Below are 57,671 nucleotides of genomic sequence, written 5' to 3'. Positions count from 1 at the left end.
GGGGGAGCAACTCTGGTCGTGGTTGTCGCGGGTCACCCGTTCTCATTATCGCTCCCAGGACTGGCGAACATTCAGCGTTCAGTACTTCAGTGAACGGGCAGAGCTTCGGCGTGAAGTTCAATCACACGCCCTGGCCAATGCGACGCCCGAAGATGGCCGCATAATCGATCTCTATTTGAGCGATATGGGAGAGGGACTTATCCTTCTGGAGAGTGATCTCGTCTACCACTTGGAGCAGTTGGTCGAACAGGACGATCAGCTTGACGACTTTGTTGAACGCTGGCGGGCGTTTGCCGAACGGATTTTTGGTCGTGGCGGATTTGTCGGTGACGCAGAAACGGTTGCCCAGCGACAGGCTCATAACCGACACGAACTACAGGCGATTATCGACGAAATTACGAGTCGGCCACCACCAAGCTGGGAACGCGAACATGAAGAGCAAAAGCAAGAGTGGGCACGTGAGAAACAGCGACAGGACCGCAACAGGTTCCAGAGCTTTTCGAACATTCGCGATCAAGTGCGAGAAGGGCAACATGCGCCAGCACTTTTTGATATTGCCACTGCGTATTTGGCACTTTTTTCAGGTTACAGTGAAGATAAAGAGCCCATAGCTCGAATCGAGCAGCTTGTTGGTCAGGAGAACCTTGAAGCGTCATTAGCAGGCCTGGTTGCTGCATGCCATCGCGATGATTTTCCGACCCCTCGTGCGATTGCAGAACTTTCTGCCAACGAAAGCAAACAATTTTTTCTCCCGAGAGTCGCAATGGTTGGCTGTGCCTTGTCACGTTTAAGTGGAGAAAACCTAAGTGAGTTGCCACGCGAAACACTACTCACTGCCTTGGCTGCCACGGAATGGGGCCTCTATTCAGATGAAAAACGAATGCTCGGCGGCCTCGAAGATGCGCTGAAAGAAATTCTTTTTGAAGCCGAGTATGACTACGAGCTATTTGTTCGTGACACAATTGAGCCACTGCTCTTTTCGGGCAAAAACCATGTGTCCGGGCTGCATCAACTTTTTGAAAGCAGTGAACATGCCGACCTCGCTGGCAGACTTGCAATCGAGTGGCTGGCTAGCAGTGACGAACTGTCGGCACAGGCATTGCGCAAGGTTCTTAATGCGGCACTTGTGCGCGCTGATCGGGGTACGCTTGCGGATTTGATTGCGGAAAAACTTCAAGCCGAAAACTGGCCTTCCGAAGAACACAGAAGCGCTTGGCTTCTCTGCGCTTTTTTTGCTGATTTCGAGCGTTTTGCACCCGATGTGTCGGGTTTCATGCTCGAAAATGAGGAGCGGCTGAATGACCTACGTTCCATGATGACAGAGGGCATCGGCGGGCAAAATGAACCACTGACAATCGCCCAACTGGCTTTTGCCATTGAACATTTTGCAGCTCGTTATCCGATGATCGAGCCTCCACGTGGCGGCTGGAACAGTGGCGATACGTATGAGCTCGCCCGATTTATTGATGCCTGTATCAGCAACCTGGGCGACATCCCAACAGAGGAAGCTCAGGATCAGCTCGAGCGTCTGATCAGTGAAGTCGATCTAGCTAACCATACTGATCATGCCCGTCACGTTCTCGCCGAACAGCGACGTTCTAGGGCCGAAGCTGATTGGTCGCAGCTTACGCTTGAGGATGTGCGTCATGTTCTCGTTAGCGGGCCGCCCCAAACGCTCGAAGACTTGCAAGCGCTTGTAATGGACGAACTCCAAGAATTGCAGCAACGCCTGCAAAACGGCAGTTTTAACGCTGTGCGACCATTCTGGAACAGTGACACGCCTTATCGCGAAAACTACTGTCGCGATCTTATCGCGAGAGAATTGGAGCCGTATCTACTTCGCTACGGCGTCCGAGTACATGCGGAAGGTACAATGCAATCAGACACTCGTTGTGACCTGCTGTGCACGATAGGGAACATGGATCTGCCGATTGAAATAAAAGGGCAGTGGCATAACCGTGTTTGGACGGCAGCGTGTGAACAGCTTGAAAACTATTCGGAGCACTACCGGGCAAGCGGATTCGGAATCTACATGGTGCTTTGGTTTGGCAACGTCCCCAGAAACAATCCGCCCGGTATTAGAGAGTTTGGGCGACCGGAAAACGCCAACGCTATGTTGGATGCAATTCCGGAACACTCCCCCCGTCCCATTTCGCCAAGGACAGGACTTTTTGTGCTGGATGTATCCAAATCAGAAGTTGACCTCGAACCGGAAGGACGGCAGCCGTAAAAGGCTGAAACAGTAAAGGAGCTGGAAAAGCCAAAGCGAAGTAGACGCCGACGCAAATCTGTTCGAGCGGCGCGTTTCGTGCGTTCGCGGCTGTGCAATATCCCACGGAAATTATTACCGATCATCAGAACAGTGCCTTGAGGCCTACAGTTTGAGTGGAATACGTGCGCACAGTCCGATCACGGTGTGCGTTCATGTAACGAGTGTCCATTGAAATGAATCGAAAACCTGGAGAACGGCGTTCCACAAAGTATCGCACTTTCCAGCCTCTGAATCGCAAATCTCGTTGTTTGAATCGAAAGAGCGTAACTTGAGATGCGTCTTTTCGATTTACCGGCGACCCGGCAGAGGTTGCATCACATTGTTGGCAATGTTTTTTGGCCTACGCTGACCTTCCTGCAATTCCATTCCCGACGCACCCTCCATAAGGATGGTGACCCCGGCGTCTTCAAAAGCTCGTTCAGATCACGCCGTGTCTGGTGGCGGTATAGTTCTCTGTTTCCATCTGCGGGTCACCGGCCCGAAGTGGCTGCTGCGCTGCCTTGCCTGAGAAGGCCGAACCCTCGCCAGAGTGCTCCGGCGTCCGCCTGGGAAATCAGACCCGTTGCACCCAACAGTTTGGAGAGGATCATGCCGGTCCCGACATTCACGCCCAAATTTATGACGCCGTTGATGAGCGCTTCGTCACCGGTGCGCATGAGTTGTCTGCCCGCGTGACCATAAAGACGCGAGTAAAGCTCGTTCCCGGATCCGACGCGCACGATGCCGCCGCCAGGCAAGCCACCTCCGGTGGCGATCAGGAACCCGCGGGTGCGCATATGCGGATGCGGATGCGGCCTGAACCGCGTGACGGCAAAGTTGCTGCCGTTGAGATACACGAGGACTTCGGAATAGGCATCGATTGCCTGAAGGATCTCGCCGACCTTCTCCGTGTGGGCTTCCCAGTGGCAGTCCGCGAGCACCTTCGCGACTGATGCGACGACGGATGCAAAATGTTGCTGGGGATTGTTGAATTCGAATAGCCGAATGATGCCCTGGATCCGGACGTCAATGTGTGGCGGCCGAACAAGCGTAACCAGATGCTGATGGTTGTCACGCAGATCCTGGTAAGTGACGCAGTTCGAGAACAGTCTGCTCAGGATCTGCTTCAAGTTACGTTCGCTGGATGCAGTTGGGGCATAGATTATAACCGGCATGAACGACCCCCAATGTCTTGTGTATTCAGATAGTCAAAGACCTTTTCAAATCTGGACGGTAGCAGTTGCAGCTCATTTTGCCGTAACGGAAATCACATTGTCGGCTGGTTTCGAAGGCGGCGGGCTAGCTCATTGAGAATTTTCGACGCTTGAGTTGATCTTCTTTTATTGCGTTGATCCTAAAGCACCGGTACGCCGTCATCCGTTGTCAGGGCACTGTCCGGCTTCGCTTCAGGTGTGTCATCTGTTGGTTCATCCGGAACAATCGAAGCGACCCGATAGCTTCCAAGATCGCTCATGGTCAGCATCAGGGTGACCGGCATTCCAGGTTCGAGGTCAGGTGTCACCGCGGCATAGGGCGCGAGGGGCAGGTCCATGGTCATCGCCGGCCAACCTATCCTTTGATTGGCTTCGTGGCTCACGTTGACGCTTCCCTCTGACAAGGAGTTAACGACGCCGCGAAGATGGATCGCACCAACCAACTGAGCGCCGCGTTGTTCAAGCGCCGAATGATTCATATTCGCCGGCGCCTGTTGGGGCAGGACGACGCTTTGAGGCAGGTGGAAACCTGCCAGGGCGGTCTGGGCAAAGCCTGTTGTCAGCAGACTTGCAAGACCCAATGCAAGGGAAACGCTGCCTGGTTTCATGTTCTCACCGAGAAGTTTTCAGTTTTTTCGTAAGATGTGCTTTGCGCCAGGCGCTGTTTCCCGGTTCGATTGATCCGGGAAGCAGAAAGCCGGAGGCTGATCAGTTCGGCATCATCGCACCGATGGCATAGAGACCATCATCACCCTTCACCAGCATCAACGTGACGCTGTCACCAGCATTGATATCGCCCATAGTCTGGGAACCTTCGAGCAACGGCAGGTCCATGGTCATTGCCGGCCAGCCGATTTCCGGGATCGGATCGTGGCTTACATTTGCCGTGCCTTCGCCAATCGAGTTGACGACCGCCTTCGTGTGGACAGCCCCCTCCATCTGCTCGGCGTCCATTGTCATATTGGAATGATTCATTCCCGAGTGGTCGGAGCCGTGTTTGGCGTCGGCAAACGCCACAGGTGCAGTGCTGGCTGCCATAAAGGCAGCGAGTGGCAGGGATTTGATCAGGTTCATTGAGTTTCCTTTCTCTGGTTCTCGGTATGATCAAGTGGTTATTCAGCGGGCACGGCTGTGCCTGCTTCCGGGGCGTTCGCTCTGAGCTCACGATTGACGCGCTTGAGCGCAAGACGCTTCCAGATCACGAAAATTGCTGGAATGACGAACAGGGTCAGAAGAGTTGCCGTTGCCATTCCGCCGACCATCGGCGCAGCGATTCTCTGCATGATCTCCGAGCCTGTTCCGTCCCCGTACATGATCGGAATCAGGCCAGCGAAGATCGTCGCGACGGTCATCACCTTTGGCCGCACGCGCAAAAGGGCGCCTTCGAAGACGACATCCTCGACATCCTGCGTTGTCATGGCGCGGGCTTCACTGGCTGCCGCTTTCTTCCGCTTGTTCCAGGCAAGGTTCAGATAGAGCAGCATGACGATTGCCGTTTCCACTGCGACACCGGCGAGCGCGATGAAGCCAACGATGACGGCCACGGACATGTCGAAGTTCAGGTACCAGAGAAACCAGACGCCACCTGCCAGTGCGACCGGCAGGGCCGCCATGATAATCCCGACCTCAATGACGCGGTTGAACGCCATGAAGAGCATCAAGGTGATGATCAGGAGGGTTGCAGGAGCCACCAGCTTGAGCCGTTCCTGCATGCGCTGGATGTACTCGTACTGGCCTGACCAGGCGATCGAATAGCCGGGCGGCAACTGTACATTTTGCGCGACCACCTGCCGGGCCTCGGTGACATAGCCTCCGAGGTCCCGCCCGGCGATATCGATGAAGACAAAGCCGGTTCTCCTGGCGTTCTCCGATCGGATCATGCCCGGGCCGTCCACGACGCGGATCTCTGCAAGGGCACCGAGAGGTATATGCGCACCGGATGGGGTCACCACCGGAAGGTCTCTCAACCTTTCGGGACTGTTTCGCCAATCCTGCGGATAACGCAGATTGATGGGAAAACGTTCAAGCCCTTCCACGGACTCCGAAACCTGCATCCCGCCGATCGCGGTTTGCACCACGTCCTGGATATCGCGAACGCTCATCATGAAACGTGCCGCGGCGTCCCGATTGACATCGATTTCGATAAACCGGCCACCAACTGGACGTTCAGCATAAGCGGATGCTGTTCCCTCGATGCCCGCGACAGCCGCCTCGACCTCAATGCCGATCTGCTCGATCACCCCCAGGTCCGTCCCGGTGATCTTGACCCCGACAGGGGTTTTGATACCGGTCGCCAACATGTCGATGCGGTTCTTGATTGGCTGGATCCAGACATTTGTGACGCCCGGGATCTGAACGGCCTTGTCCAGCTCGTCTCGAATGCCGTCCATTGTCATGCCGGGTCGCCAATCTGATTGCGGCTTCAACTGGATGGTTGTCTCGATCATCGTCAGCGGTGCCGGATCGGTGGCGGTTTCCGCCCGGCCCAGCTTGCCGTGTACGGTCAGAACCTCCGGAACAGTCGCAATCAGACGATCCGACTGCTGAAGCACCTCCCTTGCCTTGCCGATGGAAACGCCTGGATAAAGCGTCGGCATGTAGAGGAAGTCACCTTCGTTGAGTTCTGGCATGAATTCGGTGCCGATCCGTTGCAAGGGCCACCACATGGACGCAACAAGTGCTGCTGCCAGAAGTGTTGTCGCCCACGGCCAGGCGACAGCCGCGTCCAGAAACGGCCGGTAAAGCCATATGACGATCCGGTTCAGCGGGTTCTTGCTTTCCGGCAGGATCCGGCCCCGAACGAAGTAACCCATCAAAACGGGTACGAGCGTGATCGACAGTATCGCCGCTGCCGCCATCGCATAGGTTTTTGTGAAGGCAAGCGGTTTGAACAGCCGTCCTTCCTGGCTTTCCAGCACAAAGACGGGAAGAAAACTGACCGTGATGATTGCAAGAGAGAAGAACAAGGCGGGTCCGACCTCGGAGGCACATTCACTGACAATCCGCCATCGGTTCTCCTTAGTCAGTTTTTCGTTTTCGATGCGTCTGTGCATCGCCTCAATCATAACAATCGCGGCGTCCACCATTGCGCCGATGGCAATGGCAATGCCGCCAAGTGACATGATGTTGGCGTTCACGCCTTGCAACTTCATGATGATGAAGGCGGCCGCGATGCCGAGCGGAAGGGAAACGAGAATCACCAGCGAAGACCGTATGTGCAGAAGGAAGGTTGCACAGACAAGAACCACGACGATGAACTCTTCCGTCAGTTTTTTCTGAAGATTGTCGATCGCGCGCTCGATAACGCCCGAGCGGTCGTATGTCGTGACGACCTCGACGCCCTCGGGCAAACTGCTGCGCAACTCTTCTAGCCGGGTCTCCACGGCCTTGATCGTCGCCAGGGCGTTCCCGCCCCAGCGCAGGATGACAACGCCGCCGACTGCATCGCCTTCGCCACCGAATTCGCCGACGCCACGGCGCATTTCCGGTCCGAGGCGAATATCCGCAACATCGCCAAGTGTCACGGCTGCCCCACGATCGTTCACCATCAAGGGGGCTTTCGCGAGGTCTTCCAGTTCATCGACATAGCCAGTCGAGCGGACCATGAATTCCGCTTCACCCATTTCGATGACGCTGCCGCCGGTTTCCCGGTTTGCAGCCTGGATTGCGCCTCGTATTTGCGCCAGCGTGATGTCGTAGGCTCTCAGCTTGTTCGGGTCGACAACCACCTGATACTGCTTGACCATGCCTCCGATGGTGGCCACTTCCGATACGCCATCGACTGTTTGGAGCTCATATTTCAGGAACCAGTCCTGAAGGGCGCGGAGCTGCGACAGATCGTGATTGCCGGTGCGGTCGATCAGGGCATATTGGTAGATCCACCCCACACCGGTTGCGTCCGGTCCGAGCTGTGGCGACACACCGTCCGGTAAGTTCGACGCTATCTGACCGAGATATTCCAGGACACGGGTTCTGGCCCAGTAAAGGTCGGTACCGTCCTCGAAAACGATGTAAACATAGCTGTCTCCGAAGAAGGAAAACCCGCGGACGTCACTGGCCCCTGGGACGGCGAGCATCGCCGTTGCCAATGGAAAGGTTATCTGGTCTTCAACAACTTGCGGCGCCTGTCCGGGATATGGTGTACGGACGATGACCTGAACATCGGAAAGATCCGGAATTGCATCAACAGGCGTTTCGCGGATCGCCCAGACACCGGCAACCGCCATCATGGCGGCCAGCGCCAGCATGATGATCCGGTTCGCGATCGACGCGCGAATGATCGCTGCGATCATTACGTGCCCTCCTCTTGACGCAAGCCGATCAAGGTCATCGAGAGGTCCGGATTGCGCCGGAGCAGCAGCGTCGTCTCACGGCTCAAAGGCAGATCATTCGGATCGAGTGCCTCATCGACAACAAAGTCCATTGTCATGCCGGGCATACCGATTTCCGTCATCGGACCGTGCGTGATGTTCGCGGTTCTGGCATCTGCATCAACCGTGTTGATTGTGCCGCGCACTTCCATGGGAGGTGTTGCAGGCTCAGCTTTTGCGAGAACCATCGTCAGACCATCTGGGCGCTCGAAGGTCAGCGATGTTTCAGCGCCAAGCGGGAGCGTTGCAAGGTCCAGAGCTTCATCGATTTGGAAGACCATGGTCATGCCAGGCATACCGATTTCTGTTATCGGGCCATGCGTGATGTTCGCGGTTCTGGCGTCTTTGTCGACGGTGTTGACCGTGCCGCGAACCTCAATCGGAGGAGCCACCGGATCTGCTTTTGCAAGAACCATTGTCATGCCATCCGGACGCTCGAACGTCAGAGACGTCTCCGTGCCAAGCGGCAGTGCTTCAAGGTCCAGACCCTCGTTTACGGCGAAGTCCATGGTCATGCCTGGCATGCCGATCTCAGCGATGGGCCCATGCGTGATGGTGGCCTTGCCGGCGTTGGGGTCGACGGAGTCGATCGTCCCCGATACCACGATTGGAGGGGACGCAGCCGGCTCATCCTGTTTGGGGGACGGAGATGTATCGTTTTCGCCACCTGCTTCACGCACAGCAACAATTGAGAACAGTCCACCGTCATCCTTGGACAGGTCAAACTCCACAGGGACGTCCAGCGGAACTGAGCTCGGATCAAGACCGGCAACATCGAGATCCATCTGCATCGCAGGCCATCCAAGTTCTGGAATAGGTCCGTGATCCAGCGTCAGCTTGCCGTCCTGCGTGACTGCGAGCACCATGCCGGTGCCGGTCGCGTCGATGCCGTCATCTCCGCCGAGCTCAATCAGGCCCAGAAGGCCATCTGCACCACGGGCCGCACGAAAGGCGACCTGTTGTCCCTCGTTCAATCGCTGAAGTGCAACCCCGGCCTGAACTGGAAAGCGGGACGTCATCGCAGGCCAGTCGAGGCTTTCCAGCGTTTCATGGCGAATGGTCGCGACGCGGGCAGCACGATCCAGGGCGATAAGCTCACCAGTTCCGCGCGCCGGAGCTTCGTTGGTCGGTGCCATCCGCATCAAACCGGCGCTGAGCGCGCTCTCGCTGTCGATCAGGAACTGGGCAGAGGCGACGACCTCTTCGCCGGGGGCAAGCCCCTGGACGACCTCGGTCCGCCCGCCATCGCCGAAATTGTCGCGCAGGCCAGTCGTGATCAACCGGGGTTTGAAGGTGCCTTCACCTACTTTGATGATTGCCCGTTCTGCGGCTCCAGTTCGAATGATGGCTTCGGTCGGCACGGTTACCGCTGTGCGCGTCGCGTTCGGAACGAGCGTGACATTGCCGAACATGTTGGGTCGCAAATGTCCGTCGGAGTTGTCGAAGCGAAGCCGGACTGGAAGGGTCCGTGTTTGCGGGTCCAGTTCAGGATAGATGTAGTCGATCTCACCTTCAAAGGTTTGTCCCGGAAGATGCTCGAAACGGGCAATCGCCCGCATGTCTTCCGATAGCCGGGCGATGTCGCGCTCGAAGACGTCGACGATTAGCCAGACCTCGTTGAGGTCGGTGATCGACATGGCCTGGGTTCCAGGCTGCAAGAACATGCCGTCAGCGGCACCCAGGGCAATCACCACGCCGTCGCGCGGGGCTTCGACCTTGATGCTTCGGGCGACTTCCCCACTTTCTTCAATCTCGGCAATCTGCGCCTCGGAAGCGCCGTGGCTCCGCAACTTGTTGCGCGCCGCTTCGAGGGACAGGCCATTGCCGTTTTTCAGGGATCGGAGAAAGTCGAAACTGGCGACACCGAATTCAGGCGAGAAAAGTTCGAAGAGAACCTCGCCTTTGTTCACCTGATCGCCAACGGCCCTCACATTGAGAGTTTCGATCCATCCGTCGACGCGCGTATGCACGTGACTGGTGAGATGTTCATCGTAACCGACGAACCCGACCGTTTCGATCCGTTGCGAAATTTCGCCGACGCGCGCAAGAGCGGTTCGCACACCGATCGCGTTGATTTCGGCGGCTGACAACTGCACCTCGGCCGGGTCGCCGGACGGTTCCTGACCGGCATAAACCGGAACCAGATCCATCCCCATCGGCGATTTGCCGGGACCCGGTTGCCGAAAGTTGGGGTCCATTGGGGCCACCCAATAGAGAATGTCGGCTTCGCCGGATGCAGCGTCGTTGGCTGGATTTAGATAAAATCGCTCAAGAAACACCCCGCCTGCCACGCCTGCGGCAAGGGCCAGGATGCTGAGCGCGGAATAGCGTCCACGCATGGTAACCTCTGATTTGCCATCGCCAACAAGCCGACGGCCGGTTCAACAACGAAAGCTCGCGGACTTCCGCGAGATGGCGCTTCAGAGGAATCGTGGAGGGCGTTTGGGGAGAGTGATATCTGCCACATGCAGAACATCAGGTGGCGACTGAGCAAAGCTCAAGACGCGCAGAGCAGGGGCAAGACCAGCGGTGACTCCGTCGAATGTGTAGCCGGCGCAAAGCGCTCCTCCGCAACACCTGTCGTTTCCGGAGGATCCATGGTCATGGGTCCCGCCCTGCATGTCGGCGGCAGCATGCTTGGCCATGTTCTCGCATGGCATGCTGGCTTGCACTGCCGTCGGCTCGGCAGCCTCGGCCATCTGGTGCTGCATCGGTACACGCGCAACGGCAATCATAGCGAACGCCAAAAACAGCGTCGCTGCGATCTTGCTGAAATGTCGCGCGGTTTTGCTCATCGGTGGCGATATAATCGAGAGAGCCGAAAAAACAAGAGCGGTAGGCGCTCTAAAGTCGATCGAAGAGCTCAAAGTCGGGGTGATGACCACAGTTTTCTTGCGGCAACCACCGGTCTTACGCACTCAAAGCGATGAGGAGCATTTTGGGGAATGCTGCGACTTCTGCAAAGGCGGTCTCACCAATACCAATGGCTTCGTTCTTGTTCCAACTCCTAGAACGTTGATACACTAGGGCACGGTGTCGGTCCTTCTTCGCTGCCATTCGATAATTCTACGCGCCACAGACTTTATTCTGATTGCCGACAATTTCACTTAGCAGCCATGAACGTCCGCTTCTAATGCGTTTGACGGTCTTTCGCGGAACTCACGAAATGAATATCAAACCCGTCCGAGATTGAGACTTTTGCTTATGGTCTTGGGTTCTAGCTTCCCGAGCCCACTAATCCAAACGATTAAATACTATCGTGGGAACAATGTAATTTTGCCACAATATAAAATATCTTGTGCGTCGCACTATACTTAATCGAGTACTTTTAATTCGCTTCGAAGAGTAGTTCGATCACTAAATGGAAAATTTTACCATTGATAATTTTCACTTTATTAATCACGCTATTTTGCGCTGTGGTCTTGATCCTTGAATCTGGTCCGATTTGAGTGCGAATTCTTGGGTTCATTCTAATGAAAGAGGAGTGTCCCGATGCCGAGGAAACGATTTTCAGACGAACAGATTGCTTTCGCACTCCGGCAGGTAGAAGCTGGCACGACAATTGGCGAGATTTGTCGAAAGGTGGGTGTTGCTGGGGCAACGTTCTATTGATGGAAGAAGGTTTATGCCGGAATGGGCGTTGCGGAGATCCGGCGACTTAAGCATCTCGAAGACGAGAACTTGAAACTGAAACGCCTCGTGGCCGATTTGAAGCTGGACAAGACCATGCTTCAGGATGCTTTGAGAAAAAAGTGGTGAAGCCAGTCCGCCGTCGCAAAGTTGTCCGGCATTTTTAGGGTGTGTTTGAGGCGTCAGAGCACCGTACATGTAATGCTATGGGCTTCGGGCGGCTTCTCACAGATATCAATCCAGGCGCGACTGTGAGGTGGAACTTCGCATGCGGCTGTCGGAAAAACCGTTTTCTCCGCAGCGAAGAGTTGGGACTCTTGTTCACAAATAGTTAGAAGTGAAATTAGTCATACTAAGTAAAAAATGATACGCACTTATCCAAACGTACTAAATTAATTTGATGTTTTTCTTGGTTGAATGTTCGTTTCAAATTTGTTCAAAAAAGTCACCTGATGGACTTGGCCTGCCCGGTACCTCAACGATGAATTGACAAGCAACTATCTAAGTATTTGCTTAATGACCAACCTGAAACCCATGAACTCGCGCGATCCGTCCTGAAAGGCATTTGATGGGTTTGGATTGTGATGGCTGAATTTGGCATCGGAGGACCGCTACCACCGTTACCCCCGTCAAAGCGAAATGTGCTTTGTGTTGGTTTTGTTTTCTCGTAAGCAATTGATTTGAATTGGATAAGCGTGAAGCTTTACCCGTGAACACTAATTTTACAGAATACCACCGTGTCAACCCGATATCGCGATATCAACCGTGTATCTCTCAATCGAGTCTGCCAATGTCCGAAAAGGGGCCGAGAGGGGACAGTCTGGTTTTGGCTGTCGACTGACGAAACTTGCCATTCGCCCTGCGTCGATCAGACGGGAGCAAGAGCTGTGCCCGTCGGCACGCTGACCTCGAACCAAACATATACATCTGCCACTGATAATCCGTGCCACGAGTTTCGGAGCCGTTAATCGTCAACTTAGTAGCAAATACACACTTTTGTCCTCGCGCAGTTCTTTTCGCCGAAGAGCACGCAAACCCTATCCCTTAGCTCAGAGATTATGACAAAGAGATCCCAGCTTTTCCAGCGCTGACCAACATGCATCAGTTTCGATCGACGCGATTCATGCAACACTTTCAAGCTTTCCTCGAATGCTTGGCCCGATGTCTCTCGTCGCTCATGGTTCTGTGGCCCGACGGCCCAGGATCATGAACAACAGTCGAATGACAGCCTTGCCAAGGTATACAGGATGGAAAATGCGAAGGAAAAGGATCATGATTAACGAAAATAACCAACAAAATTGGCTCAACCGAAAGGCGCCAACTCTTTCAGAACACCGTTTTGCCATCGGACAATGTGTCAGAATGAAGAACGCCCCCCCGATGACGTCCTCAAGTCGTGGCGTATCCTTCCGCATTACCGCGTTGATGCCCTGCATCGGTGACACACCGCAATACCGGATCCGCAATGATCTGGAGTTGCACGAACATATGGTCACCCAGGACAACCTCGAACCCGTGGCGATTGCCGAAGCAACCCAGGGCAACGCGCTTGTAATCAAAAAAACGATTTACCAAAGGTAAGGCTTTGCGCGTTGCAAGGCAGAAAGCCCAAGCTCTCGCGAATTCCAGTGGTGCGTGAATGTCTATATAGGAGACTGACAATGTCAGAGATCAAGCTGACGAAAGTTGAAGTGCGGCCCTGTGGCCAGCTTCTGTATTATGTTCGCGTGAACACTGCGGCTGGCAAGCTTGAATTACCTGTCGCCATCATGGAACAGGGATCTGACGCCTCGAACGAAACGAAAGTTCTTCAATCTTCGCTCAATATTGCGGAAGAATTGGAGGGCTCAATTAGGTCTCATCTCGAACCATAGCCGCAATCGATCTCCTCAAAAAACGGCCGACGCCATGAGGGGTCGGCGAACGAGAAGCTTGATCACACTGGCAGCAAGAAGTAGAAAAATCGGAAGTATTTGGTTAGTCGAACCCACCAGGTAGCCAAAAATCGCACCTTCAAGATCTTTGCACGTGCCGCCCGCCGTGTGGAATTGCCGGCATTTGTTATTGTCATTTGATCCAGTGCGTCTTTTGCGTTCATGTCCTGCATCAGATTGCCGCCAATTGTTGCCGGGCTGCCGGTAAAGACGTGGTAAATCGTCCAGGAGCCGTCAGCTTCGACACGCTTGCCATATTCACAGTGCATGGAATCCTGCGCAAGTGCTCCTCCCTCGCCGTCCCAATTTTCAAGCGCGCGGTTCATGAAATTGAACGGATCGGGAGAAGGCACCGAAATGGGTGCAGGTTCGGACTGTTTCCAATTGGGTAGTCCCGACTTTTCGGTCGAAACCGACTTGGTCATTGCTTGCTCTCTGTCAGGTCACTGACCAATTCGCCGCCGCTATCCGGCTGGCGGCGGTCCGGTTTCCCGACTTTAGCCTGCATACCCCTCAAGAACTTGAAGAGATCACTGTCCGTCGACAAGACAAGGGTCGTTCCAGAGGATATCATGTCCTTGTAGGCCTGCATTGTCCGGGTAAACTCGTAGAATTCCGCGGCTTGCACGGTTGTGTTGTAGGCCCGGGCGTAAATGTCGGCAGCGGCTGCATCGGCCACTCCACGGATTTCCTCCACCTCCCGATAGGCTTCGGACTGGATCTTGTTCAGATCGCGCACACGGTTACCGCGAATACGTGCGGCCTCGCCGTTGCCCTCCGACAAGAAGCGCTCGGCGATCTGCCGGCGTTCCGAGACCATCCGGTCGTAAATTTTTGGCCGGACGCTCTCGTTGTAATTGATGCGCTTGAACCGGATGTCGAGCAGCGCAATTCCGAAGACGCGGACCTTCTCGGCCGCTGCCTCGAATATTTCCCTCTCGACAAGTTCCCGACCTTTCTGGATGGGAACAAGCGACCCGATATCCTGCGCAAGTTCCTCGTCCGTAAGGAGTGTGTCTCGCAAGGGGGTACGCCCTCTTGTCGTCCGGATGATCTCGATCAGCTCGTGCTTTGCAACCGCATTGCGTGTCTCGCTGCCCAAAATGTCGTCGAGCCGGGACTGGGCGCTTCGTTCGTCGCGAAGTCGGAGAAAGTATTGCAAAGGGTCGGTGATCTTCCAGCGGGCGAACAGGTCGACGGAAATATACAGCTTGTCTTTTGTTGGCATGTCGGAAGGGTTGCCATCCCATTCCAGAACCCGGCGATCAATCCGGTTGACGTCCTGAACGAAGGGAAGTTTCAGTTTGAGACCCGACGTGGTAACCGGTTCTCCCACAGGCTTACCGAACTGGGTGATGATTGCCTGTTCAATTTCGCCAACGGTGTAAATGGCAGTGGAGGCTGACACAACGGCAACGGCTCCAATCCCGGCAAGAAGTCCCCATACGATCTTCATGGCCGGTTTTCCTTTTGACGGTCGAGATTGAGAAGCGGCAGGATGCTGCCGGTTGATCCGTCAACGATGATCTTCGATTCGATACCGGGCATCACATCCTGAAGGGTTTCGATGTAGATCCGCCGGCGGGTTACATCCGGTGCTTTCAGATATTCGGTCAAGAGCGCAGTAAAGCGCGACGCGTCGCCTTCGGCCTCGTTGATCCTTTTCAACCGATAGCCATCCGCCTCACGAATACGCTGGTCCTTTTCGCCTTCCGCCAGCGGGATGACCTTGTTGTATTCCCGGCGGGCCTCGTTGATCAGACGCTCCTTTTCCTGCTGCGCCTGGTTGACTTCATTGAACGAGGACTGGACGGGCTCAGGTGGGTTGATGTTCTTGAGCTGAACCTGGTCGATGCTGATGCCCATGGCGTATTTCGTGGCCAGAGCCTGCATCTTCAGGAGTGCTTCGCTTTCGATTTCCTGCCGGCCGATCGTGATGACTTCGTCGACAGTGCGGTCACCAACCACTTCGCGCATGACGGATTCCGAAACATAGCGAAGCGTGGCGGCGGGCTCTCGCACCTCGAACAGAAACTTGACCGGATCCGAAATACGATATTGAACCACCCATTCGACCAACGCCGCATTCAGGTCGCCGGTAACCATCTCGGTCTCGCGCCGGCCGTCGGTGGGACTTTGATAGGGATCGTTGCCACCTGGCGTGGTGAAGCCGAATTCCTGCTTCAATTGACGCTTGACCGGGACAATCGTCGCTGTGTCGATCCCGAGGGGGAACTTGAAATGTAGCCCGGGCGGGACTTCCGCGACGAACTTTCCGAAACGCTGAATGACTGCTACGGAGTCACTGGGTACGGTGTAGTAGGATGACCAGAGCCCGTAAGCGGCAAAGCTAAGTGCGCCGGCGACCAAAAGTCCGCGGCCCGAGGGAAAGCCACCCGGTAAAATGCCACCGAAGCGCTGGCGACCATGCCGCAGAAAAGTGTCGATATCCGATGAACGGTCTCCCGGCCCCGTGCCCCAAGGACCCGAACCGGGAGGACTTTTGTTTTCCAATGTCATGACAGCTCTTTCCCGAGAATCACTTGCGCGCCGGCTGATCGGGACGGATTGCTCTCGTTCTTCAAAGTGAATTGTCAGGCGTTCGGCATCGCCCGGCTGATCGCCGAGACAGGCTTTGCTGCCGAAAAGTGCCGTCATACCCGGTCGAGATACGTGGCCTGGCTTTGCTCTTATTCCGGCTCGTTCACGAAAACCCGCATGCCTTCATTTTCCGCCGCCTGGATGGCAAAAGTCTCCCTTCGGCCATTTCGCTGCTTACGGCGAAAAAAGTCCTTAAGTGTGAGATCTTCCTTCACGTAGAAAGCAACGGTATCCGCTGCGGCATGGTCTTGATGTTGGAGATTCTCTGCGAACATCGAACCAAGTGTACTTTCTGGCATGATGAGCGCTCCCGCTCACGATTTGTCGAGTTCGAGTGCGGCCAGGCAGGCTTGCGCCAAATCTCGGTCGGAGCTATCCGAACCAGGAACCGTCGCCCATCCAGTTTCCATGAGCGCATTCCTTCGCTGGTATGCAGAGGTTTTACGAATCTTCGCCAGCTTCGTGGCGCGTTCTGCGTCGGTGCGGGATAGGTTGACGCAAACCGGCACGAGCGCTGCAATTACTTTGTCTTGTGACAGCCTGTTCGCCATCTGTGTCGCGTTTCCACCGGTTACCCAGCCGCCCCAGGAAAATCCCACCGCGCTCACGGCAATTGCGCCGATCACGACGCCGAGCGCAACAGGTTTCAGCCATTCGGGAATGTTCATTTCAAGTCCTCCGCAGGAGCTGCCTTGCTGTTTTGTCTGTCATCGTTGGCGGCCCGGTCTCGGTTGAGCACGGCTTCCAGATCGTTTCCGGAGATTTCCCGCATCACGGTCTTCCCCTTGCCAGCAACGATCAGATACGTCGCCGTCTTTCGGTATCCGAGGAAATTCATATCCTGAAGAAGTTCTTCTTCGACAAGGACTTCGTAGTCTCCGGCAGGCAGGACTTCCGATTGCCTATTTAAAGAGAAGGGGTGGAAGAACTTCACCGTCGATCTGGTCGATCGGGTGTTCATGGCAATATCCGCCGTTTTTAATTGGTTGTGCTTCAATCAAGCTCCCAGAATCGTCTTGGTCGATGATTTCATAGGAAGGCGAGACTGTTTCAAAGAATTTAGATGGACCCGGCCGGTCGTGTGCTGATCGAAGTTAGTCTCAATTGGAAATCTCGGTCCAAACCTCGAAATTTCCTAAAGTATTTTCGCCAAAGGTTTGTGTAAGCGGGACATCGGCAGCATCCCTTCCGCGGCCAATCAGAAACCGTGCGATGCGGCGTTGGTTGTTGCGCGGATCGAAGATCCACCATCGGTTTGCCAGGAAGACTTCCATCCAGGCTGCGAAATCACACGGGGTATGCGGTTCCGGCTCGCCGATATCACTCAGGTATCCCGTGCAATAGCGGGCCGGGATGTTCATGCATCGACAGAAGCTGATCGCAAGGTGGGTGAAGTCACGGCAAACACCCCGCCCTTCGGTCAGGGTTTCGGACGCCGTTCGGGTTGCGCGTGCATGCTCATAGCCGAAGGTCACCTGCTGATGCACATAGTCACAGATAGCCTGAACCCTGGCCCAGCCTGTCTTTGTTTCTCCGAACAGCCGCCAAGATTCTTGCGACAGCAAATCAGTATCGCAATAGCGGCTGCCCAATAGAAACACGAGTGCGTCGGATGGAAGATCTTGTACAGAGTGCTGATACGCAGCAGGAAAAAACCGATCTTTCTTTCCATGATCAAAAAAGATGCCTTGCGTCGCCATTCTGAAGGCGCCGGCCGGCGCTGTCAGCCTGGAACACCAGTTCCCAAAAACATCCTTGTAGCTCTCGATCGGCACGCAAGGAGTAGTTGTCAAAAAATCCAGTTGCTCGAGGTCGCAATAGTGTGTTGCATCAACGTTGAGCATCGCAATTATCGGTGTGGATTTCGGAAACTTGAAATCAAGACGGCAACCCAGGCTGATCCGGATATCACCCTTTCTTTCCCGTCTTGAGCATTCCAAACGGCCAGAAGACGACAGACCCTTCCTCATTTGAGTGAAAGCCTGGCCAGAGCGGCAGCGGTCCTAGCGTGTTCCGATTTCTGATAGTCCCCGAGAAAGGCGCCATCAACCCTTACTTCCCATATCCCATTTCTTTCCCGGACCTGCACCCGATCCTGCTCAGTCTCCGGAGGAAGCATATGGACTGAAGCAAGCACCAGTTTTCTCGGATGCTTGGAGGCCCTTTCAGTTTTTGTAACGCTCGATATTGGAAGGGCACTGGTTTCCCCGAGGTTTATGACCGCGCGCATGAATTCTTCGGCATAATCGTCAACGTCTCTATAGTCTTGTTCGCGGCGCGCCATCGAATTGGTGTCGACAAAGCGTGTCTTGAGGTGTTTGACAAACCGGGGCTCAGAGCAGGACATATACGCTATCAGAGATTGTAAAATTCTCTCGTGTGCTAGGACCCGCCTCTCGAGATCTGTGGAATCCGACTTGGGTCCGTCCCTCTTCAATTTCTTCTCCATAGCCGCAGTACTCCTTCGCATGTAAGCGCACGTCACGTTCAAAGCCTGCGAGCAAATGCTTCGGCAGGCACGTAGACACTTGAAAACAGGCTCGGCACTAATGAACCCCTTTCCAACGCGTGACTATTTGAGGTAACTTCGTTTTTCGGGGCAAGCGTTGCGAGTCCGCTTATGAGATTGGCCCGCCTGTTGTCGCAGTCTTTGTCAATGCCTTTAAAGGCGTGTCAAGAAATTGACCGAGTACCCGACCGCTCCGCTCATCCTACTTGGAGCCTTGGGGAAACATCCTGATCGAAGTTAGTGCTTGGAGTTTTTTCGTTCCGATGCGGTTAAGATTGTGACCTGCGGATTTACTATCTTGCTTACAAGTTTTTTTCGGGCCAACAAAATCAAGGAAAAGATTGACAAGAACGGCGGCATCTTTTGCACCTAGTTCTTTCCGGTCGCATTCCAAAGAAATTGGTCGGCCAGAAATAGGCATCGCGCAAGTATGAGTTTACTTCAGCAATGGCCCGTTTTGGTCTAGATATTCAGGATCGAACCCCGCAAATTCGACCAGGCGGTCACGATCGTGGAACGTCACCTTGCCGTTTCGAAACGTGACCAATCCGCTTTCACGCAATTGCCGTAAAACACGATTGACGTGCACGGCGCTCAGTCCCAAAGCATCGGCGAGGTGATACTGTGTCAAAGGACAGTCGTAGCCACTCTGGCTACCCATGCCAATCAGAGCCAATCTCGAGCCAAGCTCCAGCAAAAAATGGGCCATACGCCCGTCCGCGTCACGCCGTCCGAGGCCAACGAGGTGTTCGACCACCATGGCTTCGTCCCGTGACGCGGCCCACAATACTGCGGCCGCCAAGCGAGGGAACCTTGCAAACGCGTCAAGGAGATCGTTAGCATGAACTTCGACCGCCTGAATATCGGTGATCGGTTCAAAGCTGTGGTCCGAGGTGCGAAGCAGAACGCTGCGCAACCCAAGAAAGTCGCCAGGTATCTGGACGTCGACAATCTGGCGTGTCCCGTCAGATTGCGTCTTGTAAGAACATACCCATCCTGAAACCAGTATATAGGCAGCCTGCCTGGACTGTCCCTGATGCACAAGATCTCGACCCGCGACGAATGTTCTGCGGCGCTGGTGTAGTCGCTCCAAGACTACAAGCTCATCAACGGACAAAGCGACAAATGCGGAAAGTTTGCGTTTGAGCGGACTTGTTTCGATGGTGTTCAATGGTGCCTCCAGCATCGGTGGATATTATCCCGCAATCCCGGCACTTGGACTGCTTTCGATCAGTACAAGATAACACAAACTCTGCGAGGCTGATGATATTCCACAGGTTCGCAATCGCTGCGGACTTCTTCCCAAGGAAAGGAATGCCGACAATGCCCGATCCAAAGGACCTTTCAGGAATGGCGGCTCTCTCCATTTGTGAGGCTCTTCTGCTCGCCATAAATGATCATGCAATTCTTCCTGAACACGAGATCGTGGGAATATTGCGCGATGCCGCCGCTTCACACGAAAATTCGGTTACTCCCGAATCTGACAGGGAAATGCACCTTGCGGTAGCCAAACTGATCAATCGGATTATTGCTGGCGGAAACTCGGTTCGAAGGCCCTAACCTGACCCTAGCCCTGGCCTGCGGGTGGCCTAGCCATCCTCGACACGAAAAGTGCGCCTTGAGGCATCATTTCTCCGGCGAAGACAGCAACTGACATGACCAGTTCAAATGGCACTAGCCTTCCTCAAGAAATTGCCGATCGCTTCACGAAAACATTCGCAAGGTTTCTGAAAATCGAGGCGGCGGCAGGTGGACTGTTGCTTCTTGCTTTGCTGCTCGCACTTTCCCTGGCCAACTCGCCCTGGGCTCTGTCTTTCGAGGCCTTTTGGGAAACACCGATTGGTCTCCATTACGGATCGCTGGATTTCACCCGTTCGCTGCGGCACTGGGTCAACGATGGACTGATGACGTTCTTTTTCTTTGTGATTTCCCTGGAACTCAAACGAGAAATCGTTCTCGGAGAATTGAGGAACCCAAGACAGGCTGCGTTACCATTTGCAGCTGCGCTCGGAGGAATGATCGTACCGGTCTCGATCTATTTGGCGTTGATCGCCGGGAACCCGGGGATACACGGTTGGGGAACCGTCATGGCCACCGATACGGCATTCGCTATCGGGTGCCTCGCACTCTTCGGTCGGCGCATACCACCAACTCTCCGGCTCTTTCTGTTGTCGCTAGCCATTTTTGACGATGTCGGAGCCATCGTTGTGGTGGCTGTGTTTTACGGAGAAGCATTTAACTGGATTGCTATAGGGGCGGCGCTACTGGGATTTGGTCTGGTGGTCGGCATTGCCCGCCTCGGTATAAGAAGCATGCCCATATATTTTCTGGCGGGCGGCGCAATCTGGTTGTGCGTCGATACTTCTGGCATTCATGCAACGATTACAGGTGTTGTTCTTGGCTTAATGACACCAACCCAAAATTGGGTGAGCGATACGCGCCTTCGGGCAATTCTCGAGCAGGTGCTCGCCTATCCAGGAGGCGAACACTGGAGCGGAGACACTCCAGAACGGCATGATCTTCGTGAGGCTGGCCGGGCGGTTTCAGAAACCCTTTCTCCGGTTGAGAGGCTCGAATTGGCGCTGCATCCATGGGTAGGGTTTGCTGTCATGCCGATCTTCGCTCTGGCAAATGCCGGGATTTCGATCGACAAGGCCGATATTGGTCAGCAAATTTCGTTGGCGATTGTCGCAGGATTGGTGCTCGGCAAGCCCCTCGGCGTTTTCAGTTTCAGCTGGGCGGCCGTTCGTTTGGGTATTGCGGTGAGACACCCTGATCTGTCATGGCCGTTCTTGACAGCTGGAGCATTTCTCGCCGGCATCGGCTTCACCATGTCGCTCTTCATCGCCAACCTGGCTTTTGATAGGGATCTTATAGGGGCTGCAAAGCTCGGAATTTTTACGGGATCCGCAGTCTCTGCAATTATAGGTTTACTCGCGCTCTTGTGGCTGGTTACGCACTCTGAGTTCCGCCGAAGCGGGGAAACCGGGGAAGTGTGAAAATATACAACACCAACAAAGTCTTTTCGACCTACCGAACCGGACTCAATCAAGTACTATTGTGTCCGGTTCCGCATTGAAACGTTGTAATTGACAGGTCCGGTTGTCTGCCGGCAGTGTTCAAGTCTCCTTGAATTCTAGCTGAAACGCTATTCATCTGGACGAGATCGTCATGGACTTCTTATTTCTGATTTTCGCCGAGGGTTCTGGAGCGACCAGCAACCGTGAATTCTGACTTGGAACATGGAGGTCGCGGCGGTCCTCTACTTCAGCAAGCCTCCAGGAACGGTTCGGATGGGATTTCCAGGGCACTGAAAACCACATCACCCATAACGGTAAATCGTTTCAGATACGGCCAAACAACACGAGTACGACGACGGTCAGAACAGCACCAAGCAGACTTAACCCGGAATGGCCGAAGCTAAAGTCACGCCCATCGATACGGTCTCTGAAACCGCCCATAAGAATTATGACAAGCAGAATAATGAGGATCAGGCCGAGTGACATGGTGGTTTCTCCTGAGGGAGGCAATATCGCGTCTCGCGACAGGTCCTGCTGATCTGAACTGCGGTGACCGGACGGCTTAATGTCTTAGCAACGCTCCGGATGCACAATTTTGCTCACTTTCCTTCGATGGAAATGCGATTCTGGCCGATCTCGATATCGATCCTGCGCTGGCGTTCTTTGTAGTACAGGTAGCTTGCGCCAACCGCCACGACGGCAAGCACGCCGACAAGGATCAGAAGAAGGTTCCAATTGATCATCTTGTTCCTCAAAGATTGCCGGTGTTCAAAGGACCGTGGAGGCAGGGTGAAGAGGCTGCTGGTTCCTTCTAATTGTCGTGGGCTTGCAGGCCGACATAGGCTAGCAGCAAGCCGATGCCGACCAGCCAATAGATGGATGTTGCCGTCGGCCGGGGCGTGGAAGCATCCTTGCCGACGCGCGGAAGAAAAGCGATCAGCCGCGAGACAGCCATGCTTCGCGCCGGACCGAACAACGGTACATCGGTGAAGCGGGCCAGGAGCGCTTCCAATCTTCGTCGTGCAGCCGGCTCCCCCAATTGTGTCAAGGCGGAAGCCTCTTTCCATGGGTCGTACCCAAGCCGAGCGAGCATCGACAGCACGGTGACGCTGGTTCCGCGGATGTCGTCGCCGACGAGGGCCTGTAGAAAGAGGTCGTATTGCGGGTCGTGTCTAAGTCGGTTCGGTACGTATGCCATGTGAGGATCCTTGCGGGCACTGTCCGTTTCGGCAGAATTCGCCGGGAACTTTGCCCCGATTGAACCGAAGCAGGTCAGGCCTATTTCTTCGGCGTCTTTCACCCTAGCGGAAAGCATGCAATCTGGTACTGACTCAGATCAGTGGTTGTGGAGAAGAAAAGCCGCTGGCGGAAGCCCTTGCTCGTTAAGCCGAACAGTGTTCGGGCATCGAGGTTTGAATAGTCGGCCCGGTCGAACATACGGTTGATAATGTCGATCAGAGAAATTAGTTCTATCCTCAATATGGTCGACCGTGCCGCATCCGACTGAATTGCATCCGCGTGATAACCACTTGCAGCGGAACCACTGTCCACGTTGCCTGAAGCTACAGTGACGGCACTCTGGATTGCGACGTTGATCGAGATCACATGCCGTCATCCTGACCGTACGATGAACGACTGGTATCCACGCTGCCATTGGCTAGTGGCAGATAACGGGATTGGGTTCGGTTCGGTGAAGTCGCGCATCGGAAGCGTGTCATCAATAGCTTTGCGAGTGCCCTGCGCGTCTTTGAACGCATTGGCCTGATCTGCATCAGTACCGCTTGGATACCTGAAGCGTAAGGTCGGTTAAAGGCGCGCATTCATTGGCTGAAGAGCAGCGCGCAGGGTTCGGCGGACGCGTCTCGGCAAGGGTTCTGCAAATGTGCCCGGTCCTGTTAAAGAACGGAACCAATGAGGTCCCAAATGCGAAAGTTCAGAAACAAAGCCCGCTCCACCGGTTCCCTCAAGGCCGACCACCGGATAGCCAATCACCTGGCCATGTTGTCCAGTTATGTGCGCCTCAAAGGGATCGGTCTCAAGAGACAGGATAGCCCGTTAGAGTTTATGGAAGTTTCGTTGTTGTTGAACGCGATCAGTGCACATATTCAGGCCGTGTCGGACTTGCAGCGGATACTTACCGGCAGCGGTTCCGAAGACGGAGTTCAGTTGGGGGATCTTCTGGACAAGATTTGCACAACCCTCAGGTCGGGCATTGCTGACGACGTCATCTTCACCGAAACCTACGCGCCTGACTGTGCCTTAAAGTTCGATCATGTGCTTCCCGTTGCGCAGATCTTTACCGAGATTGTCACCAACGCCCTCAAGTATGGTCATCGCGCCGGTGCAGTGAGGCGGATCGGGATTGCCTGTCGAAAAGATATCAGCGATTCAATCCTGATTATGGTCAGCGACAACGGACCAGGTCTTGGGAGCACTGGCACGAGCCAGACCGCCAATGGATTGGGAACCCGACTGGTAAAGGCACTGTCTGCTCAAATCGGTAGCTCGATTGATTATTCATCCAGTGAAATTGGCGTGACCGCGACACTGACGTTGGCAAGTGCCGGCTTCGTGTTCGACCAGACGCTGAACGAGGACGAGTCGCACACAAGCTTCAGCCGCAATGGCTAGGACCGGAGCGGATTTGGCGTGTCATGGGTTGAGCTGGCCCTCGTCGCGATATGTGCCGTGCTCCGTTCGACGTTTCCCGATACCGCGGCGTCCAATGAATTCCCGGTCGGCATTCCAACTTCAATCATCAATCACTGTATGATGCACTTCGACTGACATTTCTCCCAGAGCGCTCCCGGTTCCCGTAAAACTGCCGGCGACCGGGACGACCTGATGAATACCGCGGGCGACGGCCAAGGGGATCAGATTTTTGGATCCAACGCTTTGGTTCGTGGGATCGAAAGCGACCCATCCTGCACCTGGTACAAAGACTTCCGTCCAGGCATGGGTGGAACCCGTGCCTTCATGCCCCACGAGACACCTTTCTGGATCGTACAGGTAGCCGGAGACGATGCGCGCTCCGAAACCGAGGCTTCGCACAGCCTCCGCGAACAGGACTGCAATGTCGCGACATGCCCCTGATCCGCGCGATAGTGTGTCCAGAGGCGTCTGCGTTCCCTGCATCTCGCGGCTTAGATAGGCAATCCCGGTCGAGAAGCCGGTCGCGATGTCCCTCAACAGGGACAAGGTATCGGTTGGACGTCCAAGGACAAAACCCTCGGCCCATCTGGATAGTCGGCCGTCAAGGTCGGCATATTGAGGTGTTGCAAGCGCTCCTAGGTCGGTCAGGTCATCATCGGAATAGAAAAACGGGTAGTTGATGGCCTCGGCAGCAATGGCGAATACCGGCCAGGCTGAAGCGGTCAACTCAACTGTTGCCCGACTTTCGATAAGCAATTGTCGGGTCGGTGCGCTGAACCGGGCAGTCGCGACGGCATTGCCCGCGACGTCATGGGCCCAGGTAATTTCTGCCTCTGGCGACACCGTCAAGTCGTGCGAAATGAGCCGCAGGTCTCGCGCTTCACGCGGCCGCAGCATCATCTGGTGCGGTCCAAGCAAGACCGGTTGCAGATAGCGACATGTGCTCAGCGTGGTCATGAGGTTCTTTCTGATGTTTGAAGCAAGAAGGGCGCACGCCCAAAGTTTTCTGCCGGCAAACTGATGCTGGCACCGGGTAGACGGGAGGGCGCGTTCTCTTTTCGCAGCCGTCTTTTAACCCGGCTCTGTCACACGGCAGGTGTCTTTCGCTCGACATGACTGAGGCCAAGGAACAGATCGTGAGAGGTACCATCGAGCGGCAGAAACACCTCTGGCCCCGCTGCGATATCCTGCCCGTCAAGCCGGACCTCGGCATCTTCTGTGTGGACTACCCGAATTTCGCACAAGGTATCCGCTACTTTCAGACGAGCAGAAAAGCCTGGCCAGTCCGCCGGGATGTTGGGTGCCACGCGCAGGCGATTGCCCTCACGGGTAATGCCGAGGATCCCCTCGATCGCTGCACGGTGCATCCAGGCGGCTGAGCCGGTGTACCAGCTCCAACCACCGCGGCCGATATGCGGCGCAACGGAATAGACGTCGGCTGCGACGGCATAAGCTTCGGTCTTGTAACGCTGTGCGGCATCTGCCGTTCTCGAGTGATTGATAGGATTGACCAGCGAGAATAGCTCGGCAGCACGATCGCCGCGTCCCAGCCTCGCCCAGGCGAGGATCGCCCACATCGCGGCATGGCTGTACTGCCCGCCATTTTCGCGCAGGCCTGGTGGGTAAGCGGCGATATATCCCGGATCGCGGTTCCCGGGCGTGGGGTCCGTGCCGAATGGTGGGGTGAACAACAGAGACAGCCCGTCGGCGTGGTCTACAAGAAGGCGGTCAAAAGCTTCCATCGCACGATTTGCGCGCACGGGATCAGCCTTTCCCGACAGCACCGCCCAGCTTTGCACGATCGAATCGATACGGCAGGTGCGCGCAGATGCCGTGCCGAGCCAGGTGCCATCGTCGAAAGTCGCCCGGCGATACCAGTCCCCATCCCATCCATTTTTCTCTATGGACTGGCGCAAAGCTTCGGCCCTCGTTCGCCAACGTCGTGCAATCTCCGGGTCGCGCGGCTCGGCCAGCGGAATGAAAGCCTTCAGTGTCTGCAGCAGAAGCCAGCCTAACCAGATGCTTTCACCATGGCTTTCGGCGCCAACGCGATTCATGCCGTCGTTCCAGTCGCCTGTGCCGATCAGTGGCAGACCAAACGGGCTGGTCAGCGTCAGGGCGCGGTCCAACCCGAGCACGCAGTGTGTGAATAGCGACGCGTCGTCGCCTGCTTCGTCGGGCAGGAAGAAGGCTTCATGTTCGCCCTCGCAAAGGCGGTGCCCCTCCAGAAATGGTACACGTTCGTCGAGCACCGCTGCATCGCCCGTGCTGGCAACATAGGCGGCAACCGCGTGACCGAGCCAGACACAATCATCCGAAATACGCGTGCGTACGCCCTGTCCGGAATGCGGCAGCCACCAATGCTGCACGTCGCCCTCGGGAAATTGACGTGCGGCGGCACGCAGCAAGTGGGCTCGGGTATGCTCGGGCCGCGTCAACGTGAGCGCCATGTTGTCCTGCAGCTGGTCCCGGAAGCCAAAGGCACCGCTCGCCTGATAGAAGGCCGCCCGCGCCTCGATCCGGCAAGCAAGAGTCTGATAGGGCAACCAGCCGTTGACCATGATGTCCATCGCCCGGTCAGGTGTCTCTATCTGGAGTGCGCCCAGAGTTTCGGTCCAATATTTTTGAACTTCCGCCAGCATCTTGAGCGGATCTGACGAGCGAAGGCGCCGGACCAGCGCACCAACTGTCGCCGCATCAGTGCATTGGCCGAGCAAATGCAAAACCTCGACGCTTTCACCAGGGGCAAGCACAACAGCCTTCATTTGCGCAAGGCAGGGGTCGAACCCGGCACCAAGCCGGCCCGAAAGAGTTGGCTGGTGGTGAAGCGCTGCGGGGGCAGCTACGCTCCCACCCGGTCCGAGAAACTCCGTGCGATCGCCTGTCCAGCTTTCAACACCCGCCCCTGGGCCGTAAAGGCCGGTGAACATAACACGGCCTGGAAAAGTGGTGTTCCAGGGATTGCATACCAGCAGGGCTCCGGTCGCTCCATCACGTGAACTAATAAGAAAAGGCGCAGAGGCGGCACGCGACACTCCCATCACCGGCTCGCTATAGGCGGCAACGCTCAGATGACGCGGCTTCTGGCCGGTATTCTTCAGACGTAGCACCGAGACCCGTACCGGGTCTTCGCGAGGCACGAATTGCACCAGGTCACAGGCAATGCCGTCCGCCTGATGTTCGAACTTGCTGTAACCGAACCCATGCTGCACGATATACAGCCCGGTTTTTTCTCCGGTCCCGTCCCTTGTCCTGCGCAGCGGACGGCTGGTCGGCGAGATCAGCGTGCCGTTGTCGTCGTCTCGGATATAAAAGGCCTCGCCCGCCGGATCTGCCACAGCATCGTTGGACCAGGGTGTCAATTGGTTGTCACGGCTGTTTTCGGCCCACGTGAAACCGCTCCCGCTCGCCGATACCTGGAATCCGAAACCGGGATTGGCAATAACGTTGATCCAGGGAGCTGGGGTCGTGTCGTTCGGGCCGAGCAGGATTACGTACTCCCGCCCGTCCTGGTCAAATCCGCCAGTGCCGTTGAAGAACTCCAGACTTTCACCAGCGGCCAGCAGATCTGCTGGACTATCGAGAACTGCGGATTTGTCGGTTATCCTCGAAGTGGTGCGCCCGGCCGGTTCCGGAAGTATTTCTGCCAGTCTCTCTTCGGCAAGGAAAAGGTCGGTATCCTTCAGCGCCATGACAAGCTGATCACCAATTTTGCCGCGACGTGCCAAAAGAACCACCCTTGCGGCTGCCAGAAGCTGCGCGCGAGCCTCCGGTGCGATCAAATCGGAGCGAAGTGTGAACACCGCTCCCCGCACACGCTGTTCGCCGCTGCGTGGCCTGGAGTGGCTGCTGCGCAGGGCAGTGTCTATTGCCGTCTGCAGGTCCTTCACATAGGAGGCAGGGTTTTCATTGAGAATAACCAGGTCCACGGACAGTTGTTTGCCAAGCCAGTATTCATGAGCTTGGAGCAACGCGCGGACCTGTCCGATGTCTGCCGGATCGTCGATGCGCAGCAAAACGATAGGTAGATCCCCAGAAATTGCCAGCGGCCACAAGCCCGATTGCCGTCCGGACCCTTTTGCCAAAACAGCCGCAGGTGGCCGGAACCTGATGTCGTGATAAAGGATCGGCGCCGCGAGACGCTGGAAATCAGCGGCTTCATCCGGCGAAATGCCGAGATGACGCAATTGCACTTGAGCCTGGGTCCATGCCAGCGTTCGAGCACGGTCATAGGCATTGCTGTCATGATGACGATCGATCAGGTCGATCAGCGCCTCTCGGCTATCTGCGGCAACCATCCAGACCATCAGACGTGCAGTATCTCCCGGCGAGATGCGTAGCCGGTTGCGCAAGGCGAAGACTGGATCGAGCACTGTTCCGGTGTGGCCCGCCAACGGGCCGGGGTGAGTTATGGCGCGGGGCCGAGCCTGTTCCTGGTCGCGGCCGAGTGCCGTGGCTCGGTCGGTGTCATATTGCAAGGGGGCGATTGTCTCGCCTTCCACTCTCATGAACTGTGCGGCCCAAATCTCCGGCTCGTCCGGACTACGACGGCGACGCCATGCAATCAACGCATCGTATTCGGGTAGGAAGTCGGTCTGCACGAACATCCGTGAGAAAGCGGGATGAGCTGTTTCAGAGGCAGGGGTCGCCAGCGTCAATTCGACATAGGAAGTTACATCCAGCTCGCAAGCACCGCGCCCCGAATTGGTGATGGACAGGCGGCGCACCTCTGCATCGGCCTCACCGGAGACGAGGATGTCGAGCACCGTGTCAAGCCGCCCCGTTTGGGCAGTGAAGGTCGTGTGGTCTTCAAAAAACTGTACGGCCTGGTCGGACGTCGTCGCCCCTTCCTGACAGGGGCCAAAGCTCTGCACCGTCCCGTCCGAAATGTCCCGCAGGTGCAGTAAAGCGCCTTGATGGTCACGTGTCGCATCCTCTCCCCAGCGGGTCAGTGCGATGTCTCCCCAACGGCTATAACTTCCTCCCGTCGCGGTCAACATGACAGCATAATGCCCGTTCGACATCAGATGGCTGACGGGCAGACCGCTCGGACAACATGAGATCCGCCGCCCTCGCTCCACTTCCGAAGGTTGCATGAGGTTCTTCGCCGGCTCTTCGAGAGGTGGAAGTGTGCGGGCGATATCGCGCGGCAACCGCTCATGTAGCAGCAGTTCGCTGGCATGGATCATCGGCTCGCGGTGGAAGCGCGCGCGCATCTGCCCGTCAGTCAATGCATTGGCAATAGCCGCGATGGTCATTCCCTGATGATGGGCCATATAGCTTTGCACAACCGACAAACGCTGGCCGGGCAGCACCCGGGCGGAGGTGAAATCCAATGCTTCATAGAAGCCAAAGACCCCAAGTCCACCTAACCCTTCGATCGCGTCGTAATTCCTCCGCGCAGCGGCAGGATCGAGCATCGCGGCAAGACCAGTCGCATAGGGCGCGATCACAAGATCGCCGGCAAGGCCGCGTTTCAACCCCAGTCCGGGAACGCCGAAAGAGGAGTATTGGTAGATGAATTCCAAATCCCGCGCATTGAAACCGGATTCGGAGATACCCCAGGGAACACTTTGAGCCTTGCCATAGGCGATCTGGCGTGCGACGGCCAATCGGCAGGTGCGTCCGAGCTGACTACCTTCGGGTTCGCGCATCACCAGCTCAGGCATCAGGTATTCGAACATCGATCCAGCCCATGAAACAAGCGCTGTGCCGCCACGAACCGCAGTCGAGGCACGGCTCAGCCGGAACCAATGGCGTGGAGGGATATCTTGTTTGGCAATGGCTAATAGGCTCGCCAGACGGGCCTCGGACGCCAGGAGGTCGTAGCAAGCCGGGTCGAGCGCGTTTTCGTGCACCGAATAGCCTATTGAGAGCAGTTTGCGCTCTGGGTTCAGCAGAAAGGCGAAATCCATCTCCATCGCCAATCTGCGCGCGGTTTCGCCGAGCTGTCGCAGATGCCTGGCGAGATCGGATCGGTCGATGCCAAAGCCAACCGCGTCTGCGGCCATTTCGTTCAGACTGTCGCGCAACAGTGACAGCCAGGATCGTGCGCTCGCATCTGACAGGTTGCTGGCCCCTGTGGAGTTTTCTGCTTCGGTGGCGAGGTGTTGTAAGGCGGACCAGTCGATCTCGGATTGTGCCAGGCTATCTCGTAATGACCGCATCGTGGCAGGGAAGCTAGAATCTGGCAGTACGCCGGCCCGAACTGCGTCGATCTCGACCAAGTCCAACAGATCGGCGAGACCGCTGCGACGGCGTCGCAGATCCGCGGCAGGCGCCTCCGCCCACTCTTCACACGCATTGGCAAGCGCGATCAGATGTCCAGCAAGATTTCCGCTGTCCACCGACGAGATGTAGGGAGGGTCAAGGACCCGGCCATCCTGCGTGCTGTACCAGTTGTAGAAATGTCCATTGAGACGCGGCAACGTTTCCATCGAATCAAGAGTCGCGGAGACCCGCTCGGCAACCTGTTTAAGGCTGATCCAGCCGAAGTCGCGCGCAGCCACTGTTGCCAGAAGATAGAGCCCGATATTGGTGGGAGAGGTGCGGTGGGCAATCGAAGGACTGGGATTTTCCTGAAAATTGTCTGGCGGCAAATGGCAGTCTTCCGTGGTGACGAATGTCTCGAAATAGCGCCAGGTCCGGCGGGCAATCAGACGTAGCGCCTGTGCGTCCTGAGGTGTCAACGTTGCTTCGGGTCCTGGCTTGGGAATTTCGCTCACGCGCAAGGCGATGAAAGGCGCAGCAAGCCAGAGCCCGGCGAAAGGCAGGATCAGCGGCAGCGAAGCCGGGGCGGCAAAGGCGGTCAACCCGGCCAGGGCCAGTCCCAGTGTGGTGCCAGGCGCCATGGCCCGCGTGAAGCCGCCCAGATCCAGGCGCGGGGCCGCGGCGAGAGAGGCGGCGGTGGTCCATTGCAGCAAGTGCCGACGGGAGACCAGCAATCGCCACAGTGTACGTGTGATGGCATCGAGCGAACGCCAGCTGGCATCGGCAAGAAAAGCTGCCGCAAGCCCGGTCTGAAGCAACGCCAGCGCCAGATCTTCGCGCATCAGACGCAGATGTGTTCGAAGATGTAGTCCGGCACGATGCGGCACTGCTGAAACCGCCGCATGAAGGAACGACGGCAGCATCAGGATCGCCAATACCAGCGCGGTTATCAGAATGGCAGCCGGACCGGGTAGCAGCCAACCCAGTGCCAGCGTGCCCAGGGTCGCCGGCGCCAGAAGCGAGCGCCGCAGCGTGTCCAGAACCTTGAGCCGCCCAAGTGCACCCAGCCCGCCGTGCGGTCCCAGCCAGGGCAACAGCTGCCAATCGCCCCGGCACCAGCGATGGATACGGCGTGCCGCAAGGTCCTGCCGATCAGGAAAGGTTTCAACGAGCTCGACGTCTGAGGCTAGTCCGGCTCGAGCGAAAATTCCCTCCAGCAAATCATGGCTCAACAAGGTGTTTTCAGGAACGCGCCCGGCCATCACCGTCTCGAATGCGTCAAGATCGTAAATGCCCTTGCCGGTGAAGCACCCTTCACCGAAGAGATCCTGATAGATGTCTGACGCAGCTGCGGCATAGGGGTCCATTCCGCCTGGCCCGGATGTGGCATTCTGAAAGGCTGTACCACTGCGCGCAGCCGGCAGGGCAGGAGTGACGCGAGGTTGCAGGATCGCATGACCCGCGCCTACCCGGCGCAAGACGGGGTCGATAACAGGGCGGCTTAACGGGTGTGCCATCTTGCCGACCAGCCGTCGCACCGTGTCGCGTGGCATCCGTGTATCGGAATCCAGCGTCAATACATACCGGACGTCAGGAGGGACGACTGGGATGCCGCCATCAGGGGTACGGTAGTCGGTGTCCGTGGCACCGCGCAGCAGGCGGTTCAGTTCCTGCAGTTTGCCGCGCTTGCGTTCCCATCCCATCCAGAGTTTCTCAACCGGATTATACCGGCGCTGGCGATGCAGATGCAAAAAGCGCACGCCCGACGGGGCCGAACCATAGAGCTGGTTCAGCCTGGCGATTTCCTTGTCGATCAGTGTCACAAGTGCCGCATCGCCCGGCATGTTCTGGTGAGGGGTGTCCACGCCATCGGTGAGAAGCGCGAAAGTGACATCTCCTTTTGTACCTGACAGATAATGAACTTCCAGTCCTTCGATCTGCGCGCGCATATCGCTGACATTTGTCAGGAGTGTCGGCACGACGACTAAAGTGCGCAGCGAGGCTGGAATCCCGTCTTCGAGCGCCAAACCCGGCAGCGCGGTGGCAGGGACTGTCCAACCGAGCAGGCGATCGACAAGAATTTGCGAAACAGTACTTGCAGGGATCAGGGCTACGACGGCCCACAGGATCAGAAACGCTCCCGAAACGGGGGCGTTGGCGAGACCTGTAACCGCCCAGAGGCCAAGCACGAGCAAGCCAAGGGCGACGCCAATGATGCTGCCGGCGTAACCTGAAAGACTGGGGTGAAAGTGAAGCCAGGGCCGCCAGGCTCGCCGAAAACCGATTTGGCGCTCAAAGGTGATCCGCCCTTCTGCAAACAGATGCCAGCCGGGATCGCCTCGGCGCCGACAAAGTGCGTCGGAGAGAGACGTTGCAGCCATCTCTGACGCTCTGCCTGCGGCCTCGAGCGCCAACCCTGCCACCTCGATTTCGCTGCGATCACAGTGCCGGGCAAGATCCTCGATGGCCGTTCTATAGAGATTGCGGCTGGCGAAATCCATTGCGGCAAACCCCGCGTATTCCCGCAGCTTCGCATCGACGAGGCTGACACTCTCGAACAGATCCGGCCAGTCCATCTCGGAAATTGTGCGCAGACTCGTGATGACGTTTCGCACCGAGACGTTGGAAGCGCCCTGACGTTCCTGTGAATGGTGCACAACAAGATCAATATCGCTGCCCTGCGCCGCCAAACGCTCCTCGAGCCAGCCGATAGCCGGAGTGATGAGCGGATCGCAATCTCGAAGCCGCTTGGCCAGTTGAGCCGCAAAGACTTCGGACATGCGCCCATTCAGGCCAGCTTCTAAGTAGGCTAGTGGGTGGGTTTGCGTGTTCCCTGCGCCGAGAACACGGTCTGCAAGCTGGTCAGCCTCATGGCGTCTTTTGTGACCCATGCGGATCTGGTCGGAGAGGCGCCGGAGATTTTCCAGAAGAACGAGGCGCAGCGTGATTGGAATCGCCCAGAGTTCGCCGATGGTCAGGGGCTGCACCTGTTGGTAGGCGCGGATAAATCTGGATAGCATCACCGCATCGAGGTGGCTGTCCGTGTGTGCCACATAGGTCCAGACCAGTCCGAAGACTCGCGGATAGCCTCGAAACGCGCCATCTGAGAGCTTTGGCAGCGTTCGGTAGTAACTGGCCGGCAGATCGGTGCGGCTTTCGCCGATTTGCGCCGCGACCTGGTGATAGTTATCCAGAAGCCACTGAGCAGCAGGCACGATCGGGTGACCGGCTGCAAGTTCAAGATTGCAGGCCTTGTGCGTGGCCGACAAGGCAATCGCATTTTCTTCCAGCCGGCGCTGCAACGACACGACACGTGGTGGTTTAAGGGTGACGTCTTGTTGTTCTGCCAGACTCGCCGCATGCTGTTCCAGACGTTCGGCCCCGAACATCTCTGCACGTACAGGATTGATATCGTTCCAAGGGGCTTTGCTTGCCCGTCGAAGCGGCAACCAACCGGGAAACCCGACGATCATCAGGAACCTCCGATGCTAATTTTGGCCGAACATCGAGCAGAGAAATGGCGGTGCTGCATGCAAGATGCCGCCGGAGGAAATTTACAGGCCGCAGCAAAGCCTATTCACGATCAAGGATCTGTCCGCGCAAGCCCTATTGGCAGCAGCGTTCAATGCCCGGTTAGATTGGCAATTGTCCTGCCACAAAGCCAGTTCAGGCAATTTTTGCCTTCGGTTTCGTCTCGAAGGTCAACTCCTTGTTGAAAGAAGTTGGCGGGACAGGCGTGGTCTTTTTCCGTTTCGGCTTTCTGTCTTCTCTGCCACGGCGGCTTTTGCCCTTTGCCATTTCGTTTTCCTGTGCTCGCGTCTGAAGGCCATTTTCCGGCGTGTTTAAGCGCTTCGGATAGTGTTCCGATCAGTTGATTTTGTCTTTGACAGCTCAACCTCGATGCTTCGGCAGGTTTTTCAATTCGACCTTGCTCATCTTGGTGTGAGCAAGGACTTTTCCGTTTTCATCGCGCATGAAGTCGATGCGTGACACATCAAGGGCAACTTGCTTGACCCCGATTCCGAAAAAGCCGCCAACTTCAATGACCGCCCTTGCATACTGACCGGTGCCGAGCATTTCGGAGACATTGCCCATCACTTTATCATCGGGTCCGTAGATATCGGTGCCCTTGACGTTAGCCGCAATGATCTCGCCGGCCTGAAGCGGCTCATGTGATGAATGGTCCATGGGACCTCCTGGGTGTAGCTGGAGTGCGCGATAGGCGCCAGGCCCGATCAGAGTTGCCAGACAGGTAAAAGTGACTTGTCAGTAGCTGTTTGGTGCCGGGTTTAATGGCGTCGCCCATCTTTGAAGCTGTGTGACAACATAGCAGCAGCGGTGGCGATGCATGCTGATGTGGGTTAGCGTGTCGTCACATTTCCGGCTAATCCGCAGCCAGATATTCAGTTGCGGGTCTCTGAACCGTGTCGGCGGTGGTGATGCAAACTTTTGACCGTCGTTTATGTAGAGATCGACGAAAACCACCCCGGTTTCCGGCTGGCCAACTGCAGCGGCTCGATTGTTGCCCTGAATACTTCCGGTAGGATATTCTGGCACAGTCGGGCGTCCTGAGCAGTTAACCAATGCATCGCTGAATTCGGCCAATGTCAACAGCTCACAAGGCGCGTGACCTAACAGCAACTTTAAGAATATCGCGAAATTGATCTAAGGGTCGTTTTTTGGGGCACCCACATCGATCCAAAGCTTGCGGTTTTTGTCGGCTTCCAGGCCGCGACATTTCAGTTCGAACGACTGGTATGGGGACGCGAAGCGGTCGTTCGTCAGCAGCGCCCTGACCAATAGGGCACTGGTCTTTTCAAAGAACGTGTTTCGATACGGCCTCATGTCGCAATTCTGCCGGCGGATGAGAGCGCTGTATCCACGCGCTGAAAGTGTCGCTCTGTTGTTCTTCCATCTTCGAGAAGTCGTCTAGAATTTCAGAAAGTCGGTTTCCCTCAATAAGACGGGCGGCAAATCGGTCGGCCTCGTACTCGGTGAACCTCGATATCGAATTGATGAGCATCTCAGCGACCTTGGCCGGGATGCATAGGACTGTTGTCATGGCAATGAACAGCAAACCGAAGAAGGGGATCCGGTTGAGCGTCCTGTCGGCAATACCAACGCCGAAATTGATGGGAAGATTGAGATAGTGATGCAACATTTGGAATCGAGTATCCCAATTGCGTAAGTGTCCGATTTCATGGGCGATGACACCGCTTAGACGCTCAATACCGGAAGGCGTGTCCTCATACTTGAGCAACAGCCCTTTGGTGAACACGACCCGATTGTGCGCATAGGCAAAGGCATTGAGTTCCCCGCTGTCCTGAATCCGCCAAACCAACCTGGGAAGCCTGATCCCTGTCGCGACAGACCGCTCTTGCAGAAGCGCCTCGACTCCGCCAAACAACGTCATTTCCCGCTCAGAAGGGCGCCTTGTTGCGAAAATCACATCGAAATTGCTCGCGGCGACGGCTGGCACTTTGGCAACAAAGATAGCCGGCAGAACCGCCAATCCAAATGCCATTGAAAAGACTTGCCAGTCTTCAAGCAGAATACGACCAAAATAGAGAGAAAAAGGAAGCGCCAAGACATAGTACGTGAGCATCACCATGCAAAAGGCTGACGCTGCCGCGGCAACCAATGAGACGGTGCGAACGAGCTCGATTGCTGCAATTCTCGCGACAATTTTCATAATGAACTTTCCCAATTTCTTCGTCTGCATATTCGCGCATTGAGTGTTTTGTTTGGAGCTTCAATCAGATGCTGGCTGATGTTTCAACAAGGATTTCCACTCGAGTTTGGGCTAGTTCGATGAAGCTTTCGGTATCTGCAACAATGGCAATTCCGCAGCGGTTATGCTGCCTCCAAATAGGCTACTTGAGCGGTTTCCTGGTGTGCACTCGCTGGCAGTCTGCTCAGAAAATACGATAAGCAATCCTGCTCTTTGTCGGAGCCACCTTCCGGAGGCCATCGCCCTGGAAGCTGGTATCCGGACGAGCCGTTCACGCTGGTTGCGAGATTGAACCGCGCCAGGTTGGGCAGGGCCTTTTCGGCGAGCCAGGTGTTCCATTCATCGACCTGCTGGGTCCGGGCTGTTGGAAGAACGACGACGGGAACGGAGCGGCGAGAGATGGCCTTCGCGCGCACCTCACGCGCGTTAGGTTTTATATTTTTTTCTTTCTCTAAGTTTGGTGGACAGATTTGACCGCGTTTGCCGGACACGTCTGACCGCCTTTCGGGACAGATCTGTCCGCCTTCAGACGGGGTAAGGGGGGCAGATTTGTCCGTCTTTTCTCGAAGCTCGGAGGCCTTTAGGATCGAGGCGTCGGTAGGGCAATACTCCGTATTGTGCCCGACACCATTCCCGCGTTGAACGCTGAGCCATCCACCGATTTCCAGATCCCGGATGGCGCGTTGGATGGATTTGACACTCTTGCCGGTTGCCTCGGCAACGGTCTTGTAGGACGGCCACGCCTTCTCGGTGTGGCCGTTCACATGTGCGGTCACGATATAGAGCGCTACGCACTTGGCATTGTCGTTGATATTGGCATCACAGCTCAGCAGTCTTAGCCACTGAAGCTTCACTTCCCGGAACGGGCGGCGCTCGCTCATGCATGCCTCCTTGCCGGAAGGCAGGCAAGGCGAGTGCATTTGCCCCTCCAACTTTCAGAGAAGCGCTGTACGGGATTTGTACGAGCACAACTCGAAAATCGCCGGAAAACACTTGCAAAAATTTGCAGTGCCTGAACTTCTCTTTTTGAGAGCGCTCCGTAACTTACTGAAATTATTGATTTTTTTGGCGCACCCGACAGGATTCGAACCTGTGACCTCTGCCTTCGGAGGGCAGCGCTCTATCCAGCTGAGCTACGGGTGCTGCTCGGCCATGCATTGAGAATGGCACGGCGGATAGACGCGTCTGATACTCGATCCGGGGACCCGGGGCAATGGCTTTCTGCTATTTTGGACAGGAATTCTGGCGGCTCGCAAGGCGCCTGGGCTTTGGCATTGCCGAAACTGTAATCGTGCTTTGAAGACCATGGCCGCTCTGGTTCGGGAGCAAAGTTTACAACAAAAATGTCGCCGGGGTGATAGAGCAAAGCTTCGGCTGCGTATTGTTTGGTAACGACCTCAATTGTCGCAGGTTCCGATGAACGAAACGCCCGATTGCCGTAAGCTTGTGCTGATCCTTGGAGATCAGCTGTCGCACGATATGTCCAGCTTGAAGCGGGCCGAGCGGAAGCAGGATCAAGTGCTTATGGTCGAGGTGATGGAAGAGGCGACTTATGTCCGTCATCACAAGAAGAAGATCGCATTCCTGTTCTCCGCCATGCGCCATTTTGCGCAAGAGCTGCGCGATGCAGGCTGGGCGGTCGATTATGTCGAGCTGGATGCGCCAGGCAACACGGGCAGTTTCAAGGGAGAGATTAAAAGGGCGGCTCAGCGTCTGAGCCCGGAAGGAATTCTGCTGACCGAGCCCGGAGAATGGCGTGTGATGGAAGGCATGCGCAGCTGGCAGGATGCTCTCGGTCTGCCGGTGGAGCTCCTTTCAGATCAGCGGTTTATGTGTTCACCTGCAGAGTTTCGCGCTTGGGCAACAGGGCGAAAGCAGTTGCGCATGGAAAACTTTTATCAGGACATGCGCCGCAAAACCGGACTGCTGATGGACGGGCAAAAGCCCGTGGGAGGCAAGTGGAACTTCGATGCGGAGAACCGCAAGCCGGCGAAAGCGGACCTTTTCATGCCCTCGCCGAGACGGGTAGCGCCAGACAAAATCACCAAAGAGGTTCTTGATCTGGTTGCAAACCGTTTTGCCGATCATTTCGGATCGCTCGATCCGTTCTGGTTCGCGGTAACGAGACAGGATGCCGAGGCAGCGTTCGAGGAGTTTCTTGAGACATCGCTTGCAAATTTCGGCACCTATCAGGATGCAATGCTACAAGGCGAAAAATTTCTCTATCACGCCGTCATATCAGCCTACCTGAATGCCGGGCTTCTTGATGCTCTGACGCTCTGCCGGAAGGTCGAGACGGCCTACCTGGAAGGCAAGGCGCCCTTGAATGCCGTGGAGGGGTTTATCCGGCAGATCCTGGGTTGGCGCGAATACGTCCGGGGCATCTATTGGCTGAAAATGCCGGACTATGCGACCAAGAACGCATTGGAAGCCCACCGGCCTTTGCCGGACTTTTACTGGACGGGAAAAACGCGGATGAAGTGTGTCGCGGAAGCCGTCACGCAAACGCTTGAGGAAGCCTATGCGCATCACATACAGCGGTTGATGGTGACAGGAAACTTCGCGTTGCTTGCCGGTGTTGATCCAGGCGAAGTTCATGAATGGTATCTGATGGTCTACGCGGATGCATATGAATGGGTCGAGCTACCGAATACCATCGGCATGAGCCAGTATGCTGATGGCGGCTTGCTGGCCTCCAAGCCGTACATCTCGAGCGGCAACTACATTAACAAGATGTCGGACTATTGCGGGGCCTGTTCTTACGATGTCAATCAAAGGACGGGTGAGGGGGCTTGTCCGTTCAACGCGCTCTATTGGCATTTTCTCGACAGGAACGAAACTCACCTTCGAAACAATCCGCGACTTGGGCAGCCTTACGCGACCTGGCGGAAAATGGCTCCTGAAAAACAGGACCAATACCGCTCCAGTGCCGAAGCCATTTTAGGCCGGCTCGACCAGCAGGGGGAGGTATGATGTTCCCCGCATATGCAGGTTGCGGATGCGTTGATTTCAAGTGCGTCCGACAGGGGGAAAGCAGACTTTTCAAATTGTTGAGATGTAAAACAAAAAAAACGCGCAGCCATAAGACTGCGCGAATAAAGTTACTGTGCACGTGGCCCCATCGACCACGGCGGCAACTCTAGCGACATCTTTATTGATTGTCATTACCGTAAAATATTTTATTTTTTGATTCACTGTAATGCGACTGATCGTTATTCATACTGAGTCAGTTGTGAAAGTATCGTGTCACTAAATAGTCTCTTTAAATACAGAGGCTTACTACAGAGAAATTCGAAAAATTCCGCATGTGTAGTTTGCTGAAGCCGGCCGATTGATCGCAAATTATCGGCAAAACTGCTTAGTGTTTTTAGCGACTTGCTTCGGTCCGTCCGAGACATGCACCTTCGTAATTCCTTTGCGGATGAAGCCGAGCTTTTTTGCGGCCGCATAGGTCACATCAATCACACGGCCTTTGGAATAAGGTCCCCGGTCGTTGATCCGGACGGTAACCGATTTTCCGTTGGAGAGATTGGTCACCTCAACCATGGTTCCAAATGGCAATGTGCGATGCGCTGCCGTGAGGCCATTTGGGTTGGCGGGCTCACCGCTGGCTGTGGTGCCGCCCAATTTGTACCAGGAGGCCTTGCCGCACTGGGTAAAGTTATCATTGGACGCAAAGGCGGCTGATCCTGCCGTTGCCAGCATGGTTGCGCAAAGACCTGCCCGCACCAGGCTCTTGAGAGCGCTGTGTGTATGCATGGTTGAATCCTGTCGGTTCTTGGCCAGCTCCTGGCCACAAATTGACGAAACTGTGATGGCGACGCCTAACATTCCGTCGCGGCACGAATACGTCGCGGATGTGAAAAAATTGTGGCGTGAATTCAACAATAAAATGAAAATTGAAGAAAAGTTTGATAAAATTTTAGTTAATATTGAATGTAGAACGTTAATTTCCGGTTAAATATAAAAATCCTAAGAGTTGTGGGAAGTTTTCAGTTTTAGAAATAATCAAAAGAACTGTGATAATACTTTATGCATGATTTTGGCGCGTAAGTAGTGTGGTAGCGCCTTTCGATCCGAGTTTTTGAAAGGGCGGTCTGGTGCAAGTCAGCCATCGGTTTTTAGAAGACCGGCTGGAGAGGTCCGGTCACACAAGTGATAATAATAGTCTTGCGGGATTTCACACGTCCCTGCTGGAAGTCCTGCCATTTGCTGCTGCTTATGTTGCGCAGGACGGAAGCATACTTCACTGCAACACGCATTTGAGAGATGCCTGCTCCCGTTTGAAACTTGATTTCATGCCCGCCGGGCTGAAAACATTGTTGTCGAGGTCAAGCTGGAAACGGTGCAAGACCGTCTTGGCGACTGCATTCAGTGGGGTCCCTTCGCAGGCCAGCGGCACAATGACACTGAAGTCGGGAAGCGAATTCTGTCACCATATGATCTGCACCTCCGTGGTGTCGCTGACAGGTGCGAACCAGGCAGTCCTTGTTCAATTCGACATGAAAGAAAGTGGCCAGGACGCCAAGCAGCTGCCCGAGACTGTTTCCCGGACAGAGGTTTCTTCCAAATCGGCGTCGGCAAGTTTCGACCTGTTGGAGCATTTTCCCGACGAAATTCTTGTTTTCGACGGATCGGAAAGTGCAGAGGAAAGAGCCGTGATGCTGCTTGAGCTGATCGGTAGTGACTATGACATCGGGGCTTTGATTGAGGCATTGCAGGAGGGAGATGAGGATCTGGCACAAACACTCCATATCCCTGAAAATCGGAGCTTTGAAGCAGCAGGTTACCTGACAGACCGTCAGATGTGTGAAGTCCGGATTGTGCCGATCAAGGAACGAAAGGAACAAGGTGTTCGTCGCCGCGCATCGATGGCGGTTATCCGGCGCAATATTGACTGCCCGCATGACGTTGCCGAAAACCGAAGACTTGCCTACCACGATCCGTTGACGGGTCTGGAAAACCGCCGGGCCTTCACCAAAGCGCTGAAGTGGGAATTGACGCGACTTTGCTCCGACCATGAGACAGGGCTGGCCGTCTACTACATCGATCTGGATGAATTCAAGAAGGTGAATGACCTTGGCGGCCATGATGCCGGTGACGAAATGCTCATGCGGGTCGCTGCCTGCTTGAGCCTGACACTTGGTGAATTCGGGACCGCTGCACGCATTGGCGGCGATGAGTTCGCCGGAATGGTTCCCGCTGCCTGTGAAGGTGCAGCCCTCGATGTGGCCGAAAGGGTCCTGGATGGCTTTGAAAGGATCAGATTGGAAGTCGGTGACAGGGTCTTCACGATTGGCGGCTCCATTGGTGTCGCCTTTGTGGACAGCAGTGTCGTGGCCGAAGAAATCGACGCCGCTGCGCTCCTGGGCGTTGCAGATCATGCGTGCCTGCGCGGCAAGAGGGGCGGCGGACAATCCGTTCAGATCCACAGCGTGCAATCGACAGATTGTCAGCGGCGGCGAAACGAACTGGCGGATTTACCTGATGCCGGCAGTTTCCGGGGCAATGAGCTGACACTCTTTGCCATGCCGATCATGTGCCTGAAGAACGATCGGGTTTGCGGACAGGAAGTTTTGCTGCGGTTGCAGGGCGACCGCGCCAGGGGCCTGTCGTCCCGGGCATGGATTTCAGCCGCTGAACGGTCAGGATTTATTGCCCAGGTGGATGCCTGGACCCTGGACCGGGTGCTGGACGCGGCGGAAAGAAGCTCGGACCGGTCAATTCTGACGATGAACGTCTCGGCTGAATCGGCCCGCGACCCGAATTTCCGCGATGGCCTTTATCATCGCCTTTCCATCAACCCGTTGCTTGCAGCCAAGTTGTGCCTGGAGATTGCCGAAAAGGACTTCCTGCGCGAGCCGGCAACGGTTGAATCCTTTTTCAAGTTCGCTGCTGAACTTGGGTGCCAAACGGCCGTAGATGATTTCGCCGGTCATTGGCCTGTTCTGTCACGCCTGACGGGTCTGCGGGTTGAATGGCTGAAGCTGGAGTCCGGTTTGACTCAGCAGGTCATCGGGGAACCTGCTAAAGCGGCCATCCTCAACGGCCTTGTACGGGCGGCTCATGAACTCGGCATCAAGGTTGTCGCCAAGCATGTCGAAACGCTTGAAGAAGCAGACTTGCTGCGGGAGATGAATATCGAGGCAGCGCAGGGTCATCTCTTCGGTGCTCCCGCGCCCTGGCCGGGGAGGTGAGGACAAAAAAGAGCGGCAAAACCGCTCTTTTGATTTTTCATTTAAGATCCCGACTAGATGTCGAGATTGGCAACGGACAGCGCGTTGTCCTGGATGAATTCGCGCCGTGGCTCCACCTCGTCTCCCATGAGTTTGGTGAAGATATCGTCCGCGTCATCGGCTTCCTTAACCTTGACCTGTAGAAGGGAGCGGACATTCGGGTCGAGGGTTGTTTCCCAAAGTTGCTCGGGGTTCATTTCACCGAGGCCTTTGTAGCGCTGAAGAGAAATGCCTTTCTGGCCGAAGGCATAAACCTGTGTCAGCAGCGCACGCGGCCCTCTGATTTCCGTTGAGTTGTCCTTGCGGCGCAGCGCGGCGGCCTTGCCATAGACTTCTTGCAGATGCTCGGCATGCGCCGCGAGACGGCGGGCATCTGCCGATCCGAGCAGGGCCGCATCGATTGTGGCGGCTTCTTCGACGCCGCGCACGGTCCGTTTGAACACCAAACTGCCATCGTCGCGGGCCTCGCCTGTCCATCCGCGCTCGAATTCATCGGCGAGAATGTCCATGCGGCGTGCGATATAGGCAGCCGCTTCTTCGGCCTTCGTGCGGTCGTCCAGAATCTCGGTGTTGAGTGCACCGGCGATTGCGGCTTGTTCGACGACGTCGCGATTGTAGCGAGAGTGCAGGTCGTCGAAAATGTCGGAAATCGCCCGGGCTGTCTGAACAACACCTAGCAGGTCCTGACCAATGCGCACTTCGCCATTTGCAAGCGTCAGCGATGCGTCATCCAGGCCCTGAGCGATCAGGTAGTCTTCCAGAGCCTGTTGGTTCTTTAGATATTGCTCGGACTGGCCACGCTTGACCTTATAAAGCGGTGGCTGCGCGATATAGACATAGCCGTTTTCGATCAGTTGCGGCATTTGGCGGAAGAAGAATGTCAAGAGCAATGTCCGGATGTGGGCACCATCCACGTCCGCATCGGTCATGATGATAATCTTGTGGTACCGCAGTTTCTCAATATTGAATTCTTCCATGCCGATACCGGTGCCGAGCGCGGTAATCAGCGTGCCGATTTCATTGGACGACAGCATCTTGTCAAAGCGCGCCCGCTCCACGTTGAGGATCTTGCCTCGCAACGGCAGGACGGCCTGGTTTTCCCGATGGCGGCCCTGCTTTGCCGAGCCACCCGCGGAATCGCCCTCCACCAGGAAGAGTTCGGCTTTCGAAGCATCACGTTCCTGGCAGTCCGCCAGTTTGCCGGGCAGCGAGGCGACGTCGAGTGCACCCTTGCGGCGGGTCAGCTCGCGGGCCTTTCTGGCGGCCTCGCGCGCCGAGGCGGCCTCAACGACCTTGGAGACAATCGACCTGGCGGGAGCCGGGTTTTCCTCAAGCCATTCACTCAGTGTCTGGGATATCAGGTTCTCAACGACCGGACGCACCTCGGATGAAACGAGCTTGTCCTTGGTTTGTGACGAGAATTTCGGATCCGGCACCTTGACCGACAATACACATGTCAGGCCTTCACGGCAGTCATCGCCGGACAGGGAGACCTTTTCCTTTTTCATAAGTCCGGTGGCCTCTGCGTAGCCGGTCACCTGACGCGTCAGTGCAGCACGGAATCCGGCAAGGTGTGTACCGCCGTCGCGTTGCGGGATGTTGTTTGTGAAGCACAAAACCTGTTCGTGATAACTGTCGTTCCACCACATCGCGGCTTCTACGGTGATCCCGTCCTTTTCCGCGCTCATGGTGACGGGATCTTCAATAAGCGGGTGCTTTGCCCGGTCCAGATAACGGACGAAAGCTTCAAGTCCACCTTCGTAAAACAACTCCTCGACAACGTCCTCAACACCGCGTTTGTCGGTCAGGATGATGCGCGCACCGGAATTCAGGAATGCCAGCTCGCGCAGACGGTGTTCAAGGGTGCTGAAATCAAATTCAATTTTGCTGAAGGTTTCCGGCGAAGGCAGGAACGTGACTTCGGTTCCTTTCCGGCCATTGGCCGGACCGACGACTTTGAGCGGCTCTTGAGCGTCTCCATGGGAGAAACTCATAAAGTGCTCCTGATCGTTTCGCCAGATGCGAAGATCAAGCCTGGTGGAAAGCGCATTCACCACGGAAACACCGACGCCGTGCAGACCACCGGAAACCTTGTAGGAATTCTGGTCGAATTTACCGCCGGCATGCAGCTGGGTCATGATAACCTCAGCTGCTGAAACACCTTCTTCAGAGTGCAGGTCCGTCGGAATGCCGCGTCCGTTGTCTGACACGGTAACCGAACCGTCCGGATTAAGCGTGACGGTGACATAATCTGCGTGACCGGCTAAAGCCTCGTCGATGGCATTGTCGACCACCTCGTAGACCATGTGGTGCAGACCGGAGCCATCGTCCGTGTCACCGATATACATGCCGGGCCGTTTGCGGACGGCATCGAGGCCCTTGAGAACCTTGATGCTGTCGGCGCCATAGTCGGCACCGTTTTCTGTTTCCGGGTTCGGGGTAGGCTCAGGCGTGGACGTGTCGCTCATGCGAATCAATCACCAATCGATTTATCTTTTCTCACCCCGTTATACGGGGTTCCGGCAGTCGTTCAACTGCGTGCGGCCCGTCAGCAAGCCAGCGAAGGGATTATGGTGGAAAACCATAAGATTCAGGCGGATTTAAGGGGTCACCTGGGGCTGCAAAGGCGGCTCTTGCCATCCTCGATCTCAAACACGTGCGCATCTCCGGGCAAGGCTTCAAAAAGGGCACTGTCAGTCCCTGTCATGAAAACCTGTCCGCCAAGTGAATTCAGCTTCTGGAATAGCGAAGATCGGCGGCCGGGATCAAGGTGCGCGGCAATCTCATCGAGCAGAAGAACGGGTGTCATGCCGGACACTTTTGCAGTCAGCTCCGCATGCGCCAGTACCAGTCCGATCAGCAGCGCCTTCTGTTCGCCGGTGGAGGATTGCGCAGCCGGCATTTTCTTTGTGGCATGAAAGACTTTCAGGTCACTCAGGTGAGGCCCGTTCAATGTGCGTCCGGCAGCTCGGTCACGTGGGCGTCCGTCTTTGAGCATCTGGCGGTAATGATCCTCCCGGTCCGAGGCGCTCAATCCCAGCATCTCTGCTTCAAACGCTCCCTCCAATGCGACCGATGCATGCGGAAAGGGTAACGCCTGGGCGACTTGCTCGGCAATCATCTGGCTTAGCAGCCCGACAGTTTCCCCGCGCGCGATCGCAACAGCGGTTCCGAGTTCGGCAACCTGTTGCTCCAAGGCGGTCAGAAAGGCGTCACCTCCGCCCTGATCCAGCAACCGGTTTCGTTGACGAAGTGCATTTTCGAAATCGGCGACGCGTCGTCCGTGAGACGGATCGATGGCCAGTGTGAGGCGGTCCAGAAACCGGCGTCTGTCCGATCCAGGTCCGGTAAAAAGGCCGTCCATGCTTGGGACAAGCCAGAGCACGCGCATGTAATCAAGAAGGCTTTCCGAACCTCGGACTTCCTCGCCATCGATGCGCACTTTCCGGCCCGGTGTACCCGCTGCGAGCCCCGTGCCGATTTTCGTCTCCAGACCATCCAGCATGACGGTTGCGGCAACACTCCAGCTGCCCTCTCCGCCCTTTTGGGCGACGTCAGCCAGGGTCGCGCGCCTGAGGCCCCGTCCGGCGGTTAAAAAGGAGATAGCTTCCAGAATGTTGGTTTTACCGGCGCCGTTGGCACCGACGAACGTGACGAGCTTGGCCGAGATATCAATGGAAAGTGCGGCGTAGTTGCGGAAGCCGGTCAAGGACAGGCGGGTCAGCTGCGCCGTCCTGAACTCAGTCATGATCCAACGTCCGCCTTTTCAACTGCCGGAGGTTCTCGTCAGACCCGCATCGGCATCAGCACAAACAGGCAGTCATCAACCGTATTGTCCTGGATAAGTGTCGGAGATCCGGAATCGGCCAGCCGGAACAGAGCTGTGTCGCTGCTTAATTGATTAGCTATATCAAGGAGATAGCGTGAGTTGAAGCCGATTTCCATATCCTCGGCATCATACTCGACGGCCAGTTCCTCAGTCGCGCTGCCGGAATCCGGGTTGTTGACAGTCAGAACCATGCGACCGTCGCCGAGCGACAGCTTGACGGCGCGTCCTCGTTCTGAGGAGATAGTCGACACACGATCGACAGCTTCCTTGAATTCGTCCCTGTCGACGCGCATCTCCTTGTCATTTCCCTGCGGAATGACCCGGCCATAATCCGGGAAAGTGCCATCGATCAGCTTGGATGTCAGTACGACGGATCCCGTCGTTGCGCGAATCTTGGTGTCCGACAGTTCGATCTGTACGTCGGCTTCCGGCTCTTCAAGAAGCTTCTGGATCTCGCCAACCGTCTTACGCGGCACGATAATGCCGGGCATTCCGGACGATCCTGATGGAGCCGACACTTCGGCCTGCGCAAGGCGGTGACCGTCTGTCGCAACCGCACGGAACTGCTGGCCGTTGGCAGCGTCCACCGTGTGCAGGTAGATCCCGTTCAGATAGTAGCGCGTTTCCTCGGTCGAAATGGCGAACTGCGTAGTGTCGATCAACTTGCGAATGTCAGAGGCTGACAACGTGAATCCATGGCTGAAATCACCGGCGGTAAGGTCAGGGAAATCCGTTTCCGGCAGCATCTGCAGCGTGAATTTCGAGCGGCCGGCCCGTATTTCCAATGTGGCATTGTCGCTGGTGGTTTCCAGGACGACTTGCGACCCTTCCGGCAGCTTGCGCACGATATCGTAAAACATATGTGCCGGCACAGTGGTCGCGCCTGGCAATTCGATCATTGCGGGAACCGTTTCGACGATTTCGAGGTCAAGATCGGTTGCTTTGAGATTGATCGCGCCACCATCGGCCCGCAAGAGAACATTCGACAGGATGGGAATGGTGTTCCGGCGCTCAACCACCCGATGAACATGGGTCAAGGACTTGAGGAGGTCGGTCCGCTCGAGGGTCGCTTTCATTCACTCGTTCCGTACTCATGAAAAGCCAGGCGAATTAGCCTGGCGAACTGGATTTGGGGCTCCGTTATGGAGCGGGGGAAAGACACTGCCCTTAACCGCTCTCAAAAGCAAGAGGGCGCCCCTTTGGAGCGCCCTCAAAATGCTAGAAAACCTGTTATTTTCGAGCTCAGGTCGGCGCGCTGATTGTATCAGGCATCCAACATGCGCTTGAGCAATTCAAGCTCCTGCGCTAAAGCATAATCAGCTCTGGCCATTTCTTCGATTTTGCGCACTGCGTGCAGCACTGTTGTGTGGTCCCGGTTGCCGAACCGGCGACCGATTTCAGGCAGTGAACGCGGGGTCATCACTTTCGCAAGATACATAGCTATCTGACGCGGACGCACGATGGTGCGGGTTCGGCGTGCCGACAGCAAGTCAGCCTTGGTCACATTGTAATGCTTGGAGACGACGCGCTGGATGTCTTCGATCTTGACCCGGCGCGGTTCGCTGGAGCGGACCAGATCACGCAATGTCATCTCGGCCATTTCCTGCGTAATCGGCTGGTTGGTGAGCTGGTTATGCGCAATGAGCCGGTTCAGAGCACCTTCCAGATCACGGCCTGAAGAGGCGACATGCCGGGCAACGTAGTCCAGAACAGTTTCCGGCACGGCGAATTGCGGGTAGGCTTTCTGCGCAGTTTCGACACGGGCAGTCAGGATGTTCCGGCGAAGCGTGAAGTCAGGCTCCTGTATGCCGACAACCAGGCCGCCGGAGAGACGCGAACGGACGCGGTCATCAAGTGTGTCGAGTTCAGACGGCGCACGATCCGCAGCGACAATTACCTGACGTGCGCCGTCGATCAGGGCATTCAGCGTGTGGCAGAATTCCTGCTGTACCTGTTTGCCGTGAAGGAATTGCATATCGTCGATCAGGAGGAGGTCAATTGTCCGCAGCGTGTCCTTGAAGGCAAGTGCTGACTGGGATTTGAGCGCGGCCACAAATTTGTACATGAAGTGTTCGGCAGTGAGGTAAAGCACCTTCCGTCCGCTGGCGCGTGCCTTCGCGGCGACTGCCTGCATCAGGTGAGTTTTTCCCAAACCTACGGACGCATGTAGATAGAGCGGGTTGAAGGTGACGGCGCCGCCGGATGCAACCTGACGGGCTGCAGCAAGTGCGAGATTGTTGGATTCGCCTTCAACAAACGTGTCGAATGTGTATTTGGGGTCGAGTGCTGCCCCTTGCAGGACGTCTCTTGCGCTGTCGCCGCCGGCATCGCCCCTGCCAAGGGCCGCAGTTGCTGCCTGAGCGCGCGTGACCTGCGCGGCATCGCCCAAACCGTCGTTTCTGGTGTCGACTGTTACAGGCTTGGCACCCGAAGGGCCCGCAAGACTGGCTTTGTTTGTCGGTGTCTGGCGTGGCCGAATAGCGCCACGAACAGTCAGCTCAATTCGGTGAACGTTATCACATTCGCGCTGCCAAAGACCCATGAGCCGATCATTATAATTGTTCTGGATCCACTGTTTAAGAAATCGAGTCGGAACGGACAGGCGTACAGTGCCGTCCTGATGTTCCTCAAGGTCGACACGAGCAAACCAGCTCGTAAAAACATCATCGCCCAATTCCGCGCGAAGCTGTTTTTTGACCCTTTTCCAATGTTCGGAGCCACCTGCCTCCTGAACCTGCATGTCATCTGCCTCCTGTACTTTGTGAAGAACGGTCCGCCACAGCCATTCTTCGCCGCCTCGCTGCTTTTGCAGCATTATGATGTCCCTTTTGGGACGGTTATTCGTTTGGCGGTGGATATACTCCAGCCGCCGCCCCGTCTTGAATGCGGGAAACTAATTCTGAATCCAAGGCAGCCCGGCAGCTTTCCAGCCGGCCTGTGTGCCGCGATGACGGTCTGCGTCCAGCGGCCCCTCAAATCCATCAGAGATATTGTAGCAGTGCGTGTAACCGGCCTGAGTCAGCGCAATTGCAGCTGCTTGGCTCCGTGCGCCGGAGCGGCACAGAAAATAGATCGGAGCGCTTTGGTCAAGTCCTTTTTTGACCAACTGGTTTGAAACAGTCGACGCGAAATCCGGATTTGGTCCGCTCGACGGAAAACTTTGCCATTCCGCCAATACAGGTTCCTTGCCGATCGGGCGCAAATCGGGGATGCCGACAAAGGCCCATTCCGCTTGTGTGCGCACGTCAACAAGCACCGCGTCCTGTTGTTCGGAGAGCTGCTGAAAAGCCTCCTTCGCGCTGAAATTTCCTGCGTAACCACCCTCAAGTTGCACAGACGCCCCCTTCGATAGCTTTGCGCCATCGGTTATAATTTGCTTATTAGTATTTTCGGAAGGAGTATTAGTCTAAATTTCGCTAAGCGCCGTAAAGACTGAACGCGTTAATGTATTCGCTTCCCAGCCTATATGACGTGTGCTCAGCTATATTTCTGTTTGACTTATACATTGTTTTTCCAAGCACTAGTTTTAGGTTAATCGCTGGTCTTTGCCGCCAGCCGTGTTGTTAATATACAGACAGCGCCTTGCGGGGCAACAGCGGGTTAATACGTTTCTTGGCAGATGCCGGTTTCTGCCCCTGCGTTACCGAATTTCCGCTCCCTGTGTGCAAAGGAGCAAATGCTTTTTACCGCAATGACTTTTTGCTCTGAGCTGCCTTGTCGCAAATGAAAAACAGCGATTTCAAAAAAAATTTCGGAACAGATACCTTGACTCGTATCGAATCCGGTTTGATCTCACCGCTTAGATCCTACATACCTGTAAGATATTGAAAAACATAGATAATTTTTGACACTCTCATATGGCGTATTTTTGAAGGTTGTGAACCTGAAACGGGCCTATTTCTGTCATCCACAAAATTGCATGGCTAAAAAAAACCCGGCACTGTGGCCGGGTCTTCTGAGCGTTGATTTCACGGAAAAATTAGGCGCCAAGTGCCTTGATGCGGGCGTTGAGGCGGGAAACTTTCCGGGATGCCGTGTTTGCATGCATCACGCCTTTGGACGCTGCGCGCATGATTTCCGGCTGGGCTGCCTTGAAAGCGTCGTTTGCTGCGCTCTGATCGCCAGAAGCGATTGCTTCTTCAACTTTACGCAGGTACGTGCGAACACGGCTTCTGCGGTCTTTGTTGGTGGCCGTCCGGCGGGCAATCTTGCGGGCCGCCTTCTTGGCCGATGGTGTGTTGGCCATTGGCTCAATCCTGATCGGTAATGGGGACTAGGGTCCGGTGGCGATCGGACCAAGGCTTCAAAGCCGGTAAGACCCGATCAAAAAACAACGGCGGCGAAAGTCCGCCACCGATTGGGCGCTGCTTATAATGGCGCTTGCGCTTGTCGTCAACGGCTTTGTCGTTGATACACGGAAGATTATTTGTTCCTGAATTGCGGGGACCGTTTCTCCGTAAAGGCGCTCATGCCCTCGTTCTGGTCCTCAAGGGCAAAAAGCGCCTGGAAGACCCGTCGCTCGAACCGGACCCCTTCAGAAAGTGTTGTTTCATACGCCCGGTCGACACTTTCCTTTGCCATCATGACGACAGGAAGCGAGAAGTCGGCGATTTTCTCAGCGGCCTTCAGGACTTCCTCCAGAAGGTCATCGGCAGGAACGATACGGCTGACCAGGCCGCTGCGTTCTGCTTCTTCTGCATCCATCATGCGACCTGTCAAAACCATCTCCATAGCCTTTGACTTGCCGACGAACCGCGTCAGGCGCTGTGTACCACCTGCCCCGGGGATGACGCCAAGAGTAATCTCCGGCTGGCCGAACTTTGCGGTATCGGCAGCGATGATGAAATCGCAGAGCATGGCCAGTTCGCAGCCGCCGCCCAGCGCATAGCCGGCAACCGCAGCGATGATTGGCTTCCGGTTCCGCGAGACGCAGTCAAATGGCGTGATCAGATCGGTCTGGTAGGCGGAAGCGAAGTTGTGAGGCTGCATTTCCTTGATGTCTGCGCCAGCCGCAAAAGCCTTCTCCGAACCTGTGATGACAACACAGCCGATACGCTCGTCTTCGTCGAAACTGTCGAGGGCTGTGCAAAGCTCTGCAACCAGCGCTGAATTGAGCGCATTCAGGGCTTCCGGCCGGTCCAGAGTGATCAGGCCTACTTTGCCGCGCTTTTCAACGCGGATGTTCTCGTATCCCATAGTATGCGCTCCCAAGGCCGGAGGTTGCCGTCATGTACGGCTCCTCGGATTTGTCAAACTTACGGCTCATGCCTAACCGACACGAGGCGTGTCTGGCAAGTTTGGCCGAAGGGATAGAGGCCGGACTGTCAGGTCTGGCAATGAGGGCAATAAAAGGTCGAGCGGTTTGATTGCACGAGCCGTGCAACAGTGCCGCTGCAGCCCGGCGTCCGGCAGCTTTCGTTTTCGCGGCCATAGACCGCAAAGGAATGCTGAAAATAGCCAAGCGTTCCATCAGCCTGGGTGTGGTCCCGCAAGGAAGAGCCGCCGGCCTTGATGGCGTCTTCGAGTGTTTCCCGGATGTTGGCCGCAAGTGCGATCGCCTTTTTTGTCGGCTTTCTTGATTTCGTCACCAGGCTCCCGGCGGAGCGTTCCGGGCTCAGGCCACTGCGCCAAAGTGCTTCACACACATATATATTGCCAAGACCAGCGATCAGCTTCTGGTTCAACAGAGCGGCTTTTAAAGGCGATTTCCGACCTTCGAATAGACCGGCAAGTGTTTCCGCGCTCAGTTGATTGCCCAGAGGCTCCAGTCCAAGGTCCCTGAAAAGTGGATGCGCAGATAGCGTGGCTCGTGGCACGAGGTCCATGAAACCAAAGCGGCGCGGATCATTGTATATGATGCGCGGGCGTTCTCCGGTGGTGGTTTCAAGGTGAAAGACCACGTGATCGTGCTTGGTGTCCTTGCTGCGGGCGTGAACAAATGCACCCGGTGCACTTTCGTTGTGATCAGCTTCGATCCGAAAAGACCCTGACATACCAAGATGCATGACCAGGACATCTCCACTGTCGATATCAGCAAGCAGATATTTGGATCGGCGGGACAGGGCGGTGACCCGTTTTCCCGTCAGCCGGCTGGTGAAATTTTCTGGAAACGGAAAACGAAGATCTGGGCGGTTTTGCTCAACCTTTCGCAGCGTGGCTCCTTCGAATGCGGGCGACAGACCGCGTTTGACGGTTTCAACTTCCGGCAATTCAGGCATCTGAAGACTGGTCTCCGCTTCGGTTGCGCGCTAAGAGGTCTGACAATCTCACACTGGCCTGCGGCATATGGCGTCCAAGGCCGGCAAAGATAGCGCTCGGGCGGTGCTTGTACTATGTTCCGGCGCACTTTGAAGACCTTAAATGGATTTGTGATCCGCCAGAACAACGGCAGTTCGCGAAAGAGCGGGCTGATCTGTTCAAGAACAGGAACGGTGGTCAACCGGTAAGCTGAGGCTGAACAGGTTGATCTTGGAGACGCATTCATGACGCAACAGGCACGCAGCGGAGCTTCGGACCGGACTCCGGAGGACATGCCGACCAGTTTCGGTTTCACAAAGGTGGCCGAGGGTAGCAAACAGGCGCTTGTGGACGATGTATTTCACAAGGTAGCTGACCGTTATGACCTGATGAACGACATGATGTCCGGCGGGATGCACCGGGTTTGGAAAGATGCGATGGTCTCTTTCCTTGCGCCGCCAAGGACTGACAAATCAGGCTGGCAGCTATTGGATGTTGCAGGCGGCACAGGCGATATAGCGACACGTGTCGTCAACCGGTCGGCTGAAACGGTTTCGGCAGTGGTCTGCGACATTAATGAATCCATGCTCGGTGTCGGCCGTGACAGAGCCGCGAAAGCCGGGCTTTCAAGATTGATCACCTTTAGCCAGGGAAACGCTGAAGACCTGCCATTCCCTGACAAGAGTTTCGACGCTTATACGATTGCCTTCGGCATCCGAAATGTGCCGGACATCCCGAAAGCACTGAGGGAGGCGCGGCGCGTTCTGAAGCGCGGCGGCCGCTTTCTTTGCCTGGAATTTTCCGAAGTCGATGTGCCCCTTCTGGACAAAGCCTATGACACCTTTTCTTTCAAGGCGATCCCTGTCATGGGCAAATGGGTGACGGGTGACGGAGACCCCTATCAGTATCTGGTAGAGTCCATCCGCAAGTTTCCCAGTCAGGAGCGGTTCGCGGAGATGGTTCGGGAAGCAGGATTTGAACGGGTCACCTATCGCAATTATTCCGGCGGCATTGCCGCGCTGCATTCCGGTTGGAAATTCTGATTGATGGCGTTTCCGGTAATGTCCCTATTCCGCCTAGTGCGGGCCGGTTTCGTGATGGCGCGCGAAGGTGTGTTCAGCCTCGTCCATCTGCCGGACCTTCCAGCAGGACCGCGCTTCGGGATCGCGATTGCCCGCTTGTTGGAACGTCGCGCGGTCAAAGACAAGAGTGCAGACCTGCGCCTTTCAGACGCTCTCAATCGGTTGGGACCTTCCTACGTGAAGCTTGGCCAGTTCCTGGCAACACGGGCCGATGTCGTGGGAAAAGATGCCGCGCGTGAATTATCTGCACTGCAGGACCGGCTGCCTGCGTTCGAACATGAGGCAGCACGGCGGGCAATTTCAGAACAGCTTGATCGACCTGTAGACGAGATTTTTGTCGAATTTGGCGAAGCCGTTGCAGCGGCATCCATCGCTCAGGTGCATCCGGCCGTCATCAGGGGCAAGGACGGGCTGGACCGAAAGGTCGCCGTCAAGGTTTTGCGCCCGGGTGTTGCCCGAAGATTTCAAAGAGATCTGGAAAGTTACTACCTGGTCGCCCGCCTCGCGGAGCGGTTCCATCCGCCTTCGCGTCGGCTTCGTCCCGTTGCGGTGGTCGATACGCTCGCGCAATCCGTCGCCATGGAAATGGATTTCAGGCTCGAAGCTGCCGCACTATCGGAAATGGCAGAAAACATCGCGAATGACGCGGGTTTCCGGGTGCCAAGTGTGGAATGGCTTCACACATCCAAGGGTGTTTTGACGCTTGAGTGGATCGATGGCCGGAAAATGTCCGATGTTGATGGCCTTCGTGAAGACGGACACGATCTGGAGGCTCTGGGTGCGTCAGTCATTCAGAGCTTTCTCCGGCACACGCTGCGAGACGGGTTTTTTCACGCGGACATGCACCAGGGCAATCTTTTCGTCGAACCAGACGGAACGCTTGTCGCGGTCGATTTTGGCATCACTGGCCGGCTCAACAAGCGTGAACGCCGTTTTTTGGCCGAGATCCTGTTCGGTTTCATCACTCGAAACTACAAGCGGGTTGCCGAAGTGCACTTTGAGGCCGGATATGTGCCGGCCCATCAGGACGTTGACATGTTTGCACAGGCGATCCGTGCGATTGGGGAGCCGATCCACGGTCACGATGCCAGCGAGATATCCATGGCCAGGCTTCTGACGCAGCTGTTTGAAGTGACCGACCTGTTTGAAATGCGCACCCAGACCCAATTGATCATGTTGCAGAAAACCATGGTCGTAGTCGAAGGTGTTGCCAGGTCCTTGAACCCCAATCTTGATATGTGGCGGACGGCTGAACCTGTTGTTGGCAGCTGGATCGCAGAAAATCTTGGACCCGTTGGTAAGTTCCGGGACGCGGGCGACGCATTGTCCGCACTGGCACGGGTCGCAAACGACATGCCCTTGTTTGCCGACCGCATTGGTCGCATGTCTGCTGAACTTGAAAAAATGACCAACAGTGGTCTTCGGTTCGATGAAGAAACTGCGGAAGCAATCGGCAAGGCAGAAGCAAGGCACACGCGGTCTGGACGAATTGCTCTTTGGGTGATTGCCGTCTGCGCGCTGCTTTTGACCTATCAGGCCTTCTGATCGCTTTGGCAGCGTCATACCGTACAAGCAGTAGAACATACGATGCCTGGACTGGGTCCGTTTGCAGCTAAGAACTGTTGTTCTGGTTAGGCCAAGCGGACAACAACACCGTGCAGGCATCGTTTATGTGCCGTTTCAGGATGCCTTGTGCGATGGTTTTGTCGCGATTGCGGACAGCTGACAAGATGTCTTCATGATCTTTCAGCCAGTCTTTGGTCTGTGCCGGCAGTACACCGTATCCGGAAATATGAATGCGGCATGTCCGTCGAAGCTCTTCAATCATCTTCAATTGCCGCGGCCTGTCCGCAGGTAGATAGAGACTTTGGTGAAAGGCCCAGTCGCCGTCAGCCCACCGGTTTGTGCCCGCATCAATCGACGAGTGAGCGAATGCGATTTCAATCGCGTTCAGGTCGGCTTCCGTCATCAGATTGATTGCACGGCACAGACAGTCTGTTTCCAGCAGCACCCTCAGGTCGTAAATCTCTGAAATTTCGGCCGGTTCCAGACTGATCACCCGCGCTCTCCGATTGGGGACGAGGCTGATCATTCCACGAGAGGCCAAGAGTTGGAGAGCGTCTCTAACCGGGATCCGGCTGATTGCAAATCGTTTTGCGATTTCACCCTGCTTGAGTTCTTCGCCAGGCCGGAAGCGGCCTTCGACAATTTCAGTTTCCAGCGTGGCTGCAATGTGCTCTGCGGACATGAAACCTTCCTCTGATCGGCCTCATCATGGACTTGACAAATTTTAAATTCAAGAATGTATAAATGTATACATTTTGGAGAGCGAGATGGCAACCAACCACCAATACACGTCGAAAATTGTCTGGACCGGGAACTTGGGGACCGGCACGAACACCTATCGTGGATACGAACGAACCTGGGAAATCAGGACACCGGGCAAGCCTGCGGTGTCTTGTGCCAATGACCCGTTGCTTGGTGGAAACCCGGAGCTTCACAACCCGGAAGATCTGCTTTTATCGGCGCTCGCAAGCTGCCACATGCTCTGGTATCTGCATCTGGCAAGCAACGCCGGCATTGCCGTGAGCGCTTATGAGGACTTTCCTCTGGGTTTTGGAGAGACCGAAAAAAATGGTGCAGGCCGGTTTTTGCAGGCAACTTTGAGACCGAAGATCGTGGTGCCCATGGGCACGAACCTGAAAGAAGCTGACGCGATCCACCGCGAAATTCACAAATATTGCTACATCGCCCGTTCAGTTGCATTTCCGGTCAGCTATGAGGCGACATATCGGGAGCAGTGAACATCAGGGGCGCTCACCGGTCTCCAGCTGTTGCAGAGCAAGCGACTTCGAAACGTTGCGGATTTCTTCTGCAAGAGTGTCGTCGTCAATTGTCCGGGACAACACCATGCCGCCGACGCACAAAGCCGCCAGTCCAATGGCCTTGTCTCTTTTGGCAGGGGCTTCAGGCAGATTGTTTTCAAACAGCCAGATCATTGCCCGCAGCAGGGCCTCATACGCGGACTGAACTTCAGGCGTCGCCCGGGCGACGTCGGATGGCAGTGCGATCATCGGGCATTGTCCTTCCACGTCGCCGAGATGCTTGGTCGAAAGGTAGCTTTCAATCATGTCCCTAACCGTCTGTGGTCCACCATTGACCGGGTCGACACCGGCTTCGTCGCGCCAGGTTTTGCCACGCCCGTTCAGGAAGGACGCCACGGCTTCCGCATAAAGCTCGTCCTTGTTCTTGAAGTGATTGTAGAAACCGCCCCTGGTAAGGCCGGCTTCGGCCATGACGGTATCGATCGAGACTTCTGAGAAGCCATGGCGGTTGAAGAGAATACGCGCGCATTCAACGATGCGTTTGCGCGTTTTGGTTTTGTGCTCTGGGGCGTAAGGCAAGGCTGTCTCCCGGACCTGATCTGGAAAGAATATCAGGGACCAAAAAATGTTCTTTAACATAAATTGATTGCTGGCAAAAAAGGCAGATCCTGTTGAAAGAATTCGGATAGAAAAATGGAAAATCTCTTTGAAGCTGCTCCCTTCCTCAATGCCTATAGGCCGGGTTTGACAATTGTCGCCGCACTATCCTTGATCGTGTTGATCCAGAACTTCCTGACAGCTCCGCTCGCATTTGCCAAAGAGGAACAGATCCCTGGCATGCCGCTGCAGTATGACCATACGAAACTGAGTTTTCGGGCGGTTCGAACCTATCAGAACTCAGCTGAGAGCTTTCCGGCCTTTCTGGCTGCCGTCCTGATTGCGATCATAGCCGGCGTGTCACCGTTGCTGGTGAATGTGGCTGCAGGTATTTACCTGGCTGCACGTCTATTGTTTTGGGGCGTTTATTACGCCGGCGTCGGCAGAGTCGCTGGCGGACCCCGCACGATTGCATTCGTGGTCTGCCTACTGGCGAATATCGTGATCGCAGTGGCTGCTTTGATCGCGCTGTATTGACGCCTGAAGCTGGCAGTCTGCTCAACCGGCGGTGACGCGCCGAAGCGTCAGGTTGATCCGGCCCCCGGTTTTCAGAAGGCTCGATGTTCCGCTCAAAACCCGATCGATTCCATGAAAGACGAGCCTAGCTGTTTGATCCCAGATTTTGATGGTGCAGTCTTTTCTCCCGAATGGAAGGATGCACTATGGGACAGGTTTTACACGGG

The 57,671-nt window shown here is 55.8% G+C and carries 47 protein-coding genes, 1 tRNA gene and 2 pseudogenes (1 of these 50 running past the window's edge); 13 read left to right on the top strand and 37 right to left on the bottom strand.

The genetic code is table 11. The features are described 5' to 3' along the window. Nucleotides 1-2,230, top strand: partial view of a hypothetical protein gene (locus tag Q0835_RS17300; RefSeq protein ID WP_298963326.1) — the 3' portion only. 1,727 nt of this gene lie to the left of the window's left edge; only the last 2,230 of its 3,957 coding nucleotides appear in the window; its start codon lies off the left edge, out of view; it ends in the stop codon at nt 2,228-2,230. 512 nt (nt 2,231-2,742) lie between these two features. Here Q0835_RS17300 and Q0835_RS17295 read toward each other — a convergent pair. From Q0835_RS17295 to Q0835_RS17270, 6 genes are all read right to left on the bottom strand, one after another. Further along, complete coding sequence (locus Q0835_RS17295; RefSeq protein ID WP_298963324.1) at nt 2,743-3,426, bottom strand: hypothetical protein; 684 nt, start codon at nt 3,424-3,426, stop codon at nt 2,743-2,745. A gap of 179 nt (nt 3,427-3,605) precedes the next feature. Continuing rightward, nucleotides 3,606-4,073 carry a copper-binding protein gene (locus tag Q0835_RS17290; protein WP_298963322.1) on the bottom strand — a complete coding sequence of 156 codons (468 nt, stop codon included), beginning with the start codon at nt 4,071-4,073 and terminating at the stop codon, nt 3,606-3,608. Nucleotides 4,074-4,173: 100 nt separating this feature from the next. Further along, a complete protein-coding gene (locus Q0835_RS17285; protein WP_298963317.1) occupies nt 4,174-4,539 on the bottom strand; it encodes a copper-binding protein in 366 nt (121 codons plus the stop codon). Between the two features lie 38 nt (nt 4,540-4,577). Then, nucleotides 4,578-7,757 carry a CusA/CzcA family heavy metal efflux RND transporter gene (locus Q0835_RS17280; RefSeq protein ID WP_298963314.1) on the bottom strand — a complete coding sequence of 1,060 codons (3,180 nt, stop codon included), beginning with the start codon at nt 7,755-7,757 and terminating at the stop codon, nt 4,578-4,580. Continuing rightward, nucleotides 7,757-10,174, bottom strand: a complete 2,418-nt coding sequence (locus tag Q0835_RS17275; RefSeq protein ID WP_298963312.1) for an efflux RND transporter periplasmic adaptor subunit — start codon at nt 10,172-10,174, stop codon at nt 7,757-7,759. The genes Q0835_RS17280 and Q0835_RS17275 overlap by 1 nt, the downstream gene beginning before the upstream one ends. Before the next feature lie 81 nt (nt 10,175-10,255). Beyond that, nucleotides 10,256-10,630, bottom strand: coding sequence for a hypothetical protein (locus Q0835_RS17270; RefSeq protein ID WP_298963308.1), 375 nt, complete (start codon nt 10,628-10,630; stop codon nt 10,256-10,258). A 697-nt stretch (nt 10,631-11,327) separates the two neighbouring features. Between Q0835_RS17270 and Q0835_RS17265 the strand changes: the two are divergent. The 3 genes and pseudogenes from Q0835_RS17265 to Q0835_RS17255 all read left to right on the top strand — a co-directional run. Beyond that, nucleotides 11,328-11,611: pseudogene (locus Q0835_RS17265) on the top strand (transposase); the annotation flags it as partial. Between the two features lie 1,216 nt (nt 11,612-12,827). After that, complete coding sequence (locus Q0835_RS17260) at nt 12,828-13,046, top strand: hypothetical protein (RefSeq protein WP_298815577.1); 219 nt, start codon at nt 12,828-12,830, stop codon at nt 13,044-13,046. A gap of 80 nt (nt 13,047-13,126) precedes the next feature. After that, a complete protein-coding gene (locus Q0835_RS17255) occupies nt 13,127-13,339 on the top strand; it encodes a hypothetical protein (RefSeq protein WP_298815578.1) in 213 nt (70 codons plus the stop codon). 62 nt (nt 13,340-13,401) lie between these two features. Here the strand turns inward: Q0835_RS17255 and Q0835_RS17250 are convergent, their stop codons facing one another. The 9 genes from Q0835_RS17250 to Q0835_RS17210 all read right to left on the bottom strand — a co-directional run bounded on the left by Q0835_RS17250 (nt 13,402) and on the right by Q0835_RS17210 (nt 19,680). Then, complete coding sequence (locus Q0835_RS17250; RefSeq protein ID WP_298963305.1) at nt 13,402-13,824, bottom strand: hypothetical protein; 423 nt, start codon at nt 13,822-13,824, stop codon at nt 13,402-13,404. Beyond that, the gene (hflC, locus tag Q0835_RS17245; protein ID WP_298815580.1) at nt 13,821-14,855 is read right to left on the bottom strand and encodes a protease modulator HflC; all 1,035 of its coding nucleotides are present in this window, start codon (nt 14,853-14,855) and stop codon (nt 13,821-13,823) included. The genes Q0835_RS17250 and hflC overlap by 4 nt, the downstream gene beginning before the upstream one ends. Further along, nucleotides 14,852-16,057: an FtsH protease activity modulator HflK gene (hflK, locus tag Q0835_RS17240; protein WP_298815581.1), complete on the bottom strand. Its 1,206-nt coding sequence runs from the start codon at nt 16,055-16,057 to the stop codon at nt 14,852-14,854. The genes hflC and hflK overlap by 4 nt, the downstream gene beginning before the upstream one ends. Nucleotides 16,058-16,089: 32 nt before the next feature. After that, the gene (locus tag Q0835_RS17235; RefSeq protein ID WP_298963302.1) at nt 16,090-16,299 is read right to left on the bottom strand and encodes a hypothetical protein; all 210 of its coding nucleotides are present in this window, start codon (nt 16,297-16,299) and stop codon (nt 16,090-16,092) included. Nucleotides 16,300-16,314: 15 nt separating this feature from the next. Beyond that, nucleotides 16,315-16,668, bottom strand: a complete 354-nt coding sequence (locus Q0835_RS17230; RefSeq protein WP_298815583.1) for a hypothetical protein — start codon at nt 16,666-16,668, stop codon at nt 16,315-16,317. Then, nucleotides 16,665-16,961 carry a hypothetical protein gene (locus tag Q0835_RS17225; protein WP_298815584.1) on the bottom strand — a complete coding sequence of 99 codons (297 nt, stop codon included), beginning with the start codon at nt 16,959-16,961 and terminating at the stop codon, nt 16,665-16,667. The genes Q0835_RS17230 and Q0835_RS17225 overlap by 4 nt, the downstream gene beginning before the upstream one ends. A gap of 139 nt (nt 16,962-17,100) precedes the next feature. Beyond that, nucleotides 17,101-17,907 carry a transglutaminase family protein gene (locus Q0835_RS17220; RefSeq protein WP_281926601.1) on the bottom strand — a complete coding sequence of 269 codons (807 nt, stop codon included), beginning with the start codon at nt 17,905-17,907 and terminating at the stop codon, nt 17,101-17,103. 59 nt (nt 17,908-17,966) lie between these two features. After that, the gene (locus Q0835_RS17215) at nt 17,967-18,449 is read right to left on the bottom strand and encodes a hypothetical protein (RefSeq protein ID WP_298815585.1); all 483 of its coding nucleotides are present in this window, start codon (nt 18,447-18,449) and stop codon (nt 17,967-17,969) included. A gap of 496 nt (nt 18,450-18,945) precedes the next feature. Then, a complete protein-coding gene (locus tag Q0835_RS17210; protein WP_298815586.1) occupies nt 18,946-19,680 on the bottom strand; it encodes a Crp/Fnr family transcriptional regulator in 735 nt (244 codons plus the stop codon). Nucleotides 19,681-19,832: 152 nt separating this feature from the next. Here Q0835_RS17210 and Q0835_RS17205 point away from each other — a divergent pair, with 152 nt between their 5' ends. Then, entirely contained in the window at nt 19,833-20,069 is a 237-nt protein-coding gene (locus Q0835_RS17205; protein WP_298815587.1) for a hypothetical protein, read from the top strand. A gap of 95 nt (nt 20,070-20,164) precedes the next feature. Further along, the gene (gene nhaA, locus Q0835_RS17200; RefSeq protein WP_298963299.1) at nt 20,165-21,508 is read left to right on the top strand and encodes a Na+/H+ antiporter NhaA; all 1,344 of its coding nucleotides are present in this window, start codon (nt 20,165-20,167) and stop codon (nt 21,506-21,508) included. 345 nt (nt 21,509-21,853) lie between these two features. On the opposite strand, the gene Q0835_RS17195 is transcribed toward nhaA, so the two are convergent. The 4 genes from Q0835_RS17195 to Q0835_RS17180 form a co-directional block, all read right to left on the bottom strand. Continuing rightward, complete coding sequence (locus Q0835_RS17195; protein WP_282044575.1) at nt 21,854-22,015, bottom strand: DUF3309 family protein; 162 nt, start codon at nt 22,013-22,015, stop codon at nt 21,854-21,856. A 113-nt stretch (nt 22,016-22,128) separates the two neighbouring features. Then, complete coding sequence (locus Q0835_RS17190) at nt 22,129-22,272, bottom strand: hypothetical protein (RefSeq protein WP_281926572.1); 144 nt, start codon at nt 22,270-22,272, stop codon at nt 22,129-22,131. Between the two features lie 68 nt (nt 22,273-22,340). Beyond that, entirely contained in the window at nt 22,341-22,727 is a 387-nt protein-coding gene (locus Q0835_RS17185) for a hypothetical protein (protein WP_281926573.1), read from the bottom strand. Between the two features lie 98 nt (nt 22,728-22,825). After that, nucleotides 22,826-23,134 carry a hypothetical protein gene (locus Q0835_RS17180; RefSeq protein ID WP_298963288.1) on the bottom strand — a complete coding sequence of 103 codons (309 nt, stop codon included), beginning with the start codon at nt 23,132-23,134 and terminating at the stop codon, nt 22,826-22,828. A gap of 318 nt (nt 23,135-23,452) precedes the next feature. Between Q0835_RS17180 and Q0835_RS17175 the strand changes: the two genes are divergently transcribed. Next, nucleotides 23,453-24,160: a sensor histidine kinase gene (locus Q0835_RS17175; RefSeq protein WP_298963285.1), complete on the top strand. Its 708-nt coding sequence runs from the start codon at nt 23,453-23,455 to the stop codon at nt 24,158-24,160. A gap of 120 nt (nt 24,161-24,280) precedes the next feature. Here Q0835_RS17175 and Q0835_RS17170 read toward each other — a convergent pair whose 3' ends face one another. The 6 genes from Q0835_RS17170 to Q0835_RS17145 all read right to left on the bottom strand — a co-directional run bounded on the left by Q0835_RS17170 (nt 24,281) and on the right by Q0835_RS17145 (nt 37,265). Then, nucleotides 24,281-25,138, bottom strand: coding sequence for a transglutaminase family protein (locus tag Q0835_RS17170; RefSeq protein ID WP_298963282.1), 858 nt, complete (start codon nt 25,136-25,138; stop codon nt 24,281-24,283). Between the two features lie 128 nt (nt 25,139-25,266). Next, nucleotides 25,267-33,864, bottom strand: a complete 8,598-nt coding sequence (locus Q0835_RS17165) for a glucoamylase family protein (protein ID WP_298963278.1) — start codon at nt 33,862-33,864, stop codon at nt 25,267-25,269. Nucleotides 33,865-34,282: 418 nt separating this feature from the next. After that, nucleotides 34,283-34,579 (bottom strand): PRC-barrel domain-containing protein, encoded by a 297-nt coding sequence (locus tag Q0835_RS17160; protein WP_281926577.1) that lies wholly within the window; start codon nt 34,577-34,579, stop codon nt 34,283-34,285. Between the two features lie 628 nt (nt 34,580-35,207). Continuing rightward, a complete protein-coding gene (locus tag Q0835_RS17155; protein ID WP_298815595.1) occupies nt 35,208-36,083 on the bottom strand; it encodes a M48 family metalloprotease in 876 nt (291 codons plus the stop codon). Between the two features lie 161 nt (nt 36,084-36,244). Beyond that, nucleotides 36,245-37,003: a helix-turn-helix domain-containing protein gene (locus Q0835_RS17150; protein WP_298815597.1), complete on the bottom strand. Its 759-nt coding sequence runs from the start codon at nt 37,001-37,003 to the stop codon at nt 36,245-36,247. A gap of 185 nt (nt 37,004-37,188) precedes the next feature. After that, nucleotides 37,189-37,265 (bottom strand) — tRNA-Arg (locus tag Q0835_RS17145). A 273-nt stretch (nt 37,266-37,538) separates the two neighbouring features. Here Q0835_RS17145 and Q0835_RS17140 point away from each other — a divergent pair. Beyond that, nucleotides 37,539-39,095 (top strand): cryptochrome/photolyase family protein, encoded by a 1,557-nt coding sequence (locus tag Q0835_RS17140; protein WP_298963276.1) that lies wholly within the window; start codon nt 37,539-37,541, stop codon nt 39,093-39,095. 369 nt (nt 39,096-39,464) lie between these two features. Here the strand turns inward: Q0835_RS17140 and Q0835_RS17135 are convergent, their stop codons facing one another. Next, nucleotides 39,465-39,827: a septal ring lytic transglycosylase RlpA family protein gene (locus Q0835_RS17135; RefSeq protein WP_298963535.1), complete on the bottom strand. Its 363-nt coding sequence runs from the start codon at nt 39,825-39,827 to the stop codon at nt 39,465-39,467. 698 nt (nt 39,828-40,525) lie between these two features. Between Q0835_RS17135 and Q0835_RS17130 the strand changes: the two genes are divergently transcribed. Beyond that, complete coding sequence (locus Q0835_RS17130) at nt 40,526-42,319, top strand: EAL domain-containing protein (RefSeq protein ID WP_298963273.1); 1,794 nt, start codon at nt 40,526-40,528, stop codon at nt 42,317-42,319. Nucleotides 42,320-42,372: 53 nt separating this feature from the next. On the opposite strand, the gene gyrB is transcribed toward Q0835_RS17130, so the two are convergent. The 8 genes from gyrB to mutM all read right to left on the bottom strand — a co-directional run bounded on the left by gyrB (nt 42,373) and on the right by mutM (nt 52,405). After that, nucleotides 42,373-44,826 carry a DNA topoisomerase (ATP-hydrolyzing) subunit B gene (gyrB, locus tag Q0835_RS17125; protein ID WP_298818633.1) on the bottom strand — a complete coding sequence of 818 codons (2,454 nt, stop codon included), beginning with the start codon at nt 44,824-44,826 and terminating at the stop codon, nt 42,373-42,375. A 140-nt stretch (nt 44,827-44,966) separates the two neighbouring features. Beyond that, on the bottom strand, nt 44,967-46,106 hold the full coding sequence (recF, locus tag Q0835_RS17120) for a DNA replication/repair protein RecF (RefSeq protein WP_298963271.1): 1,140 nt from the start codon (nt 46,104-46,106) through the stop codon (nt 44,967-44,969). A gap of 38 nt (nt 46,107-46,144) precedes the next feature. Next, the gene (gene dnaN / locus Q0835_RS17115; protein ID WP_298963266.1) at nt 46,145-47,263 is read right to left on the bottom strand and encodes a DNA polymerase III subunit beta; all 1,119 of its coding nucleotides are present in this window, start codon (nt 47,261-47,263) and stop codon (nt 46,145-46,147) included. A 188-nt stretch (nt 47,264-47,451) separates the two neighbouring features. Then, nucleotides 47,452-48,927 carry a chromosomal replication initiator protein DnaA gene (gene dnaA, locus Q0835_RS17110; protein WP_298819138.1) on the bottom strand — a complete coding sequence of 492 codons (1,476 nt, stop codon included), beginning with the start codon at nt 48,925-48,927 and terminating at the stop codon, nt 47,452-47,454. A gap of 153 nt (nt 48,928-49,080) precedes the next feature. Then, complete coding sequence (locus Q0835_RS17105; RefSeq protein ID WP_298818639.1) at nt 49,081-49,521, bottom strand: rhodanese-like domain-containing protein; 441 nt, start codon at nt 49,519-49,521, stop codon at nt 49,081-49,083. 645 nt (nt 49,522-50,166) lie between these two features. Further along, nucleotides 50,167-50,433, bottom strand: a complete 267-nt coding sequence (gene rpsT, locus Q0835_RS17100; protein WP_152504040.1) for a 30S ribosomal protein S20 — start codon at nt 50,431-50,433, stop codon at nt 50,167-50,169. A 176-nt stretch (nt 50,434-50,609) separates the two neighbouring features. Beyond that, complete coding sequence (locus tag Q0835_RS17095) at nt 50,610-51,383, bottom strand: enoyl-CoA hydratase (protein ID WP_298963264.1); 774 nt, start codon at nt 51,381-51,383, stop codon at nt 50,610-50,612. Nucleotides 51,384-51,511: 128 nt separating this feature from the next. Beyond that, entirely contained in the window at nt 51,512-52,405 is an 894-nt protein-coding gene (gene mutM / locus Q0835_RS17090; protein ID WP_298963263.1) for a bifunctional DNA-formamidopyrimidine glycosylase/DNA-(apurinic or apyrimidinic site) lyase, read from the bottom strand. Between the two features lie 312 nt (nt 52,406-52,717). On the opposite strand from mutM, the gene ubiE reads away from it, so the two are divergent. Together ubiE and ubiB are read left to right on the top strand one after the other, a co-directional pair. Then, the gene (gene ubiE / locus Q0835_RS17085; RefSeq protein ID WP_298819140.1) at nt 52,718-53,467 is read left to right on the top strand and encodes a bifunctional demethylmenaquinone methyltransferase/2-methoxy-6-polyprenyl-1,4-benzoquinol methylase UbiE; all 750 of its coding nucleotides are present in this window, start codon (nt 52,718-52,720) and stop codon (nt 53,465-53,467) included. Nucleotides 53,468-53,470: 3 nt separating this feature from the next. Beyond that, nucleotides 53,471-55,051 (top strand): 2-polyprenylphenol 6-hydroxylase, encoded by a 1,581-nt coding sequence (ubiB, locus tag Q0835_RS17080; protein ID WP_298818651.1) that lies wholly within the window; start codon nt 53,471-53,473, stop codon nt 55,049-55,051. A 67-nt stretch (nt 55,052-55,118) separates the two neighbouring features. Here ubiB and Q0835_RS17075 read toward each other — a convergent pair whose 3' ends face one another. Then, nucleotides 55,119-55,754 (bottom strand): GntR family transcriptional regulator, encoded by a 636-nt coding sequence (locus Q0835_RS17075; RefSeq protein ID WP_298818653.1) that lies wholly within the window; start codon nt 55,752-55,754, stop codon nt 55,119-55,121. Between the two features lie 85 nt (nt 55,755-55,839). On the opposite strand from Q0835_RS17075, the gene Q0835_RS17070 reads away from it, so the two are divergent. After that, nucleotides 55,840-56,310 (top strand): OsmC family protein, encoded by a 471-nt coding sequence (locus Q0835_RS17070; RefSeq protein WP_298818655.1) that lies wholly within the window; start codon nt 55,840-55,842, stop codon nt 56,308-56,310. Nucleotides 56,311-56,313: 3 nt separating this feature from the next. Here the strand turns inward: Q0835_RS17070 and Q0835_RS17065 are convergent, their stop codons facing one another. Further along, nucleotides 56,314-56,910: a TetR/AcrR family transcriptional regulator gene (locus Q0835_RS17065; RefSeq protein ID WP_298818657.1), complete on the bottom strand. Its 597-nt coding sequence runs from the start codon at nt 56,908-56,910 to the stop codon at nt 56,314-56,316. Between the two features lie 114 nt (nt 56,911-57,024). Here Q0835_RS17065 and Q0835_RS17060 point away from each other — a divergent pair, with 114 nt between their 5' ends. Next, a complete protein-coding gene (locus Q0835_RS17060; RefSeq protein WP_298963261.1) occupies nt 57,025-57,465 on the top strand; it encodes an MAPEG family protein in 441 nt (146 codons plus the stop codon). A gap of 21 nt (nt 57,466-57,486) precedes the next feature. Here the strand turns inward: Q0835_RS17060 and Q0835_RS17055 are convergent. Beyond that, nucleotides 57,487-57,591: pseudogene (locus tag Q0835_RS17055) on the bottom strand (alpha-ketoglutarate-dependent dioxygenase AlkB); the annotation flags it as partial. Nucleotides 57,592-57,671: the final 80 nt, after the last annotated feature.

The sequence above is a fragment of the uncultured Roseibium sp. genome (assembly GCF_947499295.1).
Lineage (GTDB): Bacteria > Pseudomonadota > Alphaproteobacteria > Rhizobiales > Stappiaceae > Roseibium.
The sequence above is the reverse complement of the archived record's forward strand: the minus strand, read 5'-3'. Positions and strand labels throughout refer to the sequence as shown.

What these genes read in the sequence shown, in the direction of transcription:
- Q0835_RS17135 (WP_298963535.1), bottom strand. Translation starts at nt 39,827, where the DNA reads ATGCTGGCAACGGCAGGATCAGCCGCCTTTGCGTCCAATGATAACTTT.
- Q0835_RS17195 (WP_282044575.1), bottom strand. Translation starts at nt 22,015, where the DNA reads ATGTCACTCGGCCTGATCCTCATTATTCTGCTTGTCATAATTCTTATG.
- Q0835_RS17250 (WP_298963305.1), bottom strand. Translation starts at nt 13,824, where the DNA reads ATGACCAAGTCGGTTTCGACCGAAAAGTCGGGACTACCCAATTGGAAA.
- nhaA (WP_298963299.1), top strand. Translation starts at nt 20,165, where the DNA reads ATGACCAGTTCAAATGGCACTAGCCTTCCTCAAGAAATTGCCGATCGC.
- hflC (WP_298815580.1), bottom strand. Translation starts at nt 14,855, where the DNA reads ATGAAGATCGTATGGGGACTTCTTGCCGGGATTGGAGCCGTTGCCGTT.
- Q0835_RS17070 (WP_298818655.1), top strand. Translation starts at nt 55,840, where the DNA reads ATGGCAACCAACCACCAATACACGTCGAAAATTGTCTGGACCGGGAAC.
- dnaN (WP_298963266.1), bottom strand. Translation starts at nt 47,263, where the DNA reads ATGAAAGCGACCCTCGAGCGGACCGACCTCCTCAAGTCCTTGACCCAT.
- Q0835_RS17235 (WP_298963302.1), bottom strand. Translation starts at nt 16,299, where the DNA reads ATGCCAGAAAGTACACTTGGTTCGATGTTCGCAGAGAATCTCCAACAT.
- Q0835_RS17060 (WP_298963261.1), top strand. Translation starts at nt 57,025, where the DNA reads ATGGAAAATCTCTTTGAAGCTGCTCCCTTCCTCAATGCCTATAGGCCG.
- Q0835_RS17270 (WP_298963308.1), bottom strand. Translation starts at nt 10,630, where the DNA reads ATGAGCAAAACCGCGCGACATTTCAGCAAGATCGCAGCGACGCTGTTT.
- dnaA (WP_298819138.1), bottom strand. Translation starts at nt 48,927, where the DNA reads ATGCAGGTTCAGGAGGCAGGTGGCTCCGAACATTGGAAAAGGGTCAAA.
- Q0835_RS17165 (WP_298963278.1), bottom strand. Translation starts at nt 33,864, where the DNA reads ATGATCGTCGGGTTTCCCGGTTGGTTGCCGCTTCGACGGGCAAGCAAA.
- Q0835_RS17285 (WP_298963317.1), bottom strand. Translation starts at nt 4,539, where the DNA reads ATGAACCTGATCAAATCCCTGCCACTCGCTGCCTTTATGGCAGCCAGC.
- gyrB (WP_298818633.1), bottom strand. Translation starts at nt 44,826, where the DNA reads ATGAGCGACACGTCCACGCCTGAGCCTACCCCGAACCCGGAAACAGAA.
- Q0835_RS17190 (WP_281926572.1), bottom strand. Translation starts at nt 22,272, where the DNA reads ATGATCAATTGGAACCTTCTTCTGATCCTTGTCGGCGTGCTTGCCGTC.
- Q0835_RS17170 (WP_298963282.1), bottom strand. Translation starts at nt 25,138, where the DNA reads ATGACCACGCTGAGCACATGTCGCTATCTGCAACCGGTCTTGCTTGGA.
- Q0835_RS17275 (WP_298963312.1), bottom strand. Translation starts at nt 10,174, where the DNA reads ATGCGTGGACGCTATTCCGCGCTCAGCATCCTGGCCCTTGCCGCAGGC.
- rpsT (WP_152504040.1), bottom strand. Translation starts at nt 50,433, where the DNA reads ATGGCCAACACACCATCGGCCAAGAAGGCGGCCCGCAAGATTGCCCGC.
- Q0835_RS17225 (WP_298815584.1), bottom strand. Translation starts at nt 16,961, where the DNA reads ATGAACACCCGATCGACCAGATCGACGGTGAAGTTCTTCCACCCCTTC.
- Q0835_RS17260 (WP_298815577.1), top strand. Translation starts at nt 12,828, where the DNA reads ATGAAGAACGCCCCCCCGATGACGTCCTCAAGTCGTGGCGTATCCTTC.
- Q0835_RS17140 (WP_298963276.1), top strand. Translation starts at nt 37,539, where the DNA reads ATGAACGAAACGCCCGATTGCCGTAAGCTTGTGCTGATCCTTGGAGAT.
- Q0835_RS17160 (WP_281926577.1), bottom strand. Translation starts at nt 34,579, where the DNA reads ATGGACCATTCATCACATGAGCCGCTTCAGGCCGGCGAGATCATTGCG.
- Q0835_RS17185 (WP_281926573.1), bottom strand. Translation starts at nt 22,727, where the DNA reads ATGGCATACGTACCGAACCGACTTAGACACGACCCGCAATACGACCTC.
- Q0835_RS17255 (WP_298815578.1), top strand. Translation starts at nt 13,127, where the DNA reads ATGTCAGAGATCAAGCTGACGAAAGTTGAAGTGCGGCCCTGTGGCCAG.
- Q0835_RS17075 (WP_298818653.1), bottom strand. Translation starts at nt 55,754, where the DNA reads ATGTCCGCAGAGCACATTGCAGCCACGCTGGAAACTGAAATTGTCGAA.
- Q0835_RS17150 (WP_298815597.1), bottom strand. Translation starts at nt 37,003, where the DNA reads ATGAGCGAGCGCCGCCCGTTCCGGGAAGTGAAGCTTCAGTGGCTAAGA.
- Q0835_RS17205 (WP_298815587.1), top strand. Translation starts at nt 19,833, where the DNA reads ATGCCCGATCCAAAGGACCTTTCAGGAATGGCGGCTCTCTCCATTTGT.
- Q0835_RS17280 (WP_298963314.1), bottom strand. Translation starts at nt 7,757, where the DNA reads ATGATCGCAGCGATCATTCGCGCGTCGATCGCGAACCGGATCATCATG.
- ubiE (WP_298819140.1), top strand. Translation starts at nt 52,718, where the DNA reads ATGCCGACCAGTTTCGGTTTCACAAAGGTGGCCGAGGGTAGCAAACAG.
- mutM (WP_298963263.1), bottom strand. Translation starts at nt 52,405, where the DNA reads ATGCCTGAATTGCCGGAAGTTGAAACCGTCAAACGCGGTCTGTCGCCC.
- ubiB (WP_298818651.1), top strand. Translation starts at nt 53,471, where the DNA reads ATGGCGTTTCCGGTAATGTCCCTATTCCGCCTAGTGCGGGCCGGTTTC.
- Q0835_RS17155 (WP_298815595.1), bottom strand. Translation starts at nt 36,083, where the DNA reads ATGAAAATTGTCGCGAGAATTGCAGCAATCGAGCTCGTTCGCACCGTC.
- Q0835_RS17295 (WP_298963324.1), bottom strand. Translation starts at nt 3,426, where the DNA reads ATGCCGGTTATAATCTATGCCCCAACTGCATCCAGCGAACGTAACTTG.
- recF (WP_298963271.1), bottom strand. Translation starts at nt 46,106, where the DNA reads ATGACTGAGTTCAGGACGGCGCAGCTGACCCGCCTGTCCTTGACCGGC.
- Q0835_RS17095 (WP_298963264.1), bottom strand. Translation starts at nt 51,383, where the DNA reads ATGGGATACGAGAACATCCGCGTTGAAAAGCGCGGCAAAGTAGGCCTG.
- Q0835_RS17130 (WP_298963273.1), top strand. Translation starts at nt 40,526, where the DNA reads ATGACACTGAAGTCGGGAAGCGAATTCTGTCACCATATGATCTGCACC.
- Q0835_RS17175 (WP_298963285.1), top strand. Translation starts at nt 23,453, where the DNA reads ATGCGAAAGTTCAGAAACAAAGCCCGCTCCACCGGTTCCCTCAAGGCC.
- Q0835_RS17215 (WP_298815585.1), bottom strand. Translation starts at nt 18,449, where the DNA reads ATGGAGAAGAAATTGAAGAGGGACGGACCCAAGTCGGATTCCACAGAT.
- Q0835_RS17230 (WP_298815583.1), bottom strand. Translation starts at nt 16,668, where the DNA reads ATGAACATTCCCGAATGGCTGAAACCTGTTGCGCTCGGCGTCGTGATC.
- Q0835_RS17290 (WP_298963322.1), bottom strand. Translation starts at nt 4,073, where the DNA reads ATGAAACCAGGCAGCGTTTCCCTTGCATTGGGTCTTGCAAGTCTGCTG.
- hflK (WP_298815581.1), bottom strand. Translation starts at nt 16,057, where the DNA reads ATGACGGCACTTTTCGGCAGCAAAGCCTGTCTCGGCGATCAGCCGGGC.